The organism is Pseudomonas sp. PMCC200344 (genome assembly GCF_030053095.1).
GTDB lineage: Bacteria > Pseudomonadota > Gammaproteobacteria > Pseudomonadales > Pseudomonadaceae > Aquipseudomonas > Aquipseudomonas svalbardensis.
The window spans coordinates 4,816,227-4,872,925 of the sequence record NZ_CP125618.1; the positions used below are offsets into that span (position 1 = coordinate 4,816,227).

53 protein-coding genes (2 of these 53 cut by a window edge) are annotated in these 56,699 nt (G+C 60.3%); 21 read left to right on the forward strand and 32 right to left on the reverse strand.

Annotation, left to right across the window (positions count from 1 at the left end; all coding sequences use genetic code 11):
- Positions 1 to 515 carry the 5' portion of an orotidine-5'-phosphate decarboxylase gene (pyrF, locus tag QFW87_RS22060; protein WP_178122744.1) on the reverse strand. 184 nt of this gene lie to the left of the window's left edge, so only the first 515 of its 699 coding nucleotides appear in the window; it begins with the start codon at positions 513 to 515; the stop codon falls past the left edge of the window.
- A gap of 293 nt (positions 516 to 808) precedes the next feature.
- Here pyrF and QFW87_RS22065 point away from each other — a divergent pair, with 293 nt between their 5' ends.
- The 3 genes from QFW87_RS22065 (at position 809) to QFW87_RS22075 (ending at position 3,715) form a co-directional block, all read left to right on the forward strand.
- Positions 809 to 1,567, forward strand: a complete 759-nt coding sequence (locus QFW87_RS22065) for a response regulator (RefSeq protein WP_283181288.1) — start codon at positions 809 to 811, stop codon at positions 1,565 to 1,567.
- On the forward strand, positions 1,567 to 2,619 hold the full coding sequence (locus QFW87_RS22070) for a HAMP domain-containing sensor histidine kinase (protein ID WP_283188885.1): 1,053 nt from the start codon (positions 1,567 to 1,569) through the stop codon (positions 2,617 to 2,619). The genes QFW87_RS22065 and QFW87_RS22070 overlap by 1 nt, the downstream gene beginning before the upstream one ends.
- A gap of 247 nt (positions 2,620 to 2,866) precedes the next feature.
- Positions 2,867 to 3,715 (forward strand): EF-hand domain-containing protein, encoded by an 849-nt coding sequence (locus QFW87_RS22075; RefSeq protein ID WP_283181290.1) that lies wholly within the window; start codon positions 2,867 to 2,869, stop codon positions 3,713 to 3,715.
- Positions 3,716 to 3,857: 142 nt separating this feature from the next.
- Here QFW87_RS22075 and QFW87_RS22080 read toward each other — a convergent pair whose 3' ends face one another.
- The 10 genes from QFW87_RS22080 to QFW87_RS22125 form a co-directional block, all read right to left on the reverse strand.
- Complete coding sequence (locus QFW87_RS22080; RefSeq protein WP_095132397.1) at positions 3,858 to 4,913, reverse strand: AI-2E family transporter; 1,056 nt, start codon at positions 4,911 to 4,913, stop codon at positions 3,858 to 3,860.
- Between the two features lie 69 nt (positions 4,914 to 4,982).
- Positions 4,983 to 5,789 carry a DUF4892 domain-containing protein gene (locus QFW87_RS22085; RefSeq protein WP_283181291.1) on the reverse strand — a complete coding sequence of 269 codons (807 nt, stop codon included), beginning with the start codon at positions 5,787 to 5,789 and terminating at the stop codon, positions 4,983 to 4,985.
- 8 nt (positions 5,790 to 5,797) lie between these two features.
- On the reverse strand, positions 5,798 to 6,457 hold the full coding sequence (locus QFW87_RS22090; RefSeq protein ID WP_056745055.1) for a glutathione S-transferase N-terminal domain-containing protein: 660 nt from the start codon (positions 6,455 to 6,457) through the stop codon (positions 5,798 to 5,800).
- A 50-nt stretch (positions 6,458 to 6,507) separates the two neighbouring features.
- Positions 6,508 to 7,362, reverse strand: a complete 855-nt coding sequence (locus tag QFW87_RS22095) for an alpha/beta hydrolase (protein WP_283181292.1) — start codon at positions 7,360 to 7,362, stop codon at positions 6,508 to 6,510.
- Complete coding sequence (locus tag QFW87_RS22100) at positions 7,359 to 8,165, reverse strand: alpha/beta hydrolase (protein ID WP_283181293.1); 807 nt, start codon at positions 8,163 to 8,165, stop codon at positions 7,359 to 7,361. The genes QFW87_RS22095 and QFW87_RS22100 overlap by 4 nt, the downstream gene beginning before the upstream one ends.
- Before the next feature lie 307 nt (positions 8,166 to 8,472).
- The gene (locus tag QFW87_RS22105) at positions 8,473 to 8,916 is read right to left on the reverse strand and encodes a hotdog fold thioesterase (protein WP_283181294.1); all 444 of its coding nucleotides are present in this window, start codon (positions 8,914 to 8,916) and stop codon (positions 8,473 to 8,475) included.
- Between the two features lie 32 nt (positions 8,917 to 8,948).
- Positions 8,949 to 10,616 carry an AMP-binding protein gene (locus tag QFW87_RS22110; protein ID WP_283188886.1) on the reverse strand — a complete coding sequence of 556 codons (1,668 nt, stop codon included), beginning with the start codon at positions 10,614 to 10,616 and terminating at the stop codon, positions 8,949 to 8,951.
- A gap of 68 nt (positions 10,617 to 10,684) precedes the next feature.
- A complete protein-coding gene (sixA, locus tag QFW87_RS22115) occupies positions 10,685 to 11,137 on the reverse strand; it encodes a phosphohistidine phosphatase SixA (protein WP_283181296.1) in 453 nt (150 codons plus the stop codon).
- Positions 11,134 to 11,481, reverse strand: coding sequence for a DUF4389 domain-containing protein (locus QFW87_RS22120; protein WP_008087808.1), 348 nt, complete (start codon positions 11,479 to 11,481; stop codon positions 11,134 to 11,136). The genes sixA and QFW87_RS22120 overlap by 4 nt, the downstream gene beginning before the upstream one ends.
- A gap of 31 nt (positions 11,482 to 11,512) precedes the next feature.
- A complete protein-coding gene (locus QFW87_RS22125; protein WP_134419054.1) occupies positions 11,513 to 12,538 on the reverse strand; it encodes an NAD(P)H-dependent glycerol-3-phosphate dehydrogenase in 1,026 nt (341 codons plus the stop codon).
- A 196-nt stretch (positions 12,539 to 12,734) separates the two neighbouring features.
- Between QFW87_RS22125 and QFW87_RS22130 the strand changes: the two genes are divergently transcribed.
- From QFW87_RS22130 to QFW87_RS22155, 6 genes are all read left to right on the forward strand, one after another.
- Entirely contained in the window at positions 12,735 to 14,858 is a 2,124-nt protein-coding gene (locus QFW87_RS22130) for a TonB-dependent receptor (RefSeq protein ID WP_283188887.1), read from the forward strand.
- A 1-nt stretch (position 14,859) separates the two neighbouring features.
- A complete protein-coding gene (locus QFW87_RS22135) occupies positions 14,860 to 15,792 on the forward strand; it encodes an ABC transporter substrate-binding protein (RefSeq protein WP_283188888.1) in 933 nt (310 codons plus the stop codon).
- Positions 15,789 to 17,690, forward strand: coding sequence for an ATP-binding protein (locus QFW87_RS22140; RefSeq protein WP_283188889.1), 1,902 nt, complete (start codon positions 15,789 to 15,791; stop codon positions 17,688 to 17,690). The genes QFW87_RS22135 and QFW87_RS22140 overlap by 4 nt, the downstream gene beginning before the upstream one ends.
- Positions 17,691 to 17,937: 247 nt before the next feature.
- The gene (gene fabA / locus QFW87_RS22145) at positions 17,938 to 18,453 is read left to right on the forward strand and encodes a 3-hydroxyacyl-[acyl-carrier-protein] dehydratase FabA (protein ID WP_008148022.1); all 516 of its coding nucleotides are present in this window, start codon (positions 17,938 to 17,940) and stop codon (positions 18,451 to 18,453) included.
- Positions 18,454 to 18,464: 11 nt separating this feature from the next.
- On the forward strand, positions 18,465 to 19,685 hold the full coding sequence (gene fabB, locus QFW87_RS22150; protein ID WP_283181300.1) for a beta-ketoacyl-ACP synthase I: 1,221 nt from the start codon (positions 18,465 to 18,467) through the stop codon (positions 19,683 to 19,685).
- A 366-nt stretch (positions 19,686 to 20,051) separates the two neighbouring features.
- Positions 20,052 to 20,240, forward strand: a complete 189-nt coding sequence (locus QFW87_RS22155; RefSeq protein ID WP_095132420.1) for a hypothetical protein — start codon at positions 20,052 to 20,054, stop codon at positions 20,238 to 20,240.
- Between the two features lie 70 nt (positions 20,241 to 20,310).
- On the opposite strand, the gene QFW87_RS22160 is transcribed toward QFW87_RS22155, so the two are convergent.
- The 7 genes from QFW87_RS22160 to QFW87_RS22190 all read right to left on the reverse strand — a co-directional run bounded on the left by QFW87_RS22160 (position 20,311) and on the right by QFW87_RS22190 (position 28,947).
- A complete protein-coding gene (locus QFW87_RS22160) occupies positions 20,311 to 20,853 on the reverse strand; it encodes a DUF2058 domain-containing protein (protein ID WP_283181301.1) in 543 nt (180 codons plus the stop codon).
- 28 nt (positions 20,854 to 20,881) lie between these two features.
- Positions 20,882 to 21,715, reverse strand: a complete 834-nt coding sequence (gene mazG / locus QFW87_RS22165; RefSeq protein WP_149631668.1) for a nucleoside triphosphate pyrophosphohydrolase — start codon at positions 21,713 to 21,715, stop codon at positions 20,882 to 20,884.
- 5 nt (positions 21,716 to 21,720) lie between these two features.
- On the reverse strand, positions 21,721 to 23,964 hold the full coding sequence (gene relA, locus QFW87_RS22170; RefSeq protein WP_283181302.1) for a GTP diphosphokinase: 2,244 nt from the start codon (positions 23,962 to 23,964) through the stop codon (positions 21,721 to 21,723).
- 124 nt (positions 23,965 to 24,088) lie between these two features.
- Positions 24,089 to 25,441, reverse strand: a complete 1,353-nt coding sequence (gene rlmD, locus QFW87_RS22175) for a 23S rRNA (uracil(1939)-C(5))-methyltransferase RlmD (RefSeq protein ID WP_283188890.1) — start codon at positions 25,439 to 25,441, stop codon at positions 24,089 to 24,091.
- A complete protein-coding gene (gene cysM, locus QFW87_RS22180; protein ID WP_008148007.1) occupies positions 25,441 to 26,343 on the reverse strand; it encodes a cysteine synthase CysM in 903 nt (300 codons plus the stop codon). The genes rlmD and cysM overlap by 1 nt, the downstream gene beginning before the upstream one ends.
- 464 nt (positions 26,344 to 26,807) lie before the next feature.
- Positions 26,808 to 28,238, reverse strand: coding sequence for a sensor histidine kinase (locus tag QFW87_RS22185; RefSeq protein WP_283188891.1), 1,431 nt, complete (start codon positions 28,236 to 28,238; stop codon positions 26,808 to 26,810).
- Positions 28,225 to 28,947: a response regulator transcription factor gene (locus tag QFW87_RS22190; protein WP_283181305.1), complete on the reverse strand. Its 723-nt coding sequence runs from the start codon at positions 28,945 to 28,947 to the stop codon at positions 28,225 to 28,227. Before QFW87_RS22190 ends, QFW87_RS22185 begins: the two co-directional genes overlap by 14 nt.
- 214 nt (positions 28,948 to 29,161) lie before the next feature.
- Between QFW87_RS22190 and QFW87_RS22195 the strand changes: the two genes are divergently transcribed.
- The 4 genes from QFW87_RS22195 to QFW87_RS22210 all read left to right on the forward strand — a co-directional run bounded on the left by QFW87_RS22195 (position 29,162) and on the right by QFW87_RS22210 (position 33,845).
- The gene (locus QFW87_RS22195; protein ID WP_283188892.1) at positions 29,162 to 31,915 is read left to right on the forward strand and encodes a response regulator; all 2,754 of its coding nucleotides are present in this window, start codon (positions 29,162 to 29,164) and stop codon (positions 31,913 to 31,915) included.
- 21 nt (positions 31,916 to 31,936) lie between these two features.
- Entirely contained in the window at positions 31,937 to 32,929 is a 993-nt protein-coding gene (locus QFW87_RS22200) for a 2-hydroxyacid dehydrogenase (protein WP_283181307.1), read from the forward strand.
- 77 nt (positions 32,930 to 33,006) lie between these two features.
- Entirely contained in the window at positions 33,007 to 33,441 is a 435-nt protein-coding gene (locus QFW87_RS22205; protein ID WP_008147995.1) for a hypothetical protein, read from the forward strand.
- A complete protein-coding gene (locus QFW87_RS22210; protein WP_283181308.1) occupies positions 33,441 to 33,845 on the forward strand; it encodes an META domain-containing protein in 405 nt (134 codons plus the stop codon). Before QFW87_RS22205 ends, QFW87_RS22210 begins: the two co-directional genes overlap by 1 nt.
- Before the next feature lie 216 nt (positions 33,846 to 34,061).
- On the opposite strand, the gene QFW87_RS22215 is transcribed toward QFW87_RS22210, so the two are convergent.
- Entirely contained in the window at positions 34,062 to 34,529 is a 468-nt protein-coding gene (locus QFW87_RS22215; RefSeq protein ID WP_283181309.1) for a TlpA disulfide reductase family protein, read from the reverse strand.
- Positions 34,530 to 34,643: 114 nt separating this feature from the next.
- On the opposite strand from QFW87_RS22215, the gene arsC reads away from it, so the two are divergent.
- Genes arsC through QFW87_RS22230 form a run of 3 tightly spaced genes read left to right on the forward strand, consistent with a single transcriptional unit; the run spans position 34,644 to position 36,017 of the window.
- The gene (gene arsC / locus QFW87_RS22220) at positions 34,644 to 34,997 is read left to right on the forward strand and encodes an arsenate reductase (glutaredoxin) (protein WP_283188893.1); all 354 of its coding nucleotides are present in this window, start codon (positions 34,644 to 34,646) and stop codon (positions 34,995 to 34,997) included.
- Entirely contained in the window at positions 34,994 to 35,590 is a 597-nt protein-coding gene (gene wrbA / locus QFW87_RS22225; protein WP_046046494.1) for an NAD(P)H:quinone oxidoreductase, read from the forward strand. Before arsC ends, wrbA begins: the two co-directional genes overlap by 4 nt.
- A gap of 1 nt (position 35,591) precedes the next feature.
- The gene (locus tag QFW87_RS22230; RefSeq protein WP_283181311.1) at positions 35,592 to 36,017 is read left to right on the forward strand and encodes a DUF2069 domain-containing protein; all 426 of its coding nucleotides are present in this window, start codon (positions 35,592 to 35,594) and stop codon (positions 36,015 to 36,017) included.
- A gap of 87 nt (positions 36,018 to 36,104) precedes the next feature.
- Here the strand turns inward: QFW87_RS22230 and QFW87_RS22235 are convergent, their stop codons facing one another.
- Complete coding sequence (locus QFW87_RS22235) at positions 36,105 to 36,779, reverse strand: DNA-3-methyladenine glycosylase I (protein ID WP_283181312.1); 675 nt, start codon at positions 36,777 to 36,779, stop codon at positions 36,105 to 36,107.
- Positions 36,780 to 36,905: 126 nt separating this feature from the next.
- Complete coding sequence (gene ttcA, locus QFW87_RS22240; protein ID WP_283181313.1) at positions 36,906 to 37,730, reverse strand: tRNA 2-thiocytidine(32) synthetase TtcA; 825 nt, start codon at positions 37,728 to 37,730, stop codon at positions 36,906 to 36,908.
- 280 nt (positions 37,731 to 38,010) lie between these two features.
- Between ttcA and QFW87_RS22245 the strand changes: the two genes are divergently transcribed.
- Both QFW87_RS22245 and QFW87_RS22250 read left to right on the forward strand, forming a co-directional pair.
- The gene (locus QFW87_RS22245) at positions 38,011 to 38,613 is read left to right on the forward strand and encodes a Yip1 family protein (protein WP_008147981.1); all 603 of its coding nucleotides are present in this window, start codon (positions 38,011 to 38,013) and stop codon (positions 38,611 to 38,613) included.
- Positions 38,614 to 38,771: 158 nt separating this feature from the next.
- Positions 38,772 to 39,266, forward strand: coding sequence for a SprT family zinc-dependent metalloprotease (locus QFW87_RS22250; RefSeq protein ID WP_283181314.1), 495 nt, complete (start codon positions 38,772 to 38,774; stop codon positions 39,264 to 39,266).
- A 44-nt stretch (positions 39,267 to 39,310) separates the two neighbouring features.
- On the opposite strand, the gene QFW87_RS22255 is transcribed toward QFW87_RS22250, so the two are convergent.
- Together QFW87_RS22255 and QFW87_RS22260 are read right to left on the reverse strand one after the other, a co-directional pair.
- Positions 39,311 to 40,492 carry a CaiB/BaiF CoA-transferase family protein gene (locus QFW87_RS22255; protein ID WP_283188894.1) on the reverse strand — a complete coding sequence of 394 codons (1,182 nt, stop codon included), beginning with the start codon at positions 40,490 to 40,492 and terminating at the stop codon, positions 39,311 to 39,313.
- 146 nt (positions 40,493 to 40,638) lie between these two features.
- On the reverse strand, positions 40,639 to 41,973 hold the full coding sequence (locus tag QFW87_RS22260; protein ID WP_283188895.1) for a dicarboxylate/amino acid:cation symporter: 1,335 nt from the start codon (positions 41,971 to 41,973) through the stop codon (positions 40,639 to 40,641).
- 340 nt (positions 41,974 to 42,313) lie between these two features.
- Here QFW87_RS22260 and QFW87_RS22265 point away from each other — a divergent pair, with 340 nt between their 5' ends.
- Positions 42,314 to 43,321, forward strand: a complete 1,008-nt coding sequence (locus QFW87_RS22265) for an AraC family transcriptional regulator (RefSeq protein WP_283188896.1) — start codon at positions 42,314 to 42,316, stop codon at positions 43,319 to 43,321.
- Between the two features lie 228 nt (positions 43,322 to 43,549).
- On the opposite strand, the gene QFW87_RS22270 is transcribed toward QFW87_RS22265, so the two are convergent.
- From QFW87_RS22270 to QFW87_RS22285, 4 genes are all read right to left on the reverse strand, one after another.
- Positions 43,550 to 43,912: a DUF6124 family protein gene (locus QFW87_RS22270; protein WP_283188897.1), complete on the reverse strand. Its 363-nt coding sequence runs from the start codon at positions 43,910 to 43,912 to the stop codon at positions 43,550 to 43,552.
- A gap of 481 nt (positions 43,913 to 44,393) precedes the next feature.
- On the reverse strand, positions 44,394 to 45,740 hold the full coding sequence (locus tag QFW87_RS22275; protein ID WP_283188898.1) for an ATP-binding protein: 1,347 nt from the start codon (positions 45,738 to 45,740) through the stop codon (positions 44,394 to 44,396).
- Positions 45,737 to 46,414, reverse strand: a complete 678-nt coding sequence (locus tag QFW87_RS22280) for a response regulator (protein WP_283181320.1) — start codon at positions 46,412 to 46,414, stop codon at positions 45,737 to 45,739. The genes QFW87_RS22275 and QFW87_RS22280 overlap by 4 nt, the downstream gene beginning before the upstream one ends.
- A gap of 234 nt (positions 46,415 to 46,648) precedes the next feature.
- The gene (locus tag QFW87_RS22285) at positions 46,649 to 47,251 is read right to left on the reverse strand and encodes a hypothetical protein (RefSeq protein ID WP_283188899.1); all 603 of its coding nucleotides are present in this window, start codon (positions 47,249 to 47,251) and stop codon (positions 46,649 to 46,651) included.
- A 227-nt stretch (positions 47,252 to 47,478) separates the two neighbouring features.
- Here QFW87_RS22285 and QFW87_RS22290 point away from each other — a divergent pair, with 227 nt between their 5' ends.
- Positions 47,479 to 48,204, forward strand: a complete 726-nt coding sequence (locus QFW87_RS22290) for a 4'-phosphopantetheinyl transferase superfamily protein (RefSeq protein WP_283181322.1) — start codon at positions 47,479 to 47,481, stop codon at positions 48,202 to 48,204.
- Positions 48,205 to 48,377: 173 nt separating this feature from the next.
- Here QFW87_RS22290 and QFW87_RS22295 read toward each other — a convergent pair whose 3' ends face one another.
- The gene (locus QFW87_RS22295) at positions 48,378 to 49,988 is read right to left on the reverse strand and encodes an ATP-binding protein (RefSeq protein ID WP_283188900.1); all 1,611 of its coding nucleotides are present in this window, start codon (positions 49,986 to 49,988) and stop codon (positions 48,378 to 48,380) included.
- Positions 49,985 to 50,698 carry a response regulator gene (locus QFW87_RS22300; RefSeq protein ID WP_046046510.1) on the reverse strand — a complete coding sequence of 238 codons (714 nt, stop codon included), beginning with the start codon at positions 50,696 to 50,698 and terminating at the stop codon, positions 49,985 to 49,987. The genes QFW87_RS22295 and QFW87_RS22300 overlap by 4 nt, the downstream gene beginning before the upstream one ends.
- 739 nt (positions 50,699 to 51,437) lie before the next feature.
- On the opposite strand from QFW87_RS22300, the gene QFW87_RS22305 reads away from it, so the two are divergent.
- On the forward strand, positions 51,438 to 54,332 hold the full coding sequence (locus QFW87_RS22305) for a ribonucleoside-diphosphate reductase subunit alpha (protein ID WP_134103925.1): 2,895 nt from the start codon (positions 51,438 to 51,440) through the stop codon (positions 54,330 to 54,332).
- A 255-nt stretch (positions 54,333 to 54,587) separates the two neighbouring features.
- On the opposite strand, the gene flgE is transcribed toward QFW87_RS22305, so the two are convergent.
- The 3 genes in view from flgE to flgC are tightly spaced (at most 31 nt apart) and all read right to left on the reverse strand, a layout consistent with a single transcriptional unit that may run on beyond the window.
- Positions 54,588 to 55,898 carry a flagellar hook protein FlgE gene (gene flgE, locus QFW87_RS22310; protein WP_283181325.1) on the reverse strand — a complete coding sequence of 437 codons (1,311 nt, stop codon included), beginning with the start codon at positions 55,896 to 55,898 and terminating at the stop codon, positions 54,588 to 54,590.
- A 31-nt stretch (positions 55,899 to 55,929) separates the two neighbouring features.
- Positions 55,930 to 56,652, reverse strand: a complete 723-nt coding sequence (flgD, locus tag QFW87_RS22315; protein ID WP_283188901.1) for a flagellar hook assembly protein FlgD — start codon at positions 56,650 to 56,652, stop codon at positions 55,930 to 55,932.
- A gap of 15 nt (positions 56,653 to 56,667) precedes the next feature.
- Positions 56,668 to 56,699 carry the 3' portion of a flagellar basal body rod protein FlgC gene (gene flgC / locus QFW87_RS22320; protein WP_283188902.1) on the reverse strand. The gene runs 412 nt beyond the window's last position, so only the last 32 of its 444 coding nucleotides appear in the window; its start codon lies beyond the right edge, outside the window; it ends in the stop codon at positions 56,668 to 56,670.

Below are 56,699 nucleotides of genomic sequence, written 5' to 3' on the forward strand. Positions count from 1 at the left end.
GGGTGCGCCGACTTCAGGGCCTGAGCTTCCATAGCCGAACAAACCAGACCGTCCATCCCGGCTTTTTCCGCCAACGCGGCCAGGCGCAACACTTGCTCCTGCGGCTCGATATCCAGACCGATACCCGCCAGGTCTTCACGCTCCATGCTGGTCAGCACGGTCACGCCGATCAGCAGTGGTTTCGGACCGGTGCGCTGGTCGAGCACTTCGCGGCACGCGGCCATCATGCGCAAACCACCGGAGCAGTGCACATTGACCATCCACACGCCCATTTCCGCAGCCGCCTTGACGGCCATGGCGGTGGTGTTCGGGATGTCATGGAACTTGAGGTCCAGGAACACTTCGAAACCCTTGTCACGCAGGGTGCCAACGATTTCCGAAGCGCAGCTGGTGAACAATTCTTTACCGACTTTGACCCGGCACAGCTTCGGGTCCAACTGATCGGCCAGCTTCAGTGCGGCGTCACGGGTGGGGAAATCCAGGGCGACGATGATAGGAGTCTGGCAGGCGGACATGAGTGGGCTCTCAGGCAGGTCGAAATCGGCGCGCATTGTAGCGGAACCAGCGCCTCTGCGGGACCCGATGATCGGTAATTCGTCGAGGCGGCTCAAGCAAGACTAGCCCTTGCACCCATTGTGTCGAGTCAGATACACACATGACACGCCTGCAACACCCTTCAACGTTACCTTCGGCAGCCGCAACACGTCCTTACAGCACTTCCCGCCTCCGGGCCGGACGCCTATGCTGAAACCACAACCTCGCAGCCCATCTTTGTGGTTGGCAGCCTACCTGGCAGATGAACGCACACATGCACAACCTCCACGCACCTGTGAACGACGATCAAAAAGCGCCCGGCGATGACAAACGCTGGAGCATTCGCGCCCTGATCGTCGACGATGACGTCCCGATCCGCGAACTGATGATCGACTATCTGGCCCGGTTCAACATTCACGCCAGCGGCGTCACCGAAGGCGCCGCGATGCGCCTGGCGCTGCAAGCAGAGCATTTCGACGTGGTGGTGCTCGACTTGATGCTGCCCGGCGAAGACGGTTTGTCGCTGTGCCGCTGGCTACGCGCCGAATCGGACATCCCGATTCTGATGCTCACCGCCCGCTGCGAACCCACCGACCGGATCATCGGCCTGGAGCTGGGTGCCGACGACTACATGGCCAAGCCGTTCGAACCGCGAGAGTTGGTGGCGCGCATCCAGACGATCCTGCGCCGGGTACGCGACGATCGCACTGAGCAACGGGCCAACATCCGTTTCGACAACTGGCGCCTGAACAGCGTGCTGCGCCAATTGATCGCCGCTGATGGCCTGGTGGTGCCGCTGTCCAACGCCGAGTTCCGTTTGCTCTGGGTGTTCATCGAACGTCCGCGCCGGGTACTCAGCCGCGAACAACTGCTGGATGCCGCTCGCGGTCGCTCGATCGAAGCCTTTGATCGCAGCATCGACTTGCTGGTCTCGCGCCTGCGCCAGAAACTCGGTGATGACCCGAAAGCCCCGCAACTGATCAAAACCGTTCGCGGTGAGGGTTACCTGTTCGACGCCCGAGACATCGGCTGATGCGTGTGCGCTTCGATACGCTCTTCGGCCGCCTGTTTGGCATGCTGCTGGTGGCGATCATCCTGGCGCACTTGTTGGCGTTTTTCTGGTTTCACTATTACGGCCCGCCGCCCCCCCCTCCGCCGCCGGGGTTTTCCGAAAACTTCGACGGACAGCGCCCGCCAATGGACCCGCGCTTCGGAAATCGGCCACCGCGGCCGTGGTTCGGCGGCCCGTTGGTACCGCTGACCTTTCAACTGGTCTCGCTGATCATCGCCGCCTGGTACGGAGCCAAACTGCTGAGCCGACCGATCCAGCGCCTGAGCGATGCCGCCGAGCGACTGAGCGAAAACCTCGACAGCCCGCCGCTGGATGAGTCCGGCCCACGGGAAGCACGGCAAGCGGCGCACACCTTCAACAAGATGCAGCAACGCATTCGGGAACAGGTACAGCAACGCTCGCGGATGCTTGGCGCCGTCTCCCACGACCTGCGCACGCCGCTGTCGCGGCTCAAGCTGCGACTGGAGCAGATCGACGACAACAAACTGCAAGGCCAGATGCGCCAGGATCTGGACGACATGATTGGCATGCTCGACGCCACCCTCACTTACCTGCATGAACAGCGGACCAGTGAAATTGTGCAATGGATGGATGTGCAGGCGCTGGTTGAATCCCTGAGTGAAAACGCCCAGGACCAGGGCGCCGATGTTCTGACCAGCGGCCACTGCGCGCCGCTGCAAGTGCAGCCGATGGCCTTGCGTTCGTGCATCAACAACCTGCTGGACAATGCCCTGCGTTATGCCGGGCAGGCCATGATTACGCTTGAAGACACGCGCGAAACCCTGGTGATCCGGGTCATCGACCATGGGCCGGGTATTGCGGCGGATAAACGTGAAGCCGTGTTCGAGCCGTTCTTTCGTCTGGAAGGATCGCGCAACCGCAACTCCGGTGGCGTCGGACTGGGCATGACCATCGCCCGCGAAGCGGCCGAACGCCTGGGTGGGCAGTTGAGCCTGGAAGAAACGTCCGGTGGTGGCCTGACAGCAGTGATTTGCCTGCCTCGATCCGTGTAGCAGCTGGCGAAGCCTGCGTTCGGCTGCAAAGCAGTCGTAAATCGTGCCACATCAATCATCCTGAAACACCGCGATGGATCGTCTGGCGACTGCTGCGCAGCCGAACGCAGGCTTCGCCAGCTGCTACACGGATCTGTCGTGCTCTGTGTACCGCTTGGTACAAACCTCACATACCCACGACATCTTGCCCCTTGAGGCTGCATAAGCCGGTGCACCCACCGGCTATCCATTCCAAGGAGTGAGCGCAATGATCGGTAGCGTCAGCAGTTACACGAGCTATACCAGCACCAGCAGCACCACGACCAGCACCGCCCGCAACCAGCAATTTCAGAAAGAATTGCTCGCCAAACTCGACAGCAACAGCGACGGCGCGGTGGATCAGGATGAACTCAAGAGCGCCCTGTCGCAGAAAACCGACGACGGTCTGCTGGTCAGCCTGAGCAAGAATTTCGCCGACCTGGACAGCGACGACAGCGGCAGCCTGAGCAGTAAAGAGATGGCCGCGATGGCCCCTCCGCCGCCACCGCCACGGGACCAGGCACCGAACACCGAACTGGCTGACGCGCTGATCAGCGCCCTGGACGCCGACGGTGACGGCGCCATCAGCAGCGATGAACTGAGCAACGGCCTGGCAAACGCCGGCAGCAGCGCCAACAGCACAGAAATCTTCTCGTCTCTGGACAAGAACGAAGACGGCACTGTCAGCCAGGACGAACTCGCCGCCAGCCTCGCCCCGCCTCCGCCGCCCCCTCAACAAGTGTCCAGCGAAGAACTGTTCAGCCAGCTCGATGCGGACAGCGACGGCAGTGTCAGCGCCACCGAACTGACCAGCGCGTTGCAGACCAGCAGCACCTCATCGACCAGCACCGACACCAGCGCCGCGTTGCTCAAAGTGCTGGATAGCGACAGCAGTGGCGGCGTTAGCAGCGACGAGTTGAACGCGGCGTTGCAAGCCGGCCACGAGCGAAACACCGACAGCTCCACCGATCAGTCGAACGTGACCGAAGCCCTGAACAAAATGATCGCCAACCTGAGCAAGCAGTATTCGCTCGACAACGTGGCGACCGTGGGTAAGTACCTGAACGTCGCAACCTGAGTCAAAAGCATCGCGAGCAGGCTCGCTCCCACTGTTGATCTGCATTGATCACATAATTTGTTATCGATACAAAATCAATGTGGGAGCGAGCCTGCTCCGGGCGGCGTTCCGACGAAGGGGCCCTAAGCTTCAACCAAAAATCTCAGGGCCGGCGATCCTCAACCCGAGCCTGACTCTTGCTCCAGTCGTTCAGCAGGCTGTAAGCCACCGCCAACAACGTCGGGCCGATAAACAAGCCAATAAACCCGAAGGCAATCAGCCCGCCAAACACCCCGAGCAGGACAATCACCAACGGCAAGTTCCCGCCCCGGCTGATCAGGTACGGTTTGAGCACGTTGTCGACGCCACTGATGATGAACATCCCCCAAATTCCGAGGAACACCGCCATCCCGTACTCACCCTTCCAGGCCAGCCAGGCCGTGGCCGGAATCCACACCAGCGGCGGCCCCATCGGAATCAGGCTCAACAAAAACGTGACGATCCCCAGCACCAGCGCCCCGGGCACCCCGGCAATCAAAAACCCGATCAACGCCAGAACCGCCTGGGCCGCCGCCGTCCCTATCACGCCGTTCACCACCCGCTGCACCGTGCCCGCCACCAATTCAATGTAATACCCGGCACGGTCACCAATCAGACGTTCCAGCAACCCGTGAACAAACGCCGCCAGACGCGGCCCGTCACGGTAGAAAAAGAACACGAAGACGATACTCAACGTCAGCTCAAGTATCCCGCCGCCAATCTGCGCGCTGCGCGCCAGCAGCCAATTGCCGACCTGGCCCAGGTAAGGTTTGACCGCCAGCATCATCGCTGCGCCCTGCTGATCGATGCTGTTCCAGACCCCGACCAACCGCTCGCCCACCAAGGGAATACTGCCCAGCCAGGTCGGCGCTTCCGGCAGCCCGTCGACCTGCACATCCTTGATGAACGCCGTGGCATCGCGCACATGGTCCGCGAGGTTGAACCCCAGCCAAACCAACGGCAACGCCACCAGCAACATCCAGCCCAGCGTCAGCACTGCGGCCGCCAGAGATTCGCGACCATTAAGCAAACGCGTCAGCAAACGCATCAGCGGCCAGCTGGCAAACGCCAGCACCGCGCCCCAGAACAGCGCCGACCAGAACGGCGCCATCACCCAGAAGCTCGCGCCAAACAGCACCAGGAGCAGGATCTGCACCAATAGCCGATCGTTATTGATCATCTAAATCTCGAAAAAAGTCAGTCCGCCAAAGAGTAGGCGAACGCAGTGTCTGCGTTCGCCTGATAAAGCTTACCGCAACAGTTCGATGTGCAAGCCAGCGCCGTCGACACTGCCGGCTTCCATCCTGGCGGTACGCACACCCTGCCCGATCAGTGCCTGACGCCAGGCTTCGGCCTTCGGCCCCGAAACACTGACCCGCAACGTGGTGTCCAGATTCAGCCCACGAGAGATCAGGCGCAGCCAGGTTTCGTCAGGATCGCCGGTCAATTTGGGGAAATCGAGTTCACCGGTACTTTTGAGCTCTCGAAGCAAGGTTGCGGAAGTCGGCAGCAAATCACCCAGCGGCGCAGCGGCGTTGAACTGTTCGACGTGCAGATACGCTTTGCGATTGCCGCGCGTGATGCTGTAAAGCGCCACCAGCGTGTTGTCCTGTGGGGCCGCCAGGCGCAACAGCAAGTACGCTTGCTGATCATCAGCGCCATAAAGCTTGGCATTGCCAAAGACATCATTGGCCCACAGGCTGCTTTCGCCGCAATCACGGGCCTGGCACCAGAACAGCAACTGGGCGTCCTGCTTCTGCAAGGCTTCACGAGCGGCGGTGAAGGCCTCGGTGGAGGAATGCTCCGGTGGCAACTCGTAGGTCACCGAAGTGGTTTGCCCTCGGGCAGCGACCTGGCCGTCAAAGCGCAACTGGCCGCTGATTTTGCGGATCGAGCCCAGTGGATAGATCCGCTCAAGTTCGGCGACCGGACGATAGTCAACGATCTGCGCATCGGCCATACGCGGCACGATCGGTAGGTCCTGACTGCCCGGAATATCGGCGGCAAATAACAACGGACTGAAGCAACACAGCGCCAGCAGACTGAGTGAACGCATGGATAGACTCATCGGATCAGCATGGCCTGGGCACCCTTGATGATACTGGCGTCATCGATGCGCTCAGGCACCAGCAAACCGCGCTGTACCGCCGGACGCGCCTCCATGGTTGCCATCCAGCGCTGCAGGGCCGGCAAACCGTCGACCTCGACACCCGACCACTCATGGCCACGGACCCACGGATAAGTGGCGATGTCGGCAATGCTGTATTCACCGGCCAGAAACTCCACGGCTTGCAGGCGCGTGTCGAGCACTTCATAGAGGCGGCGGGTTTCATGTTGATAGCGGTCGATGGCGCCCTGGAGCTTCTCCGGGAAATAACGGAAAAACACGTTGGCCTGACCCTGCATCGGGCCGATTCCACCCATCTGGAACATCAGCCATTGCAGGACCACTGAACGCCCCTTGGGGTCTTTTGGCAGCAGTTTGCCGCTCAGTTCAGCCAGGTAAATCAGGATCGCGCCGGATTCAAACACGGCGAAATCGCCGTTGGCGCGGTCGACAATCGCCGGAATCCGGCCATTGGGATTGATCTTGAGGAAGCCCTCGGACTTCTGTTCCTTTTTGTCGAAACTCAAGGCGTGCACCGTGTAGGGCAGGCCGAGTTCCTCGAGCACGATAGAGACCTTGTGGCCATTCGGGGTCGCAGCGGTGTAGAGATCTATCATGGTTGTCTCCCATTTCAACCCGCCCAGCCTCGACAGTTGCCCGGCGCAAGTCAAGGAACGGCGAAAAACCGATTGAAACAGTCTGCGACAAGGTCGGCGCCGGGTTCGTCATTCAGGTGCAAATGATGACCGCCAGGCAGCTGTTCACGGCTAAAGGGTAGACGTTCCAGCAACTCGGGATGTTTGGCGAGCATGCCGTCGGCAGCCACCACCAGTTTTGCAGGACAACTGACCCGCTGGACGAAGGCCATCGCCTGTTCAGGAGTCAGACGCAGCGGCGACGGTAACGTCAGGCGGTTATCGGTGCGCCAGGTATAACCGCCCGGCACCGGCATCAATCCACGTTGGGCCAGCAGTTCTGCGGCTTCGCGACTGACAGCGACCAAGCCTTTCATGCGCGCCTCGATGGCCCGGTCGAGGGTGTTGTAGACCGGTTTGCGCTTCTCCCGCAAATCCAGCTGCGCTTGCAGGGCCATGCCCATCCGTTCGGCAGCGTTTTCGCCTTTGTCTGTAGGAGGAATGATGCCGTCGATCAACGCCAGATGGGTCACGCGCTCCGGCAACGAACCGGCCAGCACCAGCGAAACGATCGCGCCCATGGAATGCCCCAGCAGGCCAAAGCGCTTCCAGCCCAATTGCTCGGCCACTTGCAGCACGTCATGGGCGTAGTCCCACAGTGCGTAACCGGCACCGGTCGGCCGATGCCCGGAATGACCGTGACCGGCCATGTCCAGCGCGATAATGCGCAAGCCTTTGAGCTTCGGCGCCAGCCGGGCGAAGCTGTTGGCGTTGTCCAGCCAACCATGCAAGGCGATCACCGGCATGCCGTCTTCGGGGCCGAACAAGTGCGCTGCCAACTCGATGTGCGGCAGGCTCAGGCGAACTTCTTCAACGACGTTGCTCATGCGTAATCCTGTTGGCGGCGACCGTCCCAACGGCTGAACAGGTTCTTCAACAGCGTGGCCGTGTCCTGGGGACGTTCGAGGGGAAACATGTGGCCGCCCGGCATGGTCAGGGACTCGCCCAGCGGCAAGCGCCCCACGAGGCTTGCGTGATGGCGCATCACCACCCGACTCTTGTGCCCGCGAACCACCGCCAGCGGCACTTTCAGTTGCCGTGTGCGGCCGGGACTGGTGTGCGGCACGCCACGGTAGATACTGATTTCCGTGGCCGGGTCGAAGCGCAGGCGCAGCTTGTCGCCCACCTTGTGCAAGCCGTGTTGCAGGTAAGCGTCGAAGCACTCCGGGTCGAAACTGCGAAACAGGGTTTTGCCAGCGAAGTAGAGTCGGGCCGCTTCCAGATCAGCGAACTCTTCGCGCCGTCCCAATGTACGGCCGGCCGGGGTCAGGCGATCGATGAAACCGAAACGTTTGGCGGCGCGAATCACCCATTGATCAGCGCGGGTCAGCACCGGCGAATCAAGCATCACCACGCCGCGATAGAGCTCGGGACACCGCAACGCTGCGTGCAGATGCAGCACGCCACCGAAGGAATGGCCGACGCCCCACACCGGTTCCGGTTGCTGTTTGAGGTGATGGATCAGCTCATCGACCAGGTTGTACCAGTTGTCGTCCGCCGGAAAACGCGGGTCGTGGGCGTGCTGCTGCAGATGCGTCACCTGATACTCGGGCGCCAGCGCCGCGAACAACTTGCCGTAGGTGCCCGAGGGGAAGCCGTTGGCGTGGGCGAAAAATATCTGTTGCGACATACCGGTGATCCATCAACGAAAACAAGGGTTGATTGTCCGTAAGACGACGTCCTGCAGCAATGACCGTAAGTGCCAGGAATGATGACAGTCCGGTCATGGGAATGGCGTGTCAGATGAATCCACCCCTCACCCCAGCCCTCTCCCCAAGGGGGAGAGGGGTAAAGGGAGCAGATCTGCACTGGCTTCTAGACCTGAGTTCGACTCAATATCTCAGGTCGATGTAACTCGAAAGCACACCTCGGTCAGTCCCCTCTCCCTCCGGGAGAGGGTTAGGGTGAGGGGCGGCCTCAATTGAAGAAACACACTCTCAACGCGCCGGTGGATTCTCACCCAATGGCACTACCGCCATGGTCAACCGCGACACACAGCTAGCCTTCCCCTCATCGCTGCTCAACCGGATATCCCAAACATGTGTCGTGCGGCCAATGTGAATCGGCTTGGCTACCGCCGTGACCCGCCCACTGCGCAAGCCGCGCAAATGGTTGGCGTTGATTTCCAGGCCCACGCAGTAAAACTTGCTGGCGTCGATGCACAGGTAACTGGCCATCGAGCCGACCGTTTCGGCCAGCACCACCGAGGCGCCGCCGTGCAGCAAGCCGTAAGGCTGGTGAGTGCGATGGTCGATGACCATGCTCGCAGTCAGGGACTCGTCGTCGAAGGCTTCGAAGCGAATATCCAGCACGTCGCCGATGGTGTTTTTCTGGATTGCGTTCAACTGTTCAATGTTGGGATGGGTACGCCACAAGCTCATTGCTGACATCCTTTGTTGGTTTTATTCGTGACTCAATCCTGCCACAGCACCGCTTCGCTGCGCTCGCTCCATTCTTCGAAACGGGCACCGTAGGTGGCTTCTATCACGTTGCGTTTGATCTTCAGGGTCGGCGTCAGGAAGCCGTTTTCCACCGCCCAACTGTCCTTGACCACCACCAATCGATGCAGGCGCTCATGTTTATCGAGGACGCCGTTGACCTCCTCCAGAAGTTTTTCGAGGCTTGAATGCAGGCCCGCCCTCGCCGTTCCGCTGGCGTCCTGCTGACCGACCGCCGAGAGCACGCACAACCCCAGCGGCGCACTCAGGCCATCGCCCACCACGCACACCTGCTCGATGCGCGAATGCTCCGCCAGACGATTTTCGATCGGTGCCGGGGCGACGTATTTGCCTTTGCTGGTCTTGAATATTTCCTTCAGTCGCCCGGTCAGGCGCAAGTTGCCTTCGGCGTCCTCCTCGCCCTTGTCGCCGGTGCGCAGGAAGCCGTCCTCGGTGATGGTTTCGGCGGTTTTCTCAGGCTCCTTGAAATACCCGAGCATGGTCGCGCCGCTGCGCACCATGACCTCGCCCGACTCGGCGATCCGCACCTCGACCTCCGGGCAGGGCTTGCCGATCCAGCCGGGTTTGTTCTGGCCCGGCCGGCAAACGTGCGAATAGCCGCAGCTTTCGGTCATGCCGTAGACCTCCAGCACATCCAGCCCCAGTTTGCGGTACCACAGCAGCAAGGTCTGCGGCACTGGCGCGGCGCCGGACAAGGCGATGCGCAAGGCATCCAGCCCGAGCCCGGCAAGGACTTTGTGGCCGACCCGCTTGCCGATGATCGGCAGACCCAGCAGGAAGTCGAGGCGTTTTGCCGGGATCTTGCTGTACACGCCCATCTGGAATTTGGTCCAGATCCTTGGCACGCCGAACAACGCGGTAGGACGTGCGCGGCGCAAATCGGTCAGGAAGGTGTCGAGGCTCTCGGCAAAAAATACCGTTTGCCCGGTGTAGATCGACGCCAGCTCGACGAACATCCGCTCGGCGACATGGCACAGCGGCAGGTAGGACAGCAACCGATCTGACTCATTCAGGCCGAATAACTGCGTGCCGCGTGTGGTGGCAAACCCCAGATTGGCGAAACTGTGCATCACGCCTTTGGGCATGCCGGTGGTGCCGGAGGTGTAAATGATGGTCGCCAACTGGTCGGCGGACGGCTTGGGATCGTCCTGGATCGGTGAACTCTTTTGCAGGTCGACCCAGCTGAAATCGAACGTGCCGGTTGGATGCAACGGCAGGCTGATCGTCGGCAGATCGGGGCTGATCCCGCGAGACATGCCTGGCCAGTCATCGAGTTTGCCGATGAACACCAGCGCCGCTTCGGAATGTTCAAGGACCTGGGCCACGGTCTCGGCGGTGAGGTTCGGGTAGAGCGGCACCGACACATGACCGGCCATCCAGATCGCCAGGTCGGCGATGATCCAGTGCGCGCAGTTTTTCGAGATCAGGGCGACGTGGCTGCCTTGGGGCAATTCGCGCGCGCGCAACCAATGCGCGGCGCAACGCGCCTGATGACCGACGTCGGCCCAAGTCAGGGTCTCGACCTGTCCGCCGCCGATGGGCTGGACCAAAAAGCGCTGGTGGGGATGGCGCGCTTCACGCTCGTAGAAAACGTCCAGCGGCAAACGGAAAGCAGCAGGCATGCGACTCGCTCCTTTATTTTTGGTCTGGAGCAAGCGTAGTCAACCAAGCAGTTGCTCGGTTGACTATTTTACGGGTGCTTAATGCCGGTGAGCTTCATCGCTCCGGCCAGCGGGCCTTCGCCTTCAAGTTCTGCAAGGCCGGCAGTTTTCACCGCCTCCGGGGCCTGCACATGGCCGTGCTGCAAGTAACCCAACAGGTTACCCACCAGTGGGTTATGGCTGACCAGTAGCGCATGATCCACAGACACCAACTGTTCCGCCACCGCTTGCGGGCGGTTGTCGGGGGTCAGCCAGTCGACGGTGCGAATCTCCGGCGCGAAATTCAGCGCGGTACGCACAATTTCTGCGGTCTCCTGCGCTCGCAGGTAAGGACTGGCATAGATCGCGGTCAGCGGCTTGCCGGCCAGTTCGGCGGCAGTGCGCAGCACTTCTTCACGACCATGGGCAGTCAGTGCCCGTTCCGAATCAGGACGCTTGCCGTGTGGCTCGGCTTCACCATGACGCAGTATCCAGAGTTTCATAGCTTGGGCTCCTCATCTCGGACCGGGTGTGGTGCCGGCGCCACAGCGTGCGGCGCTTCACCTTCCGGTGTACGCGGCGTCGGCCAGTCGGCGAACGGCCAGGGCTTCTGGTCACTGTGGAAACTGCCGAATCGACCGATCTGCGCCAGGAACTGGCTCAGGCTGTCGCCGAAGTTCATCAGGCTGGCGCTTGGGGCGCCATAGATCAAACGATAGATCAGTTGAACCAACACCACGGCGCCGAGGATGAATTGCGCCACTTGCCATACCAGCACGTAGACGATCATCCACAACACGCGCAGCAGGATGGATTCGTACTTGGCTTCTGTTTTCGGATCGTTCATGTCTCGCTCCCTGCCCCTGTCAATTGAGTGCTCAGTTGAAACCACTGGTGGAAATAAAGTCGACGTCGGTTTTCGGCTCGGCACGCATCAATAGACCGATCACCTGCTCCAGCGTGCGCCCTTCGAACAGAATGGCATGCAGCCCGGCGACCAGCGGCATGTACACGCCCACCTCCTGAGCCTTGGCCTTGAGCACCTTGAGGGTGTTCACGCCTTCAGCGACTTCGCCCAGGCGCGTCACTGCATCTTCCAGGCTCAAGCCCTGGCCTAGGGCGAATCCGACCTGGTAATTACGGCTTTTCGGCGACGAGCAGGTGACGATCAAATCGCCGACGCCCGCCAAACCGAGGAAGGTCATCGGGTTGGCGCCCTGATTCACCGCAAAGCGGGTCATTTCTGCCAGCGCCCGGGTGATCAGCATGCTCTTGGTGTTTTCGCCCATGCCCAGCGCCACCGCCATGCCGGCGATGATCGCGTAAACGTTTTTCAACGCGCCGCCCAGCTCCACGCCGAAGCGGTCGGCGCTGGCGTACACGCGAAAGGTCCGGCCATGCAACGCTTCCTGGACCCGCTGGCAGAGTTCTTCGTCTTCGCTGGCGACCACCGTGGCAGTCAGCGCGTGTTCGGCGATTTCACGGGCCAGGTTCGGCCCGGACAGCACGCCGATGCGCGCTTGCGGGGCGATCTCTTCGAGGATTTCGCTCATCAGTTTGAAGGTGTGGGCTTCGATGCCTTTGGTCAGGCTCACCAGCAATTTGCCGCTCAAACGTTCGGCGTGCGGCATCAATACCGAGCGCAGCGCGCTGGACGGCAGTGCGACGAAGCACAAGTCGCAGGCTTGCAGAGTGGCCAGCAGGTCGGTGACCGCTTCCACGGCCGGCAGAATCTTGATGCCTTTGAGGTAACGCGGGTTCTCGCGATTGACCCGAATGGCCTCGGCCTGCTCGGGGTCACGCATCCACAGCCGGACCTGATGCCCGTTCTCGGCCAGCAGATTAGCCACGGCGGTACCAAAACTTCCGCCTCCCAGGACCGCAATTGGGCGCTGTTCAGTCATATGCAATCCGTTAATCCATACCAGTGGCGATGACGGCATTATACGGAGCGGCCCAGTGGCGGCCAGTCCCCGTATCAATTACCGGCACTTGTAGGAAGAAGACCAAGAAAACCGACGAAAATGCCCACAACGTGACTGGAAAAGTCGTTGCGCTCGGTTAACATGCGCGCCAATTGTTCGCTATCAAGGATGTGTTGTGTCGTTTGGCTCTCCATCACCTCGCTCGCCACTGGTACTGGCGCTGATTTTCAGCTCGCCATTGCTTGCCGACGACTTGTTCCTCGACAGCGAGCCGCTGCCGCAAGTATTGACCGCGACGCGGCTCAAGCAGTCGCCGGCCGCGGTACCGGGGAGCATGACGGTGATCGACAGCGAACTGATCAACGCCAGTGGCGCCCGGGACATCAGTGAGTTGCTGCGACTGGTGCCGGGGATGATGGTCGGCAACATCAGCGGTAACCAGGCGGCGGTGAACTATCACGGCACCAACGCGACCGAAGCGCGACGCATGCAAGTGTTGATCGATGGCCGCTCGGTGTATCGCGCAGGCCTGGCCACCGTGGACTGGAGTGACATTCCGGTGGCCCTGGAAGACATCGAACGCATCGAAGTTTTCCGCGGCCCGAACACTGTCAGCTATGGCGCCAATGCGCTGATGGCGGTGGTCAACATCATCACGCGCAACCCGGCCGACAGCCACGGCACGCGGCTGAAAGTCACCCGTGGGCAGCGCGGCATCGACGACTTTTACGCCAGCCAGGGCGTGGGCTGGGACGGCGGCGGCCTGCGCCTGTCACTGTCCGGCCAGCAAGACGACGGCTTCGATTCGGACCGTAACGGCGCCGACTACCGCGACAGCCGCCGCTTGAACCGTTTCAACCTCGCCGTCAGCCAAACGCTCACTGAAAACCAGAGCATCGACTGGCAATTGAATGCCAAGGACGGGAGCAACCAGCGTCCGTATACCTACCGCCCGGTCTTCTCGGGGATTACCGCTGCCGGGAACAATTCCGACGTCATCGCCAAGGACTACGCCGGCTCGCTGCGCTGGAACCTCGACATCAATCCCGATCACAGCCTTTACATCCAGGGCTCGGCGCAACACTGGGATCGTCAGCAGACCTGGCGTGCCTGCGATGCCGAGGTTTCGTTCAGCCCGCAGCTGACCGAGCTCTGGCAGCTCAACCCGAATTACACCGAACGCCTGGCGCGCAACATGGAGCGCTACACCGGCCCCGGCGCGCCCGCAGGTGACCCGACCCAGCGCGCACTGGCCAATCAAGTGCTGGACCAATGGCGAAACGGCGCCCGACAAACCCTCTGCGGTGATATCGACCAAAGCGCCCGGGAGTCGCGCTACGACCTCGAAGTGCAGGACACCCTCAGCCTGTCCGACAGTCTGCGGCTGGTCAGCGGCATGAACTATCGTTACGACCGGGCAGATTCCAAGACCTACTTCAATGGCACCCTCGACGACACCACCTGGCGGGCGTTCGGCCAACTCGAGTGGCGCGCCACCGAGCATTGGTTGCTGCAGGGCGGTGCGATGTTCGAAGACACGCACTTGATTGGCAGTTCGCTCACCCCGCGGGTGGCGGTCAACTACCTGATCAACCCGCGCCATGGCCTGCGGGCGGTGTACTCGGAAGCCATCCGCTCGCCGGACATGTTTGAGAACAACGTCAACTGGAGTTATCAGGTAAAGAACCTGCGACCCAGTGCCTATGGCCAGTCCAGTGCCCGTTATTTCGTCAAGACCCGTGGCCCCGGCGACCTCGAACAGGAACACATGCGTTCCCGGGAACTGGGCTACAACGGCTACTTTGCCAAAGTGGGGCTGGCGGTCGATGTGAAGCTGTTCTACGACGAAATCACCGGGATGATCAGCGAACCGCTGCGCAACAATCAGTACATCGCCAGCAACTCAAACAGCGCGCGCTTCTCCGGGGCAGAAACCCAGCTCGACTGGAGAATCAGCAGCGCCGATCGCCTGCGTCTGATCTATGCCTACGTCGATGCCGAGGCGAGCAACCCGCAGGATGCACAACAGACGGCTCGAAACAGCGGGTCCGTCGGTTGGCTGCGCAACTGGGGCCACGGCTGGAACAGCGCGCTCTTCTACTATGGTGACGATGCCCTGAACGGCTATCGCTTCGAACGGGTCGATACGCGCATCGCCAAACGCATCGGCCTGGGCAAGGCCAGCCTGGAGTTGGCCGGTGTGCTCCAGCAACGCCTCGACAGCCAGCCCACTACCTTCGTCGACAACAACTACGACGAGCGCCGGGTGCTTTACTTCAGCGCAGAGCTGGCGTTCTAAGATGCTCTATAGCCCGTCACGCAAGACGCCAATCCTTGGCCGCCTGCTGGCCGGGTTGTGCCTGGTGTTTGCCGGACTGCTGAGCAGCCTGGCGGCCACCGCCGCGGACATTTTGCTGACCGGCGCCGAGGACAGCCCGGGCATGCAATCCTTCACTCAGGCCTTGAGCGCTTTGCGGCCTGCCGATAACGTGCACTTCCAGCCGCTGGCCAGTCTGCCGGCGCCAGGCAAACTGCCCGCCGGCACCCGTTTGATTCTGCTCGACCTGCCGAGCCTCGACTGGCGCCTGCAAGACACCCAGGGCCCGGCGACGCTGGTGCTGCGCATCAGCCGCCTGCAAGCCCGTCAGCATCTGGGGGCCACCCTGCCCCCGCGTCTCAGCCTGCTCTGGAGCGACCCGCCCCTGGACCGACAATTGCGCCTGACCCGATTGCTGCTGCCTCAGGCCAAACGGGTCGGCGTGCTCTTCGACAGCCACAGCGAATTCCTCTTGAAAGAACTGCATCAGGCCGCCCACTCCTTGGGCCTTGAAGTAGTCACCGAGCGCTGGGATAACACGAACGACAGCCGGCCGTTGCAGGCGTTACTGAAAAACAGCGACGTGTTGCTGGGCCTCGACGACCCCGATCTGTACAACCCGAAAACCGCTAAAAACCTGTTGCTCAGCAGCTATGCACGGCAATTGGCGCTGATCGGCCCTAACGCCGGGTTCGTCAGGGCCGGGAGCCTGGCCAGCACCTACAGCGATCAGAGCGATTGGCTGGCGATACTCGACGAACTGCTCGACCGGCCACCGGCCACGTGGCCACGCACGCACTACCCGCAACGCTTCAAAGTCTTAAGCAACCCGCAAGTGGCTCGTTCATTAGGGATTGAACAGATGAATGAAGCGTCTGTCGCAACACAGTTGGCCGAAGGAGAAAGCCGCCCATGACCTTTCGTCGCCGTTGGGACATCAACACCCGCACGCAGATTATCAGCCTCGGCCCTGCCCTGTTGCTGACGTTGCTGTTGATCAGTTTCTTTACCTTCGTGCGGATCCAGGACCTGCGTCAGGAGCTCAATCACACTGGGCAGCTGATCGCCAACCAACTGGCACCGGCCACCGAATACGGGGTGATCTCGGGCAACAACGAGGTGCTAGACAGTTTGCTCAAGGCCACCCTGGCCACGCCCAATGTGCGCTTTCTGGAAGTCCAGGACAGTGCCAACCGGATTCTGGTGTACGTCGAGCAACCGTCGGAAACCCACAACCGCTCGCACCAGGTCGAAGTGTTCCAGGCCCCGGTGCGGCTGCAACGCATCCAGCTGCACAATGATTTCCTGCAGGGAAGCCGCGTCGCCAACACGGCGTCCTCCGAGGATTATCTGGGTCGGGTGATCGTCGGCCTGTCCAATGACGCCTTCAGCCAGCGTCAGCAGGAAATCCTGCTCAAGGCCGGGATCCTGGCGCTGTTCGCCCTGCTGTTTACTTTTCTGGTCGCCCGGCGCCTGGCCGGCAGCCTTTCGCAACCGATTCGCGACATCGGCAACGCGGTCAAGGCCATTCAGGACGGCGACTACAAAACCCCGCTGCCGATCGTCGACGACACTGAACTGGGCGCGCTGTCGCAACACATCAACAACCTCGCCAACGGGCTCGAACAAGCCAGTCGCGAACAGCATCAAGCGATGGCGCAGTTGATTCAGACTCGCGAGGAAGCGGAAAAGGCCAACAACGCCAAATCCGATTTCCTTGCAATGATGAGCCACGAATTGCGCACGCCGATGAATGGCGTGCTGGGCATGCTGCAACTGTTGGAAACCACTGAGATGACCGAGGAGCAGATCGAATACGCGGCGCTTGCCTCGGAGTCCACGGAACACCTGCTCAAAGTCATCAACGACATTCTCGATTTCTCGCGCATCGAGCGTTCGGAACTGGAGCTGGAGCACATTCCATTCAACCTCGCAGACCTGATCGGCAGTTGCGCCCAGTCGTTCTCGCACAGCGCCGTGCAACGCGGGCTCGACCTGGCGCTGTCGATTCCGGACGACATGCGCGCGTTGCAGGTGCAGGGCGACCCGACGCGAATCCGGCAGATCCTGGTCAACCTGATCGGCAATGCGCTGAAATTCACCGAACAGGGCCGCGTCAGCATCGAACCGCAATGGCAGTCGCTGGATCACGAATTGCTGTGGTTCACCTGCACCGTGCGCGACAGCGGGATTGGTATCTCGGCTGAACGCCTGGAATTAATGTTCAACGCCTTCCAGCAGGCCGACAGTTCTATTTCGAGGCGATACGGTGGCACCGGGCTGGGCCTGCCGATTGCTCGCACACTGGCTGAACGCATGGGCGGCACGTTGCGCGCCCAGAGCGAGGAAGGTCGCGGCTCGGTGTTCACCCTGGAAATCCCGCTGGCGCTCTATAAACAGACGCTGCCCGTGCTGGCGCCGCGCATACCGACCGGCAGCGGTGATGGCGAAGGGCGCAACGTGTTGCTGGTGGAAGACAATCCGGTCAATCAGACGGTCATCGAAGCAATGTTGCGCAGTCTGGGCTTTACTGTCAGCGTCGTCACCGATGGCGCCCAGGCAGTGCGCAGTGCGGAGAGTCTGATTTTTGAAGCCATTTTGATGGACTGCCGGCTACCGATCATCGACGGCTACGAGGCCACCCGACAGATTCGCCAATTACCCGGCTGCACAGACTTGCCGATCATCGCACTGACTGCCAACGCCTTGCAGGGTGACCGCGAAGCCTGTTTATCGGCGGGAATGAACGATTACCTGGCCAAGCCCTTCAAACGCACAGATTTGCAGCAAATTCTGCAGCGCTGGGTGCAGTAGTGCAGGCCTTTCGGCTATCTGCGACTGGCGTGAAAGGCGAAAGTGCGGCAGTCTTAGGCACCCGAACAGGCCCGAAAAGGGGCTTGAATAATAATTTCAGTGCACAAGTGTACATTCATGTCCTTGGTGCTGTGACTTTCACCACAACGCAATAGTCTATGAGTAGGCTGCTGACTCGAGGCATAAACGCTTCGATCGGCCGGGAAGATTTGCCCCACCTGCCGCATGGGACTATTGAGGAGCTCGCATGACCCAACAAAACGCCTTTACTCGGGAAGACCTGCTGCGCTGCAGTCGCGGTGAGCTGTTCGGCCCAGGTAACGCACAACTGCCCGCCCCGAACATGTTGATGGTGGATCGCATCACCCATATCAGCGCCGAGGGTGGCAAGTACGGCAAGGGTGAATTGGTCGCCGAGCTGGATATCACTCCGGACCTGTGGTTCTTCGCCTGCCACTTCGAAGGTGATCCGGTGATGCCAGGCTGCTTGGGCCTCGACGCCATGTGGCAACTGGTCGGCTTCTTCCTCGGCTGGCAAGGTCTGCCGGGCCGTGGTCGCGCCCTGGGTTCGGGCGAAGTGAAATTCTTCGGTCAGGTTCTGCCGACCGCCAAGAAAGTAACCTATAACATTCAGATCAAGCGCGTACTGAAGGGCAAGCTGAACCTGGCCATCGCCGATGGTTCGGTCAGCGTCGACGGCCGCGAGATCTACACCGCCGAAGGCCTTCGGGTCGGCGTTTTCACCTCCACTGACAACTTCTAAGGGTTATCCGCATGCGCCGCGTCGTTATCACTGGTCTGGGCATCGTTTCGTGCCTGGGCAATGACAAAGAGACCGTCTCCGCTAACCTGCGTGCAAGCCGCCCTGGCATCCGGTTCAACCCGGAATATGCCGAAATGGGTCTGCGTAGCCAGGTTTCCGGCTCCATTGACCTTCCCCTCGAAGAGCTGATCGATCGCAAGATCTTTCGCTTCGTCGGCCACGCGGCGGCTTACGCCTACCTGGCCATGAAAGACGCCATCGCCGACTCCGGTCTGACCGATGAGCAAGTCTCCAACCCGCGTACCGGTTTGATCGCCGGCTCCGGTGGCGCCTCCACGCTGAACCAGATGGAAGCGCTGGACATCCTGCGCGAGAAAGGCGTGAAACGCGTTGGCCCATACCGCGTCACGCGGACCATGAGCAGCACCGTTTCCGCTTGCCTGGCCACGCCGTTCAAGATCAAGGGCCTGAACTACTCCATCGCGTCTGCCTGCGCCACCAGTGCTCACTGCATCGGTACCGCCATGGAACAGATCCAGATGGGCAAGCAGGACATCGTGTTCGCCGGCGGCGGTGAAGAAGAACACTGGAGCCAATCGTTCCTGTTCGACGCCATGGGCGCACTGTCCAGCCAGTACAACGAAACCCCGGAAAAAGCTTCCCGTGCCTACGACGCCAAGCGTGACGGTTTCGTCATCGCCGGCGGTGGCGGCATGGTCGTGGTCGAAGAGCTGGAACATGCTCTGGCCCGCGGCGCGAAGATCTACGCGGAAATCGTTGGCTACGGCGCGACCTCCGACGGCTACGACATGGTCGCCCCAAGCGGCGAAGGCGCCATCCGCTGCATGCAGATGGCCATGTCCACCGTTGACGCTCCGATCGACTACCTGAATACCCACGGCACGTCGACTCCGGTCGGCGACGTCATGGAAATGAAAGGTGTGCGTGAAGTGTTCGGCGACAAGGCTCCGGCCATCAGCTCCACCAAGAGCCTGTCGGGTCACTCCCTGGGCGCCGCCGGCGTTCACGAAGCGATCTACTGCATGCTGATGATGGAAGGCAACTTCATGGCGGGTTCCGCCAACATCGACGAACTGGACCCGGAAGTAGCTGACATGCCGATCCTGACCAAGACTCGTGAAGACGCCACCATCAACACCGTGATGAGCAACAGCTTCGGCTTCGGTGGCACCAATGCCACGCTGGTACTGAAGCGCTGGCAGGGTAAGTAATACCCCGCGTACGCCGCACATAAAAACGCCCCGACTGGTTCGGGGCGTTTTTTTTGTGCCTTTGCTTTTGCTTTTGTAGGAGCCAGGCTTGCCGGCGAAGGCGCACCCAAGGACGCCTTCGCCGGCAAGCCTGGCTCCTACAGGTACCGGTTTGAATCCGCCGTTTTCATCGTCGCAAACATGAAGCTTTTGTCATGAAACTCAGCGGCTTGCGACCAAATGCCGCGTGTTTCAAGGGCTGCAGGATTTTCTCTGATTTTGCAAAAGTCCGTTACCAAACTCAGTCGTTTACTTAGCAGGCTAACCAAACATATAACGGAGTCCTGCACACGCCTTGCTGCAGATAACAGAGATTGGAGCTAGCAGATGACTGTAAAAGTAACTGAACGCGACGATTCACATAAGTCCCACGAAGGCGTAGCCGCCGGTATCCGGATCTGGGACGTGCACCAACAAGACATGCTGGTGGGGATGTTCCACTCCGAAACCGATGCCCACAGCTACAAGGCCGAACTGGAAAAACTGGAGCAGCAACGAGAGCTCCAATCCGCCTAAGCAATGACAGCATTGAAAACGACAAACCCCGCCATGAGCGGGGTTTGTCGTTGTTGCAGTCTTTAACGGCTTACCACATCAGATCGTCCGGGATCTGATAGGCGGCGTACGGATCGTCTTCAGCAGCGACTTCTTCGGTCTTCACGTTCATCTGCACGATACGCTGTGGATCGCGCTCCTGGATCTTCAGGGCCGCCTCACGGGGGATCACTTCATAACCGCCGGCGTGGTGCACGATAGCCAGCGAACCGCTGCTGAGCTTGTTGCGCATCAGCGTGTTGACGCAGATGCGCTTGACCTTCTTGTCGTCGACGAAGTTGTAGTAGTCCTCGGTCGTCAGCTTCGGCAGACGCGAGACTTCGATCAACTGTTTGACCTGAGCAGCGCGAGCCTTGGCCTCGGCCTTCTCCTGCTGCTGACGGTTCAGCTCCTGGTCGCGCTTGGCCTTCTCGGCCATGGCTTCCTGAGCCGCCCGCTGCTGCGAGTCATCAAGTTCGATCTGACCTTTGTGGGCCAGACGCTGCTGTTTCTGCTTCTCTTTGCCGACCTGTTTGGCCTGCTTCTGGTTGACCAGCCCTGCTTTGAGCAACTGGTCGCGAAGGGAAATGCTCATGGTGCTTATTACTCACTTAGGCAACTGCTCAACCGCAGCTGGGCAAATTCTTTTCCTGACGTTTGGCTTCGCCCCACAAGGCGTCCAACTCTTCGAGGGTGCAATCTTCTATGGGACGGTGGGTGTCGCGCAATGCCTGTTCGATAAAACGGAAGCGTCTTTCGAACTTGCTGTTGGCTCCACGCAGTGCAGTTTCGGGATCGACCTTGAGATGACGCGCCAGATTGACCACGGAAAACAACAGATCACCGACCTCATCGGCAATCGCTGCCGAGTCATTGTCGGCCATGGCTTCGAGCACTTCATCGAGCTCTTCGCGCACTTTGTCGAGCACCGGCAAGGCGTCAGGCCAGTCGAAACCGACCTGCCCCGCGCGCTTCTGCAACTTCGCCGAACGGGACAATGCCGGCAGTGCTGCGGGTACGTCGTCGAGCAAGGACAGTTGTTCGGGCGCCGAAGATTTCTCCGCCCGTTCTTCAGCCTTGATCTCTTCCCAGCGCTGTTTGACCTGATCTTCATTAAGACGCGGAACATCCAGCGGCGCATACAGATCACCGGTAGGAAACACATGCGGATGACGGCGAATCAATTTGCGGGTGATGCTGTCGATGACGCCGGCGAATTCGAAGCGCCCTTCTTCCCGGGCCAACTGGCTGTAATAAACCACCTGGAACAGCAAATCCCCCAACTCTCCCTGCAAGTGATCGAAGTCACCGCGCTCGATGGCGTCGGCGACTTCGTAGGCTTCCTCAAGGGTGTGCGGGACGATGGTTTCGTAGGTTTGCTTGATGTCCCACGGGCAGCCGAACTGCGGGTCGCGCAGACGGCTCATCAGGTGCAGCAAGTCTTCAAGGCTGTACATCAATTTCACGGAGTCCGGTTACGGCGGGTTTCGATGATGTTTGGCAACTGGGAAATCCGCCCCAGCAACCGACCCAGTGCATCCAGCCCCGGAATCTCGATGGTCAGGGACATCAACGCCGTGTTGTCCTCTTTGTTCGAGCGGGTGTTGACCGCCAGCACGTTGATCCGCTCGTTGAGCAGTACTTGCGAAACGTCACGCAGCAGACCGGACCGGTCGTAGGCACGGATGATGATGTCCACCGGATAGGTGAGCACCGGCACCGGGCCCCAGCTGACCTGGATGATCCGCTCGGGCTCGCGCCCACCCAGTTGCAGCACCGAGGCGCAGTCCTGACGGTGAATACTCACGCCGCGGCCCACGGTGATGTAACCGACGATCGCATCCCCCGGCAGCGGCTGGCAGCAGCCGGCCATCTGGGTCATCAGGTTGCCGACGCCCTGGATCTGGATGTCGCCGCGCTTGCCCGGTTTGTAACCGGTGGCCTTGCGTGGAATCAGTTCCAGCTGTTCGTTGCCGCGCTCCGGTTCGACCAGTTGCTGCGCCAGGTTCACCAGTTGTGCCAGACGCAAATCGCCTGCGCCCAACGCGGCGAACATGTCTTCGGCCATTTTCATGTTGGCCTTTTCGGCCAGCTTGTCGAAATCTACCGCTGGCAGACCGAGGCGGTTGAGTTCGCGCTCCAGCAAGGTTTTACCGGCGGCGACGTTCTGATCGCGCGCCTGCAATTTGAACCAGTGAACGATCTTCGCCCGTGCCCGCGAGGTGGTGATGTAACCCAGGTTCGGGTTCAGCCAGTCGCGGCTCGGGGTGCCGTGCTTGCTGGTGATGATCTCGACTTGCTCACCGGTTTGCAGGCTGTAGTTGAGCGGCACGATGCGCCCGTTGATCTTCGCGCCACGGCAGTTGTGACCGATTTCGGTGTGCACTCGGTAGGCGAAGTCCAGCGGCGTCGCGCCCTTCGGCAAGTCGATGGCATGACCGTCCGGGGTGAAGATGTAGACCCGGTCCGGTTCGATATCGACCCGCAGTTGCTCAGCCAGGCCGCCGATGTCACCCAGCTCTTCATGCCACTCGAGGACCTGACGCAGCCAGGAAATTTTCTCTTCGTAGTGGTTGGAGCCGGATTTGACGTCGGTGCCCTTGTAGCGCCAGTGTGCGCAAACGCCCAGCTCGGCTTCTTCGTGCATGGCGTGGGTGCGGATCTGCACTTCCAGCACCTTGCCCTCGGGGCCGATCACCGCGGTGTGCAGCGAGCGGTAGCCGTTCTCTTTAGGGTTGGCGATGTAGTCGTCGAATTCTTTCGGGATGTGCCGCCACAGGGTGTGGACGATACCGAGCGCGGTGTAGCAGTCGCGCATTTCCGGCACCAGCACGCGAACCGCGCGCACGTCGTAGATCTGGCTGAATTCCAGACCCTTGCGCTGCATTTTGCGCCAGATCGAATAGATGTGTTTGGCCCGGCCGCTGATGTCGGCATCGACGCCGGTGGCCTGCAATTCGTTCTTGAGCTGGCTCATCACATCGGCGATGAAGCGCTCGCGGTCCAGTCGCCGCTCATGCAGCAACTTGGCGATCTGCTTGTACTGGTCGGGCTCAAGGTAACGGAAGGACAAGTCCTCCAGCTCCCACTTGATGTGACCGATACCGAGACGGTGAGCCAAAGGCGCGTAGATGTCGAAGACTTCACGGGCGACGCGGTTGCGTTTTTCGTCATCGGCGGTTTTCACCGCACGGATCGCGCAGGTGCGTTCGGCCAGTTTGATCAGCGCGACGCGAACGTCGTCGACCATGGCGACCAGCATTTTGCGCAGGTTTTCGACCTGGCCCTGCGTGCCCAACACCAGGGATTGACGGGGGCTGAGGCTGGCGCTGATCGCCGCCATGCGCAACACGCCGTCGATGAGTTTGGCGACCACCGGACCGAAGCGCTGGCTGACCGCCGGCAACTCAATCTGGCCTTCGCGCACGCCGCGATACAGGATCGCGGCAACCAACGAATCCTGATCGAGTTTGAGGTCGGCGAGAATCTCGGCGATCTCAAGGCCCGTGCGGAAACTCGAGGTCCCTTCGGACCATAGATTTTTCGCTGCATTGGCCTGTTGTTCAGACGCACGAGCGAACTCGCACGCTTCCTTCAAGGCTTCGCGATCCAGTGCCGGATCGACACTGGCCGCGTGATCGAGCCAAGCCTCGAGATTGATACTGCCGTCGGTGTTGATCGGCTGGTGTGCTCTCACCTGTACCATCTTGCTTACCTTCCCTACGACGCAGATTCAATGCGTCAAATCGCTGACCTTTCGTTACCCGTGAACGCTCGCGGGGCTAATGCGAGCGCGGCACGGGCAGGCCAGTCGGACCAGACGAGCCGTCCTAGCTCGCTTCAAATAACGCCATGGCCTCGACATGTGCCGTCTGAGGAAACATATCGAGAATCCCGGCACGTTTTAACCGGTAGCCCTGCTTGATCAATTCGACCGTATCGCGCGCCAGCGTTGCCGGATTGCACGATACATACACCAACCGTTTGGCGCCCAGAGACGCCAGCTTGCGCACTGCTTCGAAAGCACCGTCACGCGGTGGGTCCAAGAGTACCGCACAAAAGCCTTCGCGCGCCCATTCGGCATCGGCCAAAGGCTGGGATAAATCGGCCTGAAAAAACTTCGCATTATGAAGATTATTGCTAGCAGCGTTTGCAGCTGCCCGCTCGACCATCGCCTGCACACCCTCCACCGCCACCACTTCGCGAACGACCTTGGCCAACGGCAAGGCAAAGTTACCCAAACCACAGAATAGATCGAGAACTCGTTCCTCCGCCGTCGGCTTCAGCCAGTCCAACGCCTGGGCGATCATCGCTTCGTTGACCCCGGCGTTGACCTGGATGAAATCCCCCGGACGGTACGCCAGGTTCAAATCCCACTGCTCAAGCCGATAACCCAACGACTGGTCAGCCTCGACCGGTTGCGGTTCGCCGTCACCGTGCAGCCACAATTGGGCTTCATGGAAGGCGCAGAAATCCTTGAGGATCGTCATGTCGGCGTCGGACAGCGGCGCCATGTGCCGCAGCAACACCGCCAACGACGAACCGCTGAACAATTCCACATGCCCCAGAGCCTGAGGTTTGCTCAAGCGCCGAAGCATTTCCGGCAAGCGGGTCATGATCGGCTGCAAGGGTTGTACCAGCACCGTGCATTCGTTGATCGCAACGATGTCCTGACTGCCAGCGGCGCGGAAACCGACTTCGAGTTTTTTCGCCTTCATGTCCCAGCGCACCGCCACTCGGGCGCGACGCCGGTAACCGAATTCCGGACCGCTCAGCGGCGCGGCCCATTCTTCGGGTTCGACACCGGCGACCTTCGACAATTGCTCGGCGAGCATGCGCTGTTTCAGGGCGAGTTGTTCGTTGTGCGGCAGATGTTGCACGCTGCAACCGCCACAGCGACCGGCATGCGGACACGGTGCAGGGCGGCGCAGTTCGCTGGCCTGGAACACCCGTTCGGTGCGCGCCTCGACCACTTTGCCGTGGGCGCCCAACACGCGCGCTTCGACTTCTTCACCGGCCAATGCGCCGAGGACGAACCAGGTGCGACCTTCAAAAAACGCGATACCGCGACCGTCATTGGCCAGGCGCTCAATACTCAAACGCTGCTTTTTGCCGGTCGGAATTTGCGGGGCCTTGCTGCCGCCGGTGGGCTGGAAGCGCAGGCCTCTCTCTTGCTTGGCCATCAGTTAGGCGCGTCGAAAATGCCGGTCGACAAGTAACGGTCGCCACGGTCGCAGATGATCGCGACGATCACCGCGTTTTCAACTTCTTTGGACAGACGCAGCATCGCTGCCACCGCACCGCCCGAGGACACGCCGCAGAAGATGCCTTCTTCGCGGGCCAGACGACGGGTCACGTCTTCGGCTTCGCTTTGTGCCATGTCGACGATCCGGTCCACGCGCTCGGCCTGGTAGATCTTCGGCAGGTATTCCTGCGGCCAGCGACGGATGCCCGGAATCGCCGAGCCTTCCATCGGTTGCAGACCGATGATCTGCACGCTCTCGTTCTGCTCTTTCAAGTAGCGCGAGACGCCCATGATGGTACCGGTGGTGCCCATGGAGCTGACGAAATGGGTGATGGTGCCTTCGGTCTGGCGCCAGATTTCCGGGCCGGTGGTGGTGTAGTGCGCTTCGGGGTTGTCCCCGTTGGCGAACTGATCCAGCACCTTGCCGCGGCCTTCGGCTTCCATTCGCTGGGCGAGGTCGCGAGCGCCTTCCATGCCCTCTTCCTGAGTGACCAGAATCAGCTCGGCACCATACGCCGTCATGGCGGCTTTGCGTTCGGCACTGGAGTTGTCCGGCATGATCAGGATCATCTTGTAACCCTTGATCGCGGCGGCCATCGCCAGGGCGATCCCGGTGTTACCCGAGGTCGCTTCGATCAGCGTATCGCCGACGTGGATCTGCCCGCGCAACTCGGCGCGGGTGATCATCGACAGCGCCGGACGGTCCTTGACCGAACCCGCCGGGTTATTCCCTTCGAGCTTGAGCAAAAGGGTATTGCTGGTGGCGCCAGGCAGGCGCTGCAAACGGACCAGCGGAGTGTTGCCGACGCAATCGGCGATGGTTGGGTACTGCAAGGTCATGGCGTATTCGCAATCCAGACTGCGGGGGCGCCTATCATACCGACAAACCTTCGCAGGCCATATCACGCAAAGTACGGTGCTTATGGTTTATGGGAATAAGGGGCAGTTTCCGTATTAAGCTGTTTGCGCGGAATAGACCTGGGCAGCTGCTCAAAAACTGAACAACCCTCACACACCGAGGGGCGGGTTTGTGTCAGCAGCGCTGACACTTTTGCCGGCTGGACGTCGCTGCGTACGCACAGTGCAGCTTTAAACAAGGTTTGCACTGGGAGAAAATGATCAGGTTGTTCGACCAGAGAATTGTCGCACCGGTGGTGCGACTTTCACCTCAGCGTGACAGCCCTTGTAGATCCGATGGTTGTTGGGCCCAAGAAAACTGTCTCACCAGCGGTGAGACTTTTTCGTAATGGTGACCCGACGGGCCTCTTCGCGGGCAAGCCCGCTCCCACAGGGTGCGGAGTTGATCACACGATTTGTGGCCGGCAGAGAACCACTGTGGGAGCGAGCTTGCTCGCCATGGCGTCAGCACTGGCGCCACCAACATTTGCCACCAACCGCATATTCAACCGCAAACCCGCCCCGGTGTTCTCAGCCCAAAGACTCCCGCCCTGACGCTGCACCGCATTCCTCGCAATGCTCAACCCCAACCCGAACCCACCATCCCCCGGCCGCGAGCCATCGAGCCGAATGAACGGACAGAAGATCCGCTCAAGATCCACCTCAGCCACCCCGCCACCCTCATCCTCCAGCCACACATGCCAGAAGTCGCCATCGCGCTGCCCACCCAGACGTACAACGCCGCCCTGCGGTGAATGACGAATGGCATTGCGCAGGATGTTTTCCAGCGCTTGAGCCAATGTATTGAGATGGCCGCGCACCCAGCAGGACGAATCCACCGCACACTGTAACTGGCTCGCCGGCCAGCCACTTTCATAGCAGGCATTTTCCGTGAGCATTTCCCACAACGCCTGAACCTGGATCGATTCATCGGGCAGCGGTGCGCGTTCGGTATCGAGCCAGGCCAGTTGCAGGGTGTCTTCCACCAGACGCTGCATACCATCGACCTCTCGGCCAATGCGCTCGCGCAATTGCGTCAACCCCTGCTCGCTTTCGCTGGCCACGCGCAGGCGACTCAGTGGCGTGCGCAATTCGTGGGACAGGTCGCGCAACAGTTGTTGTTGCAGGGCCACCGCGCTTTGCAGGCGCTCGGACATGTGATCGAAGGCCCGGCCCAGTTCACCCAGCTCATCCGGGCGGTTGGTGATGCGGCTCGACAACCGCACGTTCAATTGGTCGGCACGCCAGGCATTGGCCTGTTCGCGCAGACTGTTCAAAGGCACGACCAGCAACCGATAGAGACCGACGCACAGCAGCAAGGTGAACAGTCCGGGAATCACCTCGTTGGTGATCACCCGCCAGAACACCCGGTAGTGCCCGGGCACGAAACGCCGGGGCAGTTCGATCACCAGACTGCCGGCGGACGGATCGTTGGGAAAAGGCACCCTCAACCACGGCAGGCCTTTGGTATGGCGACTCGTCGGCGAATCCAGACTGCGTAAAAAGGTCAGGCGATGGGTTTCTTTTTCCGTCAGCGGGTAACTGCTCAATGACTGCAAATCGCCGCCAATCACGCCGACCCATGTCGACTCGCGATGGCCGACGCTCTGCAACCAGGCATCGACGCCTGCACTCTGGCGCTTATTCCACGCCTGCTCGGCCTCGGCGGCGTAGCGCATCAGCGTGCCCCGTGCCTCGTCGGACAGGAACAGGTTTTTCTTTTCCATGTAGCGCCCCCAGGACCAACTGAGCCAGATCATCAGCAGACAGAACGCCACCAACAAACACGCCAGTTTCCAGAACAGCGAATGCCTGCCCGGCAGGTCACTCCACTTCATCGACAGCACTCAATACGTAGCCCTTGCCCCACACCGTGCGCACTTCGCGCTCGAGGTAACCGATGGCCTTGAGCTTGCGGCGGATCTGACTGATATGCATGTCGAGGCTGCGGTCATGGGGCGCGTAACCGCGCTGCAGCACATGCTGGTAAAGGAAGGCTTTGCTCAGGACTTCATCGTCATTGCGATTCAACGTTTCCAGCAACCGGTACTCACTGCGGGTCAGGCCGGCAGCGTGTTCGCCATAAAAGACATCACAGCATTCATCGTCGAAACGCAGGCTGTCCGCCGAAGGGGCAATCGGTGCCGGCGCTGGCCGGCGGTCGAGCGCGACCCGTCGCAGGATCGCTTCGATGCGCACCCGCAACTCGACCATGCTGAAGGGTTTGGGCAGGTAATCATCGGCGCCCAGCCGAAAACCACTGATGCGATCCGCCTCGGCACCGAGCGCCGACATCAGCACCACCGGGGTGGAATGGCTCTGGCGTAATTGCGTCAGTACGTTCAGCCCGTCCAGGCCCGGCAGCAGAATATCCATCAGCACCACATCGAAGGCTTGCTGGCGGGCGATGGTCAAGCCTTCCAGACCATTCTGGCACCAGGTCACCTGAAAACCGCAGCGCCCCAGGTGCTCATGAACATAAGCACCGAGCACGAGGTCGTCTTCTATAGACAGGATACGAGGATGGCCAGCGGTGATGGGAGTCATGACTATCTGCAAATAATTCTCAGTTGGAGATTATTCAAGATTGCCTCGCTGCGGGCAACACAAGGTTTGCCCGTGAGGTAAAAGTGGCGATCCAGCCGACGAATGCCGACATCAATTTTACGAAGATTGCCCGCCTGCAAATCGCTACACTGCGCAGGTGGCGCGTGCTGGACGTACGTGCAGGTCATTAAATCGCTGGATGCAGGAGAGATGCGTGCTCAAGAAACTGGGAATTAAAGGCCGCGTGCTATTGCTGACCCTGTTGCCGACCAGCCTGATGGCCTTGGTTCTGGGCGGCTATTTCACCTGGATGCAGCAATCCGACCTGCAAACCCAGCTCATGCAGCGTGGCGAGATGATCGCCGAACAACTGGCGCCCTTGGTGGCCCCGGCCATGGGCCACAAGAACACCGAGCTGCTGGAACGCATTGCCACCCAATCCCTCGAACAACCGGACGTGCGCGCCGTAACGTTCCTCGCGCCCGACCGCTCCCTGTTGGCCCATGCCGGCCCGACCATGCTCAATCAGGCCCCGATCGGCAACAGTTCGCAGATGCTGCGCCGCAGCGGTAATGACGCGACGCGTTACTTGCTGCCGGTGTTCGGCAAGCACCGCAATCTGGCCGGTGACTTGATTCCCGACGAAGCCGACCGCCTGTTGGGCTGGGTCGAACTTGAACTGTCCCACAACGGCATGCTGCTGCGCGGTTATCGCAGCTTGTTCGCCAGCCTGCTGCTGATCGGCGCAGGCCTGGCCGGTGCGGCGTTGCTGGCGTTGCGCATGGGTCGGAGCATCAATCGGCCGCTGAGTCAGATCAAGCAAGCGGTGGCGCAACTCAAGGACGGTCATCTGGAAACCCGTCTGCCGCCCCTTGGCAGCCAGGAGCTGGACACGCTGGCGTCCGGCATTAACCGTATGGCCGGCACCCTGCAGAACGCGCAGGAGGAATTGCAACACAGCATCGACCAGGCCACCGAAGACGTGCGCCAGAACCTGGAAACCATCGAAATCCAGAACATCGAACTGGACCTGGCGCGCAAGGAAGCCCTTGAAGCCAGCCGGATCAAATCCGAGTTCCTGGCCAACATGAGCCATGAAATCCGCACGCCGCTCAACGGCATTCTCGGCTTCACGCATCTGCTGCAAAAAAGCGAGCTGACCCCGCGCCAGCTCGACTATCTGGGCACCATCGAAAAGTCCGCCGACAGCCTGCTGGGGATCATCAACGAGATTCTCGACTTCTCGAAAATCGAGGCCGGCAAACTGGTGCTCGACAATATTCCGTTCAACTTGCGCGACCTGCTCCAGGACACGTTGACCATCCTCGCTCCGGCCGCCCACGCCAAGCAGCTGGAGCTGGTGAGCCTGGTTTATCGCGATACGCCGCTGTCGCTGGTGGGTGACCCGCTGCGGCTCAAGCAGATTCTCACCAACCTGGTCAGCAATGCGATCAAGTTCACCCGCGAAGGCACCATCGTCGCCCGGGCCATGCTCGAGGAAGAGCACGAAGACAGCGTGCAACTGCGCATCAGCATTCAGGACACCGGCATCGGGCTGTCGAACCAGGACGTGCGCGCCTTGTTCCAGGCTTTCAGCCAGGCTGACAATTCGCTGTCCCGGCAACCGGGCGGCACCGGTCTGGGGCTGGTGATTTCCAAACGACTAATCGAACAGATGGGTGGCGAGATCGGTGTCGACAGTACCCCCGGCGAAGGCTCGGAATTCTGGATCAGCCTGAGCCTGCCCAAAACCCGCGACGATGCCGAAGACCTGCCCGGTCCGCCGTTGCTCGGACGTCGGGTGGCAGTGCTGGAAAACCACGAACTGGCCCGTCAGGCATTGCAGCATCAACTGGAAGACTGTGGCCTCGAAGTCACCCCGTTCAATACATTGGAAAGCCTGACCAATGGCGTGACCGGCGCGCATCAGACCGATCAGGCGATCGACCTGGCGGTGCTCGGCATCACCAGCAACGACATGCCACCAGAGCGCCTCAACCAGCACATCTGGGACCTAGAACACCTGGGCTGCAAGGTGCTGGTGTTGTGCCCGACCACCGAACAGACGCTGTTCCACCTCTCGGTGCCCAATCCGCACAGCCAGCTCCAGGCCAAACCGGCCTGCACCCGCAAGCTGCGGCGGGCCTTGTCCGACCTGGTCAATCCGCGTCAGCAACGCAGCGAACCCGGCGAACCGGTGTCCAGCCGTGCGCCAAAAGTGCTTTGCGTCGACGACAACCCGGCCAACCTGCTGCTGGTGCAAACCCTGCTCGAAGACATGGGCGCCAAAGTCCTCGCGGTGGAAAGCGGTTACGCGGCGGTCAAGGCGGTGCAGACCGAAACCTTCGACCTGGTGCTGATGGACGTTCAGATGCCCGGCATGGATGGGCGGCAAAGCACTGAAGCGATTCGCCAGTGGGAAAGTGAACGGCATTGCACGCCGCTGCCGATCGTTGCCCTCACCGCTCACGCCATGGCCAACGAAAAGCGCGCGCTGCTGCAAAGCGGCATGGACGACTACCTGACCAAACCGATCAGCGAACGGCAACTGGCCCAAGTGGTTCTGAAGTGGACTGGCCTGGCGCTGCGCAATCATGGGCCGGAGCGCTCCAGCGAAAGCCACGGTGGCAGTCATGAGTTGCAGGTGCTCGATCACGAAGAAGGTTTGCGTCTGGCCGCTGGCAAGGCTGATCTGGCGGCGGACATGCTGGCAATGCTGCTGGCATCTCTGGAAGCCGACCGCGAGGCGATTCGCTTCGCCCGGGAAACCAACGACCAGAACGCCCTGATCGAGCGCGTCCATCGCCTGCACGGTGCGACACGCTATTGCGGCGTCCCGCAACTGCGCGCTGCCTGCCAGCGCAGCGAAACCCTGCTCAAGCAACAGGACCCCAAAGCCCCCAGCGCGCTGGAAGACCTCGACCGAGCCATCAATCGCCTGGCCGCTCATGCCCGTATAAACGCTTGATGCACGTTCCAGGAGGAGCACATGCGCACGATTCTTTTCAGCAACCAGACCTACGACCGCGACAGTTTTCTCAGTGCCGAGCTACCGGCCGGCATTGAACTGCACTTTCAATCGGCGCGACTGAGCCTTGATACGGTGGCGCTGGCCGAGCATCACGAGGTGGTCTGTGCCTTCATTAATGATGACCTCAGCGCGCCAGTGCTCGAACGCCTGGCCGCGGGCGGCACACGCCTGATCGCCCTGCGCTCGGCCGGTTACAACCATGTCGATCTGGCAGTGGCAAAGCGTCTGGGGCTGGCGATTGCGCGCGTCCCGGCCTACTCGCCCCACGCGGTGGCGGAACATGCGGTGGCGCTGATCCTGGCGCTCAACCGACGCCTGCACCGGGCTTACAACCGTACGCGCGAAGGGGATTTCAGCCTGCACGGGCTGACCGGCTTCGACCTGGTGGGCAAGACCGTCGGCGTGGTCGGCACCGGGCAGATCGGCGCGACCTTCGCGAAAATCATGAACGGCTTTGGCTGCCAATTGCTGGCGTATGACCCCTTCCCCAACCCGCAAGTCGAAGCCCTCGGCGCCCGTTACCTGAGCCTGCCGCAACTGCTGGCCGAGTCGCAGATCATCAGCCTGCACTGCCCGCTCAACGAACAAAGCAAACACTTGATCAATCGCGAGTCACTGTCGCACATGCAAGCGGGTGCGATGCTGATCAACACCGGCCGCGGTGGTCTGGTGGACACACCGGCGCTGATCGACGCGTTAAAGGACGGTCAACTGGGTTATCTGGGGCTGGATGTTTATGAAGAGGAGGCACAGCTGTTCTTCGAGGACCGTTCCGACCTGCCGCTGCAGGACGATGTGCTGGCGCGGCTGCTGACCTTTCCGAACGTGATCATCACCGCTCACCAGGCCTTCCTGACCCGCGAAGCCCTGGGCGCGATTGCCGCGACCACCTTGCTGAACATCGCCGCCTGGGCGGCGGGCGCGCCTGCGAATCTGGTAAAGGGTGACTGAACCAGATCGAAGGTCATACGCCCGCGCCATGCTGCGCTGATGTCCGTGCTAGCATGCCGCGCATATTTGGAGGACCCATGGTCGAACACGATTTCCGCTATAGCCTGATGAACCCGCAACACACCCTCACCGAATGCCGCGCCCTTGTGCCGGGGCGTTATCAAGTCACCGGCAACGGCGGCTCGATTCGTAACAACGACGTGCTGGTAGTGACCCTCAAAGGCGCCAAGGACTTGTCCATGCGCCTGACCGTCGAAACGGTTCGCCACTTGATCAATCCGCCAGGCCAATGGGTCGCGGTGGCCAGTGGTCCGGTGTTCGGCGAACTGGCGATCCACACCTGGAAAGTCAACTGCGACAGCTGCGCCAAAGAGCTGAACTTCGAGTTCGCGGTCGACGCCAAGCTGGGCAACAAGGCTGAAAAGCCTGCTGCCACTGCACGGATTGCCGAGCTGGGCTGGACCACGGTCGGCGAGAAGCACCTGTGCCCGAAATGCCAGGAGCCCGCGTGATGAAACGCTTCGCTCTGACCGCTATGGTTGGCGCCAGCCTGCTGGGCTGCGCCGCCGAGCCGGTGCAATTGCAACAGAACCGCAGCTACATTCTGGAGTGGATCGGCGAACGTCCGTTGATGGACTACAGCCACCTGACCGTCACCCTCGGTGAAGACGGTCGAGCCTACGGCAACGGCGGCTGCAACCACTGGTTCGCGCCGTACACCCTGGAAGACGACAAGCTGAGCTTCGGCAAGGTTGGCAGCACCCGCAAACTGTGTGCGCCGGCGTTGATGGAGCAGGAAAAGCGTTTCCTCCAGGCGTTGGAAAACGTTCAGCGTTGGGACGTCTCGCCGATGGCGCAGATGCGTTTCTGGCCGGCGCAAGGGAAGCCGTTGCGTTGGTGGCTTGAAGAGGGTTGAGCAGTTAGATCGCCAGCCCTCACCCTAACCCTCTCCCAGAGGTAGAGGGGACTGATCGAGTTGGCTTTCAAATATTCTGCGACCGGGAAAATCGAGTCGAACTCAGATACTGAAAAGCCCCGATCGGCCCCCTGGCCCCCTCTCCCCATTGAGGAGAGGGCTGGGGTGAGGGATGGTTCTAAAGCCCAACACAGAATTCAGATCCCCTCCCCACCTTCAATTCTTCGCCTGCAACGCCTCCAGCTTAGCCATCACCCCCGCCGCCGTCTGCTCACCCATCAGCTGCTCCCTTACCTTGCCTTTGTTATCGATGATGTAGGTCACCGGCAACGCCTCACTGCGCGGCAATTCAAAAAGCTCAGCCGGATCCGCGGCCAGCACGGTGAACTTGATGCCCAGTTTCTCGCTGGCGCTTTTCAGCTCTTCACCCTGCACATTGTCGAAGTTGACCCCGAACACACCAATCTTCTTGTCCTTGAGCTGATCGGCCAAGGTGTTCAATTCCGGGATCTCGGTCCGGCAAGGCCCGCACCATTCAGCCCAGTAATTGAGCACCAGCCATTGTTTGTCCAGACGTTCGGCGGCAACTTTCTGGCCGCTCTGGTCGATGCCATAGTCGTTACCACAGCCCCCCAGCAATAACGTACCGATGATCGCCAATGCCGCTGCCAGTCGCCTAGTCATGTCGTATTCCTTGTTCAAAATTGAATGCGCCTGCGACCCATCGCCTCCCAAGGTTCTGGATTACGCGCTGCACAGTTAGAATAGCCGTCACCTTACGCAAGATGCGAACCGCACATGACCGATCTGACGCTTTATCACAACCCGCGCTGCTCGAAATCCCGCGGTGCGCTCGAACTGCTCGAAGCCCGTGGCCTGACCCCGACGGTGGTCCGCTACCTGGACACCCCGCTGAACGCTGCGCAAATCCAGAGTCTGCTGACCAAGCTCCGCATCAGCGCCCGGCAACTGCTGCGCACCGGTGAGGACGAATACAAAACCCTCAACCTGGCCGACAACAGCCTCAGCGAGGCGCAATTGATCGCCGCCATCGCCGCCAACCCGAAACTCATGGAGCGACCGATTCTCGAAGTCGGCGACAAAGCCATCATCGGCCGTCCGCCGGAGAATGTGCTGGAGTTGCTGCCGTGAGTGCGCCGTACATTCTGGTCCTGTATTACAGCCGCAGCGGCTCGACCAATGAAATGGCCCGGCAGATCGCCCGGGGTGTCGAGCAGTCCGGGATGGAAGCGCGCCTGCGCACGGTGCCGCCGATTTCCACCGAGTGCGAAGCCGTGTCGCCGGACATCCCGGACGAAGGCGCGCTGTACGCCAGCCTCGACGATTTGAAGAACTGCGCGGGCCTGGCCATGGGCAGCCCGACCCGGTTCGGCAACATGGCGGCGCCGCTCAAGTACTTCCTCGACGGCACCAGCAACCTTTGGCTGACCGGTGCGCTGGTGGGCAAACCGGCTGGCGTTTTCACCTCCACCGCGAGCCTGCACGGCGGCCAGGAAACCACGCTGCTGTCGATGATGTTGCCGTTGCTGCACCACGGCATGCTGATCACCGGCCTGCCGTACAGCGAATCTGCCTTGCTGGAAACCCGTGGTGGCGGCACGCCTTACGGCGCCAGCCATCACGCCGGGGCCGATGGCAAAAGCGGCTTGAATGAACATGAAGTCGCGCTGTGTCGGGCCTTGGGCCTGCGCTTGGCGAAGACTGCACAGAAACTGGGGAACTGACGTGGCCAAAAAGCCGAAAATTTTGCCCTCCATCGAATGGCTCGAACCGCGGGTTCGGGCGATGCGCGTCATCAGCCTGCTGTGCTACTTCGGTTTGGTGGGTTTGCTGTGCGCCTACTACCTGGTGGTCGCCGACCTGCACGGCGCACGGCCGTGGGTGATTCTGCTGATCGAACTGGTGCCGCTGCTGTTGCTGGCGCCGGGGATGATTATCGGCAGCGCGCGCGGGCATTCATGGATGTGTTTTGTGGTGAACCTGTATTTCATCAAGGGCGCACTGGCGGCATATGACCCGAACCGGCAGCTGTTTGGTTTGCTGGAAATGGGCGCGAGCCTGGCGGTGTTCTGCTCGGCGCTGTTGTATGTGCGGTGGCGGTTTCAGTTGAACCGCAAGCTTGCAGGCGAAGGCGAGATTAGCGCCAATTGATACACCGCTTTCGCGAGCAGGCTCGCTCCCACAAGGCAGCGTGAACCCTGTGGGAGCGAGCCTGCTCGCGAAGGGATCGACTCGGTCTCAATGATTGACGGTGTAGGCGAGCATCATCGATATCTGGCTCATCGGCCGCCCACCACTTTCTTCATGCCACTGGTTGAACACGCCCTGCACCGTGGCCAGATCCCGCAGACTGGTCGGCACCTTGTCGACGATCTTCTGCGCATTCAACGCCGCGACCACGTCGTAGCTCGGCACAAACGTATCCTTGCCCACCATCCGCAAGAACCGCGGTGCCGACAACCCGCCCAATTGATGACCGCGCTTTTTCAGGTAGGTCCACAACCCAACGATATCCGTGACCGGCCAATCGGCGATCAACGCGCCGAAGCTGCCCTTCTCATGCGCCACATCCAGAATGAACTGCGCGTTGCGCGGCACGCTCTTGAGTTTTCCCAGGTGACGAATGATCCGCGCGTCCTGCATCAAACGCTCAAGGTGTTCGGCGCTCATCAGCACGACTTTTTCCGGGTCAAACCTGAAGAACACCTCTTCGAACGTCGGCCATTTGGCGTCCACCAAACTGTGCTTGAGCCCGGCGCGGAAGACGCGCAGCGCCATGGTCGAGAGGTAGCGGTCGTCGCTGATCTTGCGCAATTGCGCCGGGGTTTTCGGAATGGGCAGATGGGCTTCCAGTTCAGCTGCCGAACCGAAGCGGTTCAGACAGTATTCGTGCAGCCACTTGTAATCGCGCATGCCCTCTCCTGAGGTAATCGAAAAACCTGTGGGAGCGGGCTTGCTCGCGAAGAGGGAGTGTCAGTCGACAACTTAGTTGCCTGAAACACCGCCTTCGCGAGCAAGCCCGCTCCCACACAATTTGTGTCAGAGGTTTACTACGTTGACGAACCGCGACGCGGCGGTTTCATCGATACGCAGGTTGGTGAAGTCGAACAGGTTGCGGTCCGCCAGCTGCGACGGGATCACGTTCTGCAAGCTGCGAAAAATGCTTTCGGTGCGGCCTGGCGTCTTGCGTTCCCATTCCTGAAGCATGTCCTTGACCACCTGGCGTTGCAGGTTTTCCTGGGAACCGCAGAGGTTGCACGGGATGATCGGAAATTGCTTGAAGTCCGAGTAGGCCTGAATGTCTTTTTCGTTGCAGTAGGCCAGCGGACGGATCACCACGTTGCGGCCATCGTCGGCGCGCAGCTTCGGCGGCATGGCTTTGAGCGAACCGTTGAAGAACATGTTCAGGAAAAAGGTCTCGACGATATCGTCGCGGTGATGACCGAGGGCCATCTTGGTCGCGCCGATTTCGTCGGCGAAGGTGTAGAGCGTGCCGCGACGCAGGCGTGAGCACAGCGAACAGGTGGTCTTGCCTTCCGGGATCAACTCCTTGACCACCGAATAGGTGTCTTTCTCGACGATGTGGTACTCGATGCCCAGTTCTTTGAGGTAGGCCGGCAGCACATGCTCAGGAAAACCCGGCTGCTTCTGGTCCATGTTCACGGCCACGATCTCGAACTTGATCGGGGCGACCTTCTGCAAGTGCAACAGCACGTCGAGCATGGTGTAGCTGTCCTTGCCACCGGACAGGCAGACCATGACCTTGTCGCCGTCTTCAATCATGTTGAAATCGGCAACAGCCTCACCGGCCTGGCGGCGAAGGCGCTTTTGCAGTTTGTTCTGGTTGACCGTAAGAGTGCCCATGACGCGAAATCCGTGAGGTGTGACGAAAGGCCGGCATTTTACGCAAAAACGCGTCGTCGGCGAAGAGTCCACAAGGGATTGGGTTGATGACAGACCCTACGGCGATTAACAGGACCGTTTACAGCGCAATTTGCTCTAAAGCGCTGCAACCTGCACCGTTAAGACCTTTCTATACTGCGACATAAGGTCGCACACATATCCAGACCTTTCCTTACTCGGCCACTTTGGCCCGTAGGCGCTCCACTGGGGGGCGACGGTAAATACAAGAGGAGTGACTGGCATGATCCATCACGTAGTGGGGCTCTTCACCCACCCTGACCAAGAATGGAAAGAGATCCGTGGCGACCAGGAGGAAAGCATCAGCCACATGTATCTCACTCATACCCTGATTCTGGCGGCGATCCCCGCGGTGTCGGCGTTTATTGGCACCACTCAGGTCGGCTGGGTCATTGGCAGTCGCGCACCGGTGATGCTGACGGTGGAAAGCGCGATATGGATGACGGTCATGTCGTACCTGGCGATGCTTGGCGGTGTGGCGGTAATGGGCGCGTTCATCCACTGGATGGCTCGCACCTATGACGCCAATCCGAGTCTGGCACGCTGCGTTGCATTTGCGACCTACACCGCGACACCGCTGTTTATCGGCGGTCTGGCGGCGCTGTACCCACACATGTGGCTTGGGATGATCGTCGGCACCGCGGCCATCTGCTACACGGTGTACCTGCTGTATGTGGGGCTACCCACTTTTATGAACATTCCATCAGACGAGGGATTTCTGTTTTCAAGTTCGGTGCTTGCGGTAGGCCTGGTGGTGCTGGTGGCCATCATGGCGTTCACTGTAATTGTCTGGGGACTCGGCGTGGGGCCGGTCTACACCAATTAGCAACACATCACCCAAAAACAAGATCTGCCAACACAGGCCGCCGCAAGGCGGCCTTCTAATGCTCAAGGATGGAAAACGGTGACGACCATTCGGCGCCTCGGCGATTCGCAAGTCCCGAGGGTTGCGGCATACTCGACGCCTCTGGAGATCCATCAAGCATGCCCGAGCAACTCAATACCCGCGTCGAAGACTGTTACCAACTAGCCGAATCCTTTTTCAAACGACCTTTCAAACGCCCCGTGGTGAGCCTCAAGCTGCGCGGGCAAAAAGCCGGTGTCGCGCATTTGCACGAGAACCTGCTGCGCTTCAATCCTCAGTTGTACCGGGAAAACAGCGAAGACTTCCTCAAACAAACCGTGGCCCACGAGGTTGCGCACCTGATCGCCCATCAACTGTTCGGCGACCGCATCCAGCCCCATGGCGAAGAATGGCAACTGATCATGCGCGGCGTGTACGAGCTGCCGCCCAATCGATGCCACACCTACGACGTCAAACGCCGCAGCGTGACCCGCTACATCTACAAATGCCCGTGTGCGGACAGTGACTTTCCGTTTTCCGCCCAGCGCCATGGTTTGGTGCGGCAAGGGCGGCGTTATTTGTGTCGGCGGTGCCGGAGCACGTTGGTGTTTAGTGGGGAGATGCGGGTCGAATAGCGGGATTTGTGGTGTGCGTTCCGACGATGGCGTCTAACCAGGCGCTACAAAATCACCTTGATGCGCCGCAGCTCTTCAATCCGCTCAGCACTAAACCCCAACTCCCCCAACACCTGATCCGTATGCTGCCCTATGGCCGCGCCGATATGCCGCGGCTCAGGCAACCCTTGCGAAAACTTCAACGGACATGCCATCTGCGCCTGAGTCGTCCCGTCCCCACGCGGCACTTCGGTCACCAGCGCCCGCGCCTTCAACTGCGGATGCCGCACCGCTTCGCCCAGGCTCAACACCGGCTCGACACACGCATCCAACGAGGCAAACAACGCGCACAACTCGGCAAAATCGTGGGTCTCGAACTCAATCCTCAGCGCGTTCTTCAGCGCCTTTTGCAAGGCCGGTTCCGGCGACAACCCCAAGGTTTCCAGCGCCTCCAGCCCCAGTGCCGCACACAGTTGTTTCATGAACGCGGGCTCCAGACTGCCCACCGAGAACCAGCGCCCATCGCGGGAACGGTAATAGTCGTAGAAACTGCCACCGTTGAGCATCTGATCCTCCCTTCCCGGCTCCACGCCACAGGCCAGATACCCGGCGCCGGCCATGGCGTTCAGGCTGAACACACAGTCGGTCATGCTCACATCCAGATGCTGCCCCTGCCCGGTTTGTTGCCGGGCGATGACCGCCGCCAGCAGCCCGATCACACCGTGCAACGAGCCACCGGCAATATCCGCCACTTGCATGCCCAACGGCAGCGGCCCGCTGTCGGCGCGGCCGGTGTAGCTCGCCAGCCCCGCCAGCGCCAGGTAGTTGATGTCGTGGCCGGCGCGGTCCTTGTAGGGGCCGGTCTGGCCGTAACCGGTGATCGACACGTAGATCAGTTTCGGATTGATCGCCTTCAAGGCTTCATAACCCAGGCCCAATCGTTCCATCACGCCGGGGCGGAACTGCTCCAGCACGATGTCGTAGTCCTGCAGCAACTGCTTGATCACCTCCAGCGCCTCAGGCTGCTTGAGGTCCAGCGCCAGGCTGCGCTTGTTGCGATTGAGGTAAGCGTGACTGGCGGAGACGCCCTGATCGTGAGGCGGCAAGGCCCGCAGCAGGTCCATGCGCGTTGGCGATTCGATGCGCAGCACCTCGGCGCCCATGTCTGCCAACAACAACGAGGCGAATGGCCCCGGCAGCAGTGTCGAGAAATCCAGAACCTTGAGTGATGCCAGTGGACCGAGCATGGGCGTTCTCCGTAAACGATGCCTCCAGACTAGGCAGCCAACGCCCTTGCAGCAATCACCTTATGCGTCAGATGCGCTGACCGTTGCGCTCAAATCGCAAGCATGAAAAAACCCGCCGAAGCGGGTTTCTCATGCTGCCAGAGTACTTACTTGACGCTGGCCGGGGTTGGGCCTTCAGCCACGCCCAGGTCGTCTACTTCACGCTCGTCGGAGATACCGCGACCGCCGGAAGCCAGCTCGACTTGCAGCTTGTCTTCGTCCAGCTCTTTCACCCACTTGGCCACGACCAGGGTCGCAACAGCATTACCAACAAGGTTGGTCAGCGCACGGGCTTCGGACATGAAGCGGTCGATACCGAGGATCAGCGCCAGGCCGGCCACCGGCAGAGTACCCACGGCCGACAGAGTGGCTGCCAGCACGATGAAACCACTACCGGTCACACCTGCCGCACCTTTGGAGGACAACAGCAGCACCAGCAGCAAGGTGATCTGGTGAGTGAGGTCCATCGGCGTATCAGTCGCCTGAGCGATAAACACAGCCGCCATGGTCAGGTAGATCGAAGTACCGTCGAGGTTGAACGAGTAGCCAGTAGGGATCACCAGACCCACTACCGATTTATCCGCACCCAGGCGTTCCATCTTGATCAGCATGCGTGGCAGCGCGGATTCCGAAGAGGAAGTGCCCAGCACGATCAGCAGTTCTTCACGGATGTAGCGGATCAGCTTGAGTACGCTGAAACCGTGCGCGCGGCAGATGGCGCCCAGTACCAGAACCACAAACAGGATGCAGGTGATGTAGAAGCAGATCATCAGCTGACCGAGTTGCACCAGCGAACCGACACCGTAGGCACCGATGGTGAAGGCCATCGCACCGAACGCGCCGACTGGAGCGAGCTTCATGATCATGTTGATGATGTTGAACATCACGTGAGCAAAGCGATCGATGAAGTCCAGCACCGGTTTGCCGTAGGCACCCAGGCGATGCAGGGCGAAGCCGAAGATCACCGAGAACATCAGCACTTGCAGGATGTCGCCGTTGGCGAAGGCGCCGACGATGGTGTTCGGGATCACGTTGAGGACAAAAGCGATGATGCTCTGGTCTTTACCGGCCGAGATGAAGCCAGCGATTTTGCTGGTATCCAGAGTGGTTACGTCGATGTGCATGCCGGCGCCCGGTTGCACGACGTTGACCACGACCAGACCGATCAGCAAGGCAATGGTGGAAACGATTTCGAAGTACAGCAGCGCATAGCCGCCGGTCTTGCCGACCGATTTCATGTTCTGCATGCCGGCGATTCCACTGACGACGGTACAGAAGATGATCGGCGCGATGACCATTTTGATCAGTTTGATGAACCCGTCACCCAGCGGCTTGAGGGCTACACCGGTCTGCGGGTAGAAGTGACCGAGCAGGATGCCGATAGCGATGGCAACGATCACCTGGAAGTACAGGGATTTATACAGTGGCTGACGAGTCGTCATTGCAAAGTTCCTCAAGAGTGCCCCAGTAACAACATCCATCTGTTGTCCCTGACACCTCAATTGCGAACCCTCCTGCACTGGAGGGATTTGTTTTGTCGAGCTGCACGATGGCAGACCTCTGCGGCTTGTATCGCAAGCCCCGTGCCACCTTCGAAAAAAAACCTGCCAGCCTTGTGGCATCAAGGGCTACAGGTTTTTTTGGGTCACTCACCCGCTACAACGATGTGGCGGATTTCCGCCCACCCGCCAAACCTCGTCCTGCAATTTGGCGGATATCCGCCTTGTTCATCCTCGACGGGCACCGCTACCATCCATTGCTCAGTGGACGGACCTGCCCTCTATGCGCGAACGCACCATCGCCAGCCATTTCGCCCGCGCCGCCCTCGGTGGCGCGCGTCGGCGTGGCTACGACTATTCAAGTCTGTTGCAGCAACTGGGGATCAGCCCCGAGTTGCTTGAGGAGCCGCGCGCCCGAATCGCACCCGAGCAGTTCGCTCGATTGATCCAGGGGCTGTGGCTGGTCCTGGACGACGAATACCTGGGCTTCGGACAGGCGCCGAGCAAACCCGGCAGCTTCGCGATGATGTGCCATGCGGTGATCCACTGCCGCAATCTGGAGAAAGCACTCCACCGCGGCCTATTGTTTTACAGCTTATTCCCCGACAGCCCGCGTCTGACCCTGACCCGCGAAGACGACATGATCCGCCTCAGCCTCGACGATTCGCAGTTCCGCGACCCGGACCACTTCCTCACCGAGAGCCAGCTGATGGTGTGGCATCGACTCGGCAGCTGGCTGATCGGCCAGCGCATTCGGCTGGAACAGGCGACATTCAGCTACCCGAAACCCGAGCACGGCGCCGAATACGATTTGCTGTTCCCCTGCCCGATGGAGTTTTCCACCGAGCAGAGCAGCCTGCTGTTTCACAGTCGCTACCTGAACATGCCGCTGTTGCAGGACGAACGGACACTCAAACATTTCCTCGAACGCTCCCCCGCCGACCTGTTGTCGCGCCCGGATGATGGCGACAGTTTGAGCAGCCAGTTGCGCCGATTGCTCAGCCGCGACAGTTCACACTGGCCAGATCTGGAATCGGTGGCCGCACACCTGCACATCAGTCCGCAAACCTTGCGTCGGCATTTGCGGGAGGAAGGGTCGAGTTTTCAGGAGTTGAAGGATCAGCTGCGGCGGGACATTGCGATTTATCACCTGGGGCGTGCGGACCTGTCGTTGCAACAGATTGCCGAGCAACTGGGGTTTTCAGAGCCTTCGGCGTTTCACCGGGCGTTCAAGAAGTGGACCGGGTTGACGCCGGGGGCTTATCGGGCGCAGGAGCAGCCCTCACCCTAACCCTCTCCCGGAGGGAGAGGGGACTGACCGAGTTGTTTTAAGAAATTCTGCGACCTGAAAGACCCCGTTGATTATGGATTCGATGCAGGACTTTCAGGTCGCAGGATAGGCTGGACATCCCCCGATCAGTTCCCTCTCCCTCCGGGAGAGGGTTAGGGTGAGGGCTGGATCTCAAACCAGGCGACTCTTGTCAGGCACCACACTTACCCACTCACCACCAGACCTTCGCTAGTCTTGCGGATCGATGTTATCCAGCGCCCGATTCACCGCCAGCTCCCCCAGCATGATGATCTGCGCAATCCCCAACAGCGAATTGCGACTCGACCCCTCCATCTGATCCGCCAGGTCCATGGTCATGACATTCGCCGAGGCCAGCGACTCACACGCGTGGGCCAGCAGGGTTTCGGTATCGAGTTCCGGGTTGACGATGAACATGGTGCCGGGTGTGCGCGGGGTGGCTTTGATGTGGACGGCCGGGTTGAGGTAATGATCGAGGGCGCGGTCGGCGGCTTCGTTGAGTTTTTTGGAATCGGGGGGTTCGTGCGGGGAAACGTCGTCGGTTTCTGGCGGATTTGGGGTGATCTTGAACATCTGAAGCTCCTAGAGTGATGGAGCCGCTACGCATCGCTGCTAAACGAAAAAGGGGTGGCGGCCGTACGCGGGTTAGCAGACCAGGACTCTAGAACCCGGCGCACCGAAGTGCCCCACGCAAAGCCGCCATAACATCAACGGCGGACGCTGTACGTCTAGAGATGACCCGAGCTGCTAAACCCGATCGCTGATGGTCAGCGACAGGGAAACGATAGAGCCCCAGACCCAAGGCGCACAAGCCGGCGGATTCTGGCGTAGTCGTAGGCAGCGGCGCAAGGATGTGTAGCCTGGGAGAGTATCTGGAAGTGTCGTTTAAACAGTGCTTGTTTAGCGGTCTGACATGAGCCTTGTGGTGGCTGAACCTGCCTCATCGCGAGCAGGCTCGCTCCCACAGGGATTGGCTGTGAATAGGGTATTTGTGAACGCCACAAATCCAACGTGGGAGCGAGCCTGCTCGCGATGAGGCCAGCCCAGCCAATCACTAAACCCCCGAAAAATGAATCCGAAACGCCGCCCCGCCCATCGGCGAATCCCCCAGCGTCAGCTTCGCGTTGTAGCTTTCAATAATGTCCTTCACCACCGCGAGCCCAATCCCCTGTCCCGGATGCTGCCGATCCAGCCGCTCTCCCCTTTGCAGAATCCGCGCTCGCTGATCCCGTGGCACGCCCGGCCCGTCATCCTCAACACACAATTCAATCCCGCCAAGGCTTTCGCGCACGCTAATGCGTACTTCACCGAGGCACAGGCGATAGGCGTTTTCCAGCAGGTTGCCCATCATTTCCAGCAGGGCGCCCTCCTCGATCGGCACGTAACACTGCTCCGGCAGATCGAAGGCGACCCGCACGCGTTTGTCGCGGTAGACCTTGTCCAGGGTGTCGCAGAGGCTTTGCAGCACCGGCCGCAGACGCACTTGATGGCGCACCAGACCGCTTTTGCGCAGGCTGGCGCGTTGCAGTTGATAGCTGATCTGTTGGCTCATGCGTTCGATCTGGGTTTGCAGCACCCAGGCCTGATCGCGATCGGCCGGGCGCTGGGCCATGTCTTCGCTGACGCCTTGCAGCACGGTCAGCGGGGTTTTCAGGCTGTGGGCCAGGTCGTCGAGGGAATCGCGATAGCGGCTGCGTTGTTCGCGCTCGCTGTGCAGCAAGCGGTTGAGTGAGCCGGTCAGGCGCAGCAGTTCGCGCGGGTGTTGTTCGCTGAGGCTTTCGCGGGTGCCGCTTTCGATCTCGTCCAGTTCCTGGCTGAGCCGGCGCAACGCCTGCAAGCCCCAGGTCAGGCCGATCCACAGCAGCGCGAGCAACACCAGCAAGGCGGCACCGAATCCGAGGTAGAGGTTTTCGCGCAAGCCTTCGAGGGTGTCTTCGTACTCACGCACCGGTTGCAGCGCGACGATGCTGAACGCCGCGCTCTTGCCGCCTAGCAGTTTGACCTCGACGTCATAGACGAAGAATTCCTGGCCGTTGGCTTCGCTGATTCTCGCGAACTCGTTACCGCGTCCGTCGTAACGCGGTTTGTAGTTGATGTGCTCTTCGTGGGTGCCCTTCGAGCGCCAGACCAGATGCCCTTCGCGGTCATAGATGTAGCCGAGCAAACGGCCGTCAGTCAGGTTGAAACGCTCATCGGGCAACTGCGCCGGCATCTGCAAGCGGTTGTTCTCCACCCGGGCGGCGGAGATCAGCGTGGTGACGTCTGACGCCAGGCGCTGTTCAATCGAGTCTTGCAACGCCAGGCTGAACGCGCCCTGCATCGCCGGCAGCAACGCCAGCATGAACAACACCGCCAGGATCGTGGCAGCGAGCATCAAACGGACGCGAAGGGAACGAATCAAGTGCAGCGCTCATTGAACAGGTAGCCGAGGCCACGCACGGTATCGATCGGTTTGAAGCCGGCCGGGCCTTCCAGCTTGCGGCGCAGACGGCCGACCAGCACTTCGATCACGTTCGGATCGCGCTCGTCGTCGTCCGGGTAGAGCTGTTCCATCAAGCGGTCCTTGGCCACCACTTGCTGGTGATGTCGCATCAGGTACTCAAGAATCCGGTACTCGTACGCCGTCAGCGCCAGCGGTTGTTCATCGAGGGACGCCTGTTTGCGATTGAGGTCCAGCAGCAACGGCCCGGCGACGATGGTCGATTGGGTGAAACCGCTGGAGCGGCGCAACAACGCGTTCAGCCGGGCATCAAGTTCTTCGAACTGGAACGGCTTGACCACGTAATCGTCGCCGCCGGCGGCGAGGCCTTCGACCTTGTCCTGCCAGTTGCCGCGAGCGGTGAGGATCAGGATCGGGAAAGTCTTGCCGCGCGAGCGCAGTTGACGAATCAGGTCGAGCCCGCCCATGCCCGGCAGGCCGAGGTCGATCACCGCAAGGTCATGGTTGTACTGCTCGGTCTGGTACAGCGCCTCTTCGGCATTGGCCACGGACTCGACCACATGGCCGCTGTCCGTCAGGCGGGTTTGCAGGTGATGGCGCAACAGCGCTTCATCTTCGACGACCAGCAGTTTCATAACGCTCTCCTACGCAAATCGTTATCTCCAGCAGCACCGTTTCGAACCGCGATGCCTGACAGGGCGACGCCCGTCAGTCAAGCGAGATCCCTGTGGGAGCGAGCCTGCTCGCGAAAGCGGTGTTTCAGGCAACGATGATGTCGACTGATACTCCGTCTTCGCCGGCAAGCCGGTCTCGCTCCCACAGGTTTTTTTTGCTTACCTGACGGGCATTGCCACTTGCCCGCGACCAGTTTAGAAAGCGTAGTTCGCCGACAGGTAGGTCTGGGCGCTGCTGGTCAGGTCCAGCGAACCCTGTTTGCTGCCACCGCGTTCGCTCATCTCGGTGCTGGCGTTGCTGCGCAGATAACGGTAACCCAGTTCCACCGAGGTGTTTTGCGAAACCTGTTGCAGGACACCCACCTGGCCGCCGATGGCGTAACCGATGTCGCTGTCGCGGCTGAAGCCTGGGGAATCCTGAGTCATTTTGGTCAAACCGGCCGTGGCGCCGCCGAACAATTTGGTGCTGCCGCCCACCGGGTAGAACAGATCGTAACTGCCCAAGAGGTTTTCCTGACGCAATTTAATGCCATTGTGCGAGCCCGACACGTTGTCGTAAGTGGCGTAGTAGCGGCCCTGACTGTTTTGCTGGCCCAGACGCACACCCCAGGTGTTGTCCTTGCCGATCACGCCGTCGGCGTTCGGGCTGTTGAGGTTGTCGTTGAGGGCGTGGGACTTTTTGACCTTGTCGCTGGTCTGTCCAAAAGTAAGGCTGGCGAAATTGTCGTCGGAAGCGAAAGCCGCGGTACTCGCGCTCAGGACAGTGAAAGCCAGAAGCAGTTTTTTGAAGCCAATCATAGGGGAGTTCCTTATGCGCTATGTGCTATTTGGGTACGGGGCAAGGTTACTCACCCGGCCCTGAACTCCCCCTGAACGCACTCTGAACCTGAGCTGAATCACTGGGCGGACATGCAGGCGTTCTTCAAAAAAATCTTTGCCTGACACAGTGATCGTTCCCACGGTCCCTGTGGGAACGATCACTGTGGGGCTACCCAGCCTGAGAGCAACCCGGCAAAATGCCCCACATGAATCGCGCACCCGCCCTACCCGTCTGCTGCACTCCACTCGATGCCCATTGGCCGCTGCCGTTTGCGCTGCCCGATACGGTGCTGTTGAGCACTCACTTCGATACCTCGCAACTGGCCAGCGATGATTTCCAGCGCAGCGCCATCGAGCCGCCGCCCACCATCCAGCGTTCGGTCGCCAAGCGTCAGGCTGAGTTCCTCGCCGGGCGAGTTTGCGCTCGGGCGGCGTTGCAACAGTTGGAAGGGCTGAACTTTATCCCGGCCATCGGCGAGGACCGGGCTCCGGTGTGGCCGACGCACATCACGGGCTCGATCACCCACAGCACCGGCCGGGCCTCGGCGATTGTCGCGAAGAAAACCCACTGGCGCGGCTTGGGGATGGACCTGGAAAACCTGCTCAACCCTGAACGGGCCGAGCGACTGGCCGGGGAAATCCTCACCCCGCCCGAGTTGCAACGCATGACCGCTGGCCCTTGCGATCAGTTGGCGATGCTGGTGACCCTGACGTTTTCGGTGAAGGAAAGCCTGTTCAAAGCGCTGTATCCGATCGTTCAGCAGCGCTTTTATTTTGAACATGCCGAAGTTCTGGAGTGGGCCGAGAGCGGTGAAGTGCGGCTGCGGTTGCTGACAGATCTGTCCAGCGAGTGGCGCAATGGCACTGAGCTGGATGCGCAGTTCGGGGTGGTGGATGGGCAGTTGTTGAGTCTGGTCAGCATCAAGGCCTGAGAACGCGATCCTGTAGCAGCCGGCGAAGCCTGCGTTCGGCTCGGGCCGCGATCGGACGCAGCAGTCGTAAATGCATGCGCACGCGGTTTATCTGAAGCACCGAGTTGTATGTTTAACGACTGCTGCGCAGCCGAACGCAGGCTTCGCCAGCTGCTACAGGTCCTGCGCCAATCTCAACGCTTCTCCTGATTCCTCGGCCAGCTCAGGCTAAAACACGCCCCGCCCAGGCTTTTGCTCTTGCTGATCAACGCCCGGCCATCATGCCAATGGATGATTCGCCGCACGATGGACAACCCCAACCCATGCCCACCGGAGGCGCGGGTGCGACTGTCATCGAGGCGCAGGAATGGTGTAAAAATCTTCTCCCAGGCCGTTTCCGGCACGCCCGGCCCGTCATCCTCGACATCCACTCGACAGCGCTGCTGCCCGACCTGATAGCTGACGGTCACCCGTGATTGAGCGTGGCGCATGGCGTTGCTCACCAGGTTCTGCAACGCCCGGTGCAGGTAACGCGGCTCGGCCTCGACCCACGCGTCGTCGTTGTCAGCGGCAGACAGACACAAACCGCGCTGCACCGTGACCTCGGCGCGTAACGGCGCCAGTTCTTCGATCACCTGATTGACCAACGCATCCAGATCGATCCGCTGAAAATTCAGCGCCGGTGAACCCTGCTCCAGTCGTGCGTAGGTGAGCATCTCGTCCACCAGGCGATCGAGATCCTCGATGTCGTGGTCCATGCCTTCACAGTATTTTTCCAACGCCTGCGGCGTGGTGGCCGAGCCGATCATTTCCAGACCAAAACGCAACCGCGCCACGGGTGTACGCAGCTCATGAGACACGGCGCGCACCAGCTCACGCTGAATCGCCAACAGTTGCTGCAAGTGCTCGGCCATGCCGTTGAACGCCGAAGCCAGCCGTCCCACCGAATCCGCGCCGCGTGCCGGCACGCGGGTTTCCAGGCTGCCCTTGGCGATGCGCGTGGCGGCCGCTTCAAGGCCACGCAAACGGCGCTCAAGTTGCCGCACCAGCAGATAGACGATCAAACCGATCAGGCTCAAACCAAGGGCGGCGATCAGCACCAGCCACTCCGGCGGATAAGGATTCATCTGATACAACGGGCCAATTTCAAGCACCCACGGTGTACCGACCATGCCGGCAAACACCCGGATCGAATCGCCGCCCTTGCCCAGCGCCATCACGGTGTCGCCCTCGGACACCCGGCGACGCTGGTCCTCGTCCATGTCCGCCTGTTCGATCGTCACCAGCCGCAAGTCGAAACCAAACCCTTTATCGCGCTTCAACTGCGCCAGGCGCTCGGGTTGCTCGGCCACCGGGTAGCGCACCAGTTCATCGGCCAGCAGGTAAATAGTCGCCCGGGCCAGTTGTTCGCTGATCTGCTGGACTTCGCCGGTCAGCACCAGCTGTTCCTTGTCGCTGACCAACCGGTAAACCCTCGCCGCATGCGGACCGGTCTGTTCGACCAGCGCCTGACCGCGCAGCACGCGGGTGCGCTGGGTGAGGTCGAGGTCGGTTTGAGTGAAGGTTTTCAGCGCCAGAGGAATCCCCAGCAACCGCTCCCACACCAGCAAGGCTCGGTGGCGCTCGGTCTCGTTCATCGGGTTCAGGTTGTCGGCCATCAGCGAGAACGTGCCGTGGGCCAGGCGTTCGCGGTATTGCTCGCCGCGCACCTGGTTAAGCAGGTGCAAGGCCAGCACGCCGAGTACCGCCACCAGAATCAGCGCCGCGCACATGCCGCCATAGATGCGCAGGAAGATCGAGTTCACAGCGTGCAGGCTTCCGGAACGAACAGATAACCTTTGCTGCGGATGGTCTTGATCAGCCGCGGATGCTCCGGGTCATCGCCGATTTTCGGGCGAATGCGCGAGATGCGCACGTCGATGGAGCGGTCCTGGCCGTCATAGCCGATGCCGCGCAGCGCGGTGAAGATCTCTTCTCGGGACAGGATGCGCCCGGCGTTGGCCACCAGCAGCCAGAGCAGGTCGAACTCGGCGCTGGTCAACTCGATGCCGTTGTCGTTCAGCCAGGCTTCGCGCAATGCGTTGTCGACCACCAAGGGACCGAACTGCAGACGCCGTTGTTTTTCCGGCGCCACTTCAGGCGTTTCACTGCGTCGCAACAAGGCCTGGATACGCGCCAGCAGCAGACGTGGGCGAACCGGTTTGCACACGTAGTCGTCAGCACCCAGGTCCAGGCCAAGAATCTGATCGGTGTCGTCGGTGCGGGCGGTGAGCATCAGGATCGGGCCGTCATACTTGTCGCGGACCTTGCGGCAGATGCTCAGGCCATCTTCGCCCGGCAACATCAGGTCGAGGATCACCAGGTCCGGTTTCTCCTTGATGATCCGTGCCGCGGCCAAGGCGCCGTTGCCCTCGATCGATACGCGCAGACCATTGGCTTCCAGGTAGTCGCGGGTCAGTTCGGCCAGACGCTGGTCGTCCTCGACAATCAATACCTGCCAGGCTTCTTGCTCCACGATGACCTCTGCTTGCCAACAACACTTAATAAGGAAGGATCCGCCCGTCTTTTTGTAATGATTGGGGAGGATAAGAATGCGTACGCACTGGCCGATTGTATAAACGCCGCTCGCCAAGAACACAAGCCGGTAAATGCGTTCGGACAACGCGGTTTTTTGTGATAGGGTTCGCGCCCTTAAAAATCCAAATGACCGTTTTCAATCATTGAAAATCAGTGAAAAACGGTCCGCTCCAGCTAGGTCGCGGCCTACACGCCCGTTCCACCTTTCACACACAATTTACGCACAGGTTTATCCACAGGTAGTACGTTGCAACACCCTCCAAAACGCATTATCTTGTACCTCGTCGCGAAAAAAACCCTACATGTAGGGTTTTACGCCAAAAACCAAACACAAACCGGACACCGATTTCAAGCGCTTTTATTGCCTCTTTCCGGTTGAACCAAACGTATTTTTGAAAGACCAAACCGCGCGTGCGGATGGCTACTGTTTTTGAGCCGAAAACGGCGTTAACGGTACGGGTGTTGCAGTCAATTACTGTCACCCAAAAGGATCCCGGTTTCAGGTTCAAGGCCTGGGACCAAAGACTTCGGCATGGAAGCGGCGCCCCAATTGCCCCTTCCTGATCTGTCCCGAAGTTGGTATGCCCGGCCCCTCGCCGGTTGTAGTGCTTCAGGACGGAACGGTGGGCACCGTGATGGTGCCCAAACAAACATAGAGAATGTGGAGACACCCCCCCATGCAAACCGACACAACTCGCGAGAACCCGCAGGGCACCTTGCCGCAGGCCGCAGATTCGACTTCGGATCTGTCCGCCACCGCGCCTGGCCAACTGCGCGTGATCAAGCGTAACGGCACCGTCGTTCCTTATACCGATGACAAAATCACCGTCGCTATCACCAAAGCGTTTCTCGCAGTTGAGGGCGGCACCGCTGCCGCTTCGTCGCGAATCCACGACACCGTTGCCCGTCTGACCGAACAAGTCACCGCGACCTTCAAGCGTCGCATGCCCTCGGGCGGCACGATCCACATCGAAGAAATCCAGGACCAGGTCGAACTGGCCCTGATGCGTGCCGGCGAGCAGAAAGTGGCGCGCGACTACGTGATCTACCGTGACGGTCGTTCGAAAGAACGCGCCGCCCACGCACCGGCCGAAGAAGCAGTCAACGCTCACCCGTCGATCCGCATCACGCGCGCCGATGGCACCTTTGCTCCTCTGGACATGGGTCGCCTGAACACCATCGTTACCGAAGCGTGCGAAGGCCTTGCAGAAGTCGACGGCGACCTCATCCAGCGCGAAACCCTGAAAAACCTGTACGACGGCGTGGCCCTGACCGACGTCAACACCGCGTTGGTGATGACCGCCCGTACGCTGGTCGAGCGTGAGCCGAACTACTCGTTCGTGACCGCCCGCCTGCTGATGGACACCCTGCGTGCCGAAGGCCTGAGCTTCCTGGAAGTCGCCGAAAGCGCCACTCACCACGAAATGGTCGACCTGTACGCCAAGGCCCTTCCAGCCTATATCGCGAAAGGTATCGAATTCGAATTGCTGAACCCGATCCTGGCCACCTTCGACCTGGAAAAACTCGGCAAGGCGATCAACCACGAGCGCGATCAGCAGTTCACGTACCTGGGCCTGCAAACCCTGTACGACCGTTACTTCATCCACAAGGACGGTATCCGCTTCGAACTGCCGCAAATCTTCTTCATGCGCGTGGCCATGGGCTTGGCAATCGAAGAAAAGAACAAAGAAGACCGTGCGATCGAGTTCTACAACCTGCTGTCGTCCTTCGACTACATGTCGTCGACCCCGACCCTGTTCAACGCCGGTACTCTGCGTCCACAGCTGTCGAGCTGCTACCTGACCACCGTGCCGGATGACCTGTCGGGCATCTACCACGCGATCCACGACAACGCCATGTTGTCGAAATTTGCGGGCGGCCTGGGCAACGACTGGACCCCGGTTCGTGCACTGGGTTCGTACATCAAGGGCACCAACGGTAAATCCCAGGGCGTTGTTCCGTTCCTGAAAGTAGTGAACGACACCGCCGTTGCCGTTAACCAGGGTGGCAAGCGCAAAGGCGCTGTCTGTGCCTACCTGGAAACCTGGCACATGGACATCGAAGAGTTCATCGAGCTGCGCAAGAACACCGGTGATGATCGTCGTCGTACCCACGACATGAACACGGCCAACTGGATCCCTGACCTGTTCATGAAGCGCGTCTTCGATGACGGCAAGTGGACCCTGTTCTCGCCGTCCGAAGTGCCGGACCTGCACGACCTGACCGGCAAGGCCTTCGAAGAGCGTTACGAGTACTACGAAGCCCTGTCCGAGTACCCGGGCAAGATCAAGCTGTTCAAGACCATCCAGGCCAAAGACCTGTGGCGCAAAATGCTGTCCATGCTGTTTGAAACCGGCCACCCATGGCTGACCTTCAAAGACCCGTGCAACCTGCGCAGCCCGCAGCAGCACGTCGGCGTGGTTCACAGCTCGAACCTGTGCACCGAGATCACCTTGAACACCAACAAGGACGAGATCGCCGTTTGCAACCTGGGCTCGATCAACCTGCCGAACCACATCACCAACGGCAAGCTCGATACCGCCAAGCTGGAACGCACCGTGAACACCGCCGTTCGCATGCTCGATAACGTTATCGACATCAACTACTACTCGGTGCCACAAGCGAAGAACTCCAACTTCAAGCATCGTCCGGTCGGCCTGGGCATCATGGGCTTCCAGGACGCTTTGTACCTGCAGCACATTCCTTACGGTTCCGACGCTGCCGTCGAGTTCGCCGACAAGTCGATGGAAGCGGTCAGCTACTACGCGATCCAGGCTTCCTGCGACCTGGCCGACGAGCGCGGCGCCTACGAGACGTTCCAGGGTTCGCTGTGGTCCAAAGGCATCCTGCCGCTGGATTCGCAACAGATCCTGATCGAGCAACGTGGCCAGAAGTACATCGACGTTGACCTGAACGAATCCCTGGACTGGGCACCGGTTCGTGCCCGCGTTCAGAAAGGCATTCGTAACTCCAACATCATGGCCATCGCACCGACCGCGACCATCGCCAACATCACTGGCGTATCGCAGTCGATCGAACCGACCTACCAGAACCTCTACGTGAAATCGAACCTGTCGGGCGAATTCACCGTGATCAACCCGTACCTGGTTCGCGACCTGAAGGCTCGCGGTCTGTGGGACTCGGTCATGATCAACGACCTGAAGTACTACGACGGTTCGGTGCAACAGATCGAGCGCATCCCGCAAGAACTCAAAGAGCTCTACGCGACTGCCTTCGAAGTGGACACCAAGTGGATCGTTGACGCGGCAAGCCGTCGTCAAAAGTGGATCGACCAAGCTCAGTCGCTGAACCTGTACATTGCTGGCGCATCGGGCAAGAAGCTGGACGTGACCTACCGCATGGCCTGGTACCGTGGCCTGAAAACCACTTACTACCTCCGTGCCCTGGCCGCGACCAGCACCGAGAAGTCGACCATCAACACCGGCAAGCTGAACGCTGTTTCCAGCGGCGGCAACCACGGTGAAGATTCGGTCCTGGCAGCACCTGCCGGCCCTGCTCCAGTGCCGAAGGCTTGCGCCATCGACGAGCCGGATTGCGAAGCTTGCCAATAAGCTGAGCCGGTAGGCGCCGCAAGGCGCTTACTCAAAACCCCCGACAGGCCTCTGGTTTGTCGGGGGTTTTCTTTTGCCTGCCTTTAAGGTCAAAAGATCGCAGCCTCGTTTCACTCGACAGCTCCTACATAAAACCGCGTTCACCTGTAGGAGCTGTCGAGTGAAACGAGGCAGCGATCTTTTGATCTTTATCCCGCCCACAAAAAAGCCCCTCGATTGAGGGGCTCTTTGTGACGCGCTATCAACCCACCAGCATCAGGTCATCTGAATGATGGTCTGCATGATGGTGCTCTGGGTGGAAATGGTCTTGGCGTTCGCCTGGTAGTTGCTCTGCGCCTTGATCAGGTCGACCAGTTCATTGGTCAGGTTGACGTTGGACTCTTCCAGAGAGTTGGAGTGGATCTCGCCCAAGGTACCGGTGTTCGGCGCATCGTAGCCCGGGATACCCGACGAATAGGTTTCTTTCCAACTGGTGCCGCCTACCGGTTGCAAACCTTGTTCGTTGGTGAAGCTGGCGAGCGAGATCTGGCCGATGGCCTTGGTCTGGCTGTTGCTGAAGTTGGCCAGCATGATACCGCTGGTGTCGATGGTCAGGTTGGTGATCTGGCCGGTGGCGTAGCCGTTCTGCGAAGGAATCGAACGCGCGGTGTCAGCGTTGTACTGCGTGGTTTTGTCCATGGAGACCGTAACGACGCCGGAGGCAGCGCCGTTGGCTGTCCACACGCCATTGGTCACGGTACCCGGAATCCAGCCCGTAACCTTCAGGTCAGGACTGACAATCGGCGTAGGGGTGGCAGGAGTGGTGACGGAAACCAGTTTGCCTGACGAATCGAACGCCATGGTCGAAGCGACCGGAAGAGAAGCGGCAAGAGTAGGATCGCTGCCATCCGGGTTGCGACCCTCGATCAGGGTGTAGGTCTTCCAGGTGTTGTCACCCGTCTTGACCATGTATTGGTCCATGACGTGCTTGTTACCCTGGGTATCGTAAATGGGGGTACTGAACTGCTTGGTGAAGGACGCTTCCTTGGACGGGTCAAACGGATTGGTAGTCTGGTTGATGATGGGAGCTGTGGAGTTCAGGTTGATCGTCGACGAAACCGTGGAGGTGTTTTTTGGCGCCAGGTTCGAAGTATCGACGCGCAGGTCAGTCAACACGCCATTGAGGATCTTGCCATTGGCATCCACGCCATAACCCTGCAGACGCGCAGAGCCATCGCTATTGGTGACGTAACCGTCCTTGTCGACCTTGAACGTACCGGCACGGGTGTAGGACATCGAACCATTCTCGCTCAGCACGAAGAAGCCGGAACCGTTGATGCCCATGTCCAGCACGTTGCCGGTGTTGTTGACGTCGCCCTGGGTGAACTGCTGGGAAACGTTGGCCAGGCGCACGCCGTTACCGATGGTTTTGCTGCCGGAACCCAGCTTGGTAGCCGAGTACACGTCTTCGAATTCCGCACGGGACGATTTGAAACCGGTGGTCGCGACGTTGGCGATGTTGTTGCCGGTCACGTCCAGTTGTTTGTTGGCTGCATAGAGACCGCTAAGGCCGATATTGAAAGACATATTCCACTCCTTTGTGCCGTGTTAGTCGGCTCTACATACCAATGGTTTGTACTTTGGACAGGGCGATGCTGCCCGCCCCGGCCAGGTTGAGCATCAACTCACCGCCGGTCTGGCTGATGGTCACGCTGTTGACGGTGGCCGGCAGGTACGTGACCAGCGAGGTCGCCTTGCCGTCGTAGGTCGCCGTAGCGCCGAAGGTATAGGTACCCGCCTTGGCCACTTCGCCTGCGTCGTTTTTGCCATCCCAGATGAAACTGGCAGTACCGGCTTTCTGGCTGCCCAGGTCGATGGTGCGGACAACCTTGCCATCGGCATCGGTGATCTTGACCTTGACCGGGTCCACTGACGCCGGTACGGCAATGGTGCCGCTAAAACTCTTGGAGGTATCGACCACAGCCTTGTCGGCCGGTGCAATAACCGAACGCCCGACCAGCGACGACGCCTGCAACGCCTGGGACGAGTTGTAATTGCTCGCCAGGCCACTCACGGTGGTGTTGAGCGTGGTGATGCCTTCCAGGCTACTGAACTGGGCCAACTGGGCGACGAACTCGCCGTTGTCCTGCGGTTCCAGCGGGTTCTGGTTTTTCAGTTGCGTTACCAGCAACTGCAGGAACGCGTCCTTGCCCAGGGCCTTTTTGCCGGTGGCGCTGTTCGTCGCGGACGCCAGGCCATCGGCGCTGGTGTTGGTCTTGACCGAGGAGTTGGCCAGGATGTCCTTGAGGCTAATGCCACTGGTGGTATCGGTAACACTCATCTGAGTCGCCCCTTATCACTGACCGAGGGTCAGAACCTTCTGCATCA

What these genes read in the sequence shown, in the direction of transcription:
- QFW87_RS22155 (WP_095132420.1), top strand. Translation starts at nt 20,052, where the DNA reads ATGACTGTAAAAGTAACTGAACGCGACGATTCACATAAGTCCCACGAA.
- QFW87_RS22210 (WP_283181308.1), top strand. Translation starts at nt 33,441, where the DNA reads ATGAAACGCTTCGCTCTGACCGCTATGGTTGGCGCCAGCCTGCTGGGC.
- fabB (WP_283181300.1), top strand. Translation starts at nt 18,465, where the DNA reads ATGCGCCGCGTCGTTATCACTGGTCTGGGCATCGTTTCGTGCCTGGGC.
- QFW87_RS22120 (WP_008087808.1), bottom strand. Translation starts at nt 11,481, where the DNA reads ATGAACGATCCGAAAACAGAAGCCAAGTACGAATCCATCCTGCTGCGC.
- flgD (WP_283188901.1), bottom strand. Translation starts at nt 56,652, where the DNA reads ATGAGTGTTACCGATACCACCAGTGGCATTAGCCTCAAGGACATCCTG.
- QFW87_RS22100 (WP_283181293.1), bottom strand. Translation starts at nt 8,165, where the DNA reads ATGTCGCAACAGATATTTTTCGCCCACGCCAACGGCTTCCCCTCGGGC.
- arsC (WP_283188893.1), top strand. Translation starts at nt 34,644, where the DNA reads ATGACCGATCTGACGCTTTATCACAACCCGCGCTGCTCGAAATCCCGC.
- QFW87_RS22065 (WP_283181288.1), top strand. Translation starts at nt 809, where the DNA reads ATGCACAACCTCCACGCACCTGTGAACGACGATCAAAAAGCGCCCGGC.
- QFW87_RS22285 (WP_283188899.1), bottom strand. Translation starts at nt 47,251, where the DNA reads ATGATTGGCTTCAAAAAACTGCTTCTGGCTTTCACTGTCCTGAGCGCG.
- QFW87_RS22110 (WP_283188886.1), bottom strand. Translation starts at nt 10,616, where the DNA reads ATGCCTGCTGCTTTCCGTTTGCCGCTGGACGTTTTCTACGAGCGTGAA.
- QFW87_RS22075 (WP_283181290.1), top strand. Translation starts at nt 2,867, where the DNA reads ATGATCGGTAGCGTCAGCAGTTACACGAGCTATACCAGCACCAGCAGC.
- QFW87_RS22090 (WP_056745055.1), bottom strand. Translation starts at nt 6,457, where the DNA reads ATGATAGATCTCTACACCGCTGCGACCCCGAATGGCCACAAGGTCTCT.
- cysM (WP_008148007.1), bottom strand. Translation starts at nt 26,343, where the DNA reads ATGACCTTGCAGTACCCAACCATCGCCGATTGCGTCGGCAACACTCCG.
- QFW87_RS22070 (WP_283188885.1), top strand. Translation starts at nt 1,567, where the DNA reads ATGCGTGTGCGCTTCGATACGCTCTTCGGCCGCCTGTTTGGCATGCTG.
- QFW87_RS22125 (WP_134419054.1), bottom strand. Translation starts at nt 12,538, where the DNA reads ATGACTGAACAGCGCCCAATTGCGGTCCTGGGAGGCGGAAGTTTTGGT.
- QFW87_RS22270 (WP_283188897.1), bottom strand. Translation starts at nt 43,912, where the DNA reads ATGTTCAAGATCACCCCAAATCCGCCAGAAACCGACGACGTTTCCCCG.
- QFW87_RS22260 (WP_283188895.1), bottom strand. Translation starts at nt 41,973, where the DNA reads ATGACGACTCGTCAGCCACTGTATAAATCCCTGTACTTCCAGGTGATC.
- rlmD (WP_283188890.1), bottom strand. Translation starts at nt 25,441, where the DNA reads ATGGCCAAGCAAGAGAGAGGCCTGCGCTTCCAGCCCACCGGCGGCAGC.
- QFW87_RS22245 (WP_008147981.1), top strand. Translation starts at nt 38,011, where the DNA reads ATGATCCATCACGTAGTGGGGCTCTTCACCCACCCTGACCAAGAATGG.
- QFW87_RS22280 (WP_283181320.1), bottom strand. Translation starts at nt 46,414, where the DNA reads ATGAAACTGCTGGTCGTCGAAGATGAAGCGCTGTTGCGCCATCACCTG.
- mazG (WP_149631668.1), bottom strand. Translation starts at nt 21,715, where the DNA reads ATGTACAGCCTTGAAGACTTGCTGCACCTGATGAGCCGTCTGCGCGAC.
- QFW87_RS22235 (WP_283181312.1), bottom strand. Translation starts at nt 36,779, where the DNA reads ATGCGCGATTACAAGTGGCTGCACGAATACTGTCTGAACCGCTTCGGT.
- QFW87_RS22265 (WP_283188896.1), top strand. Translation starts at nt 42,314, where the DNA reads ATGCGCGAACGCACCATCGCCAGCCATTTCGCCCGCGCCGCCCTCGGT.
- QFW87_RS22160 (WP_283181301.1), bottom strand. Translation starts at nt 20,853, where the DNA reads ATGAGCATTTCCCTTCGCGACCAGTTGCTCAAAGCAGGGCTGGTCAAC.
- QFW87_RS22205 (WP_008147995.1), top strand. Translation starts at nt 33,007, where the DNA reads ATGGTCGAACACGATTTCCGCTATAGCCTGATGAACCCGCAACACACC.
- flgE (WP_283181325.1), bottom strand. Translation starts at nt 55,898, where the DNA reads ATGTCTTTCAATATCGGCCTTAGCGGTCTCTATGCAGCCAACAAACAA.
- relA (WP_283181302.1), bottom strand. Translation starts at nt 23,964, where the DNA reads ATGGTACAGGTGAGAGCACACCAGCCGATCAACACCGACGGCAGTATC.
- QFW87_RS22185 (WP_283188891.1), bottom strand. Translation starts at nt 28,238, where the DNA reads ATGAAGTGGAGTGACCTGCCGGGCAGGCATTCGCTGTTCTGGAAACTG.
- QFW87_RS22080 (WP_095132397.1), bottom strand. Translation starts at nt 4,913, where the DNA reads ATGATCAATAACGATCGGCTATTGGTGCAGATCCTGCTCCTGGTGCTG.
- sixA (WP_283181296.1), bottom strand. Translation starts at nt 11,137, where the DNA reads ATGAAACTCTGGATACTGCGTCATGGTGAAGCCGAGCCACACGGCAAG.
- QFW87_RS22190 (WP_283181305.1), bottom strand. Translation starts at nt 28,947, where the DNA reads ATGACTCCCATCACCGCTGGCCATCCTCGTATCCTGTCTATAGAAGAC.
- ttcA (WP_283181313.1), bottom strand. Translation starts at nt 37,730, where the DNA reads ATGGGCACTCTTACGGTCAACCAGAACAAACTGCAAAAGCGCCTTCGC.
- QFW87_RS22250 (WP_283181314.1), top strand. Translation starts at nt 38,772, where the DNA reads ATGCCCGAGCAACTCAATACCCGCGTCGAAGACTGTTACCAACTAGCC.
- QFW87_RS22290 (WP_283181322.1), top strand. Translation starts at nt 47,479, where the DNA reads ATGAATCGCGCACCCGCCCTACCCGTCTGCTGCACTCCACTCGATGCC.
- QFW87_RS22095 (WP_283181292.1), bottom strand. Translation starts at nt 7,362, where the DNA reads ATGAGCAACGTCGTTGAAGAAGTTCGCCTGAGCCTGCCGCACATCGAG.
- QFW87_RS22305 (WP_134103925.1), top strand. Translation starts at nt 51,438, where the DNA reads ATGCAAACCGACACAACTCGCGAGAACCCGCAGGGCACCTTGCCGCAG.
- QFW87_RS22140 (WP_283188889.1), top strand. Translation starts at nt 15,789, where the DNA reads ATGACCTTTCGTCGCCGTTGGGACATCAACACCCGCACGCAGATTATC.
- QFW87_RS22135 (WP_283188888.1), top strand. Translation starts at nt 14,860, where the DNA reads ATGCTCTATAGCCCGTCACGCAAGACGCCAATCCTTGGCCGCCTGCTG.
- fabA (WP_008148022.1), top strand. Translation starts at nt 17,938, where the DNA reads ATGACCCAACAAAACGCCTTTACTCGGGAAGACCTGCTGCGCTGCAGT.
- QFW87_RS22105 (WP_283181294.1), bottom strand. Translation starts at nt 8,916, where the DNA reads ATGAGCTTGTGGCGTACCCATCCCAACATTGAACAGTTGAACGCAATC.
- QFW87_RS22255 (WP_283188894.1), bottom strand. Translation starts at nt 40,492, where the DNA reads ATGCTCGGTCCACTGGCATCACTCAAGGTTCTGGATTTCTCGACACTG.
- QFW87_RS22085 (WP_283181291.1), bottom strand. Translation starts at nt 5,789, where the DNA reads ATGCGTTCACTCAGTCTGCTGGCGCTGTGTTGCTTCAGTCCGTTGTTA.
- QFW87_RS22200 (WP_283181307.1), top strand. Translation starts at nt 31,937, where the DNA reads ATGCGCACGATTCTTTTCAGCAACCAGACCTACGACCGCGACAGTTTT.
- QFW87_RS22215 (WP_283181309.1), bottom strand. Translation starts at nt 34,529, where the DNA reads ATGACTAGGCGACTGGCAGCGGCATTGGCGATCATCGGTACGTTATTG.